The sequence below is a fragment of the Gracilimonas amylolytica genome (genome assembly GCF_002911695.1).
Lineage (GTDB): Bacteria > Bacteroidota > Rhodothermia > Balneolales > Balneolaceae > Gracilimonas > Gracilimonas amylolytica.
The window spans coordinates 1-43,800 of sequence record NZ_PQBS01000006.1 but is presented as its reverse complement, the minus strand read 5'-3'; the positions used below and the strand labels follow the sequence as shown (position 1 = coordinate 43,800).

39 protein-coding genes are annotated in these 43,800 nt (G+C 42.8%); 15 read left to right on the top strand and 24 right to left on the bottom strand.

The features are described from left to right. The coding region (locus C3B73_RS00995; RefSeq protein ID WP_103663771.1) for an REP-associated tyrosine transposase at window positions 1-515 on the bottom strand (515 nt) is incomplete at its 3' end. 350 nt (window positions 516-865) lie between these two features. After that, window positions 866-3,436: a hypothetical protein gene (locus C3B73_RS00990; RefSeq protein ID WP_103663770.1), complete on the bottom strand. Its 2,571-nt coding sequence runs from the start codon at window positions 3,434-3,436 to the stop codon at window positions 866-868. Window positions 3,437-4,130: 694 nt separating this feature from the next. On the opposite strand from C3B73_RS00990, the gene C3B73_RS00985 reads away from it, so the two are divergent. Beyond that, a complete protein-coding gene (locus C3B73_RS00985; protein WP_103663769.1) occupies window positions 4,131-5,006 on the top strand; it encodes a DUF58 domain-containing protein in 876 nt (291 codons plus the stop codon). Window positions 5,007-5,034: 28 nt separating this feature from the next. On the opposite strand, the gene C3B73_RS00980 is transcribed toward C3B73_RS00985, so the two are convergent. Then, the gene (locus C3B73_RS00980) at window positions 5,035-6,327 is read right to left on the bottom strand and encodes a peptidoglycan DD-metalloendopeptidase family protein (protein ID WP_232802898.1); all 1,293 of its coding nucleotides are present in this window, start codon (window positions 6,325-6,327) and stop codon (window positions 5,035-5,037) included. Between the two features lie 157 nt (window positions 6,328-6,484). Between C3B73_RS00980 and C3B73_RS00975 the strand changes: the two genes are divergently transcribed. The 9 genes from C3B73_RS00975 (at window position 6,485) to C3B73_RS00940 (ending at window position 19,054) form a co-directional block, all read left to right on the top strand. Next, window positions 6,485-7,489: a hypothetical protein gene (locus C3B73_RS00975; protein ID WP_103663768.1), complete on the top strand. Its 1,005-nt coding sequence runs from the start codon at window positions 6,485-6,487 to the stop codon at window positions 7,487-7,489. Beyond that, entirely contained in the window at window positions 7,489-8,487 is a 999-nt protein-coding gene (locus tag C3B73_RS00970) for a vWA domain-containing protein (protein ID WP_103663767.1), read from the top strand. Before C3B73_RS00975 ends, C3B73_RS00970 begins: the two co-directional genes overlap by 1 nt. A 113-nt stretch (window positions 8,488-8,600) precedes the next feature. Then, a complete protein-coding gene (mfd, locus tag C3B73_RS00965; protein WP_103663766.1) occupies window positions 8,601-11,945 on the top strand; it encodes a transcription-repair coupling factor in 3,345 nt (1,114 codons plus the stop codon). Then, window positions 11,929-12,867: an L-threonylcarbamoyladenylate synthase gene (locus C3B73_RS00960; RefSeq protein ID WP_103663765.1), complete on the top strand. Its 939-nt coding sequence runs from the start codon at window positions 11,929-11,931 to the stop codon at window positions 12,865-12,867. The genes mfd and C3B73_RS00960 overlap by 17 nt, the downstream gene beginning before the upstream one ends. Window positions 12,868-12,944: 77 nt before the next feature. Then, window positions 12,945-13,094 (top strand): hypothetical protein, encoded by a 150-nt coding sequence (locus tag C3B73_RS13885; RefSeq protein ID WP_157939382.1) that lies wholly within the window; start codon window positions 12,945-12,947, stop codon window positions 13,092-13,094. 3 nt (window positions 13,095-13,097) lie between these two features. Continuing rightward, window positions 13,098-13,529 (top strand): sigma-70 family RNA polymerase sigma factor, encoded by a 432-nt coding sequence (locus tag C3B73_RS00955; RefSeq protein ID WP_103663764.1) that lies wholly within the window; start codon window positions 13,098-13,100, stop codon window positions 13,527-13,529. Beyond that, window positions 13,526-14,452 carry a FecR family protein gene (locus tag C3B73_RS00950; protein ID WP_103663763.1) on the top strand — a complete coding sequence of 309 codons (927 nt, stop codon included), beginning with the start codon at window positions 13,526-13,528 and terminating at the stop codon, window positions 14,450-14,452. Before C3B73_RS00955 ends, C3B73_RS00950 begins: the two co-directional genes overlap by 4 nt. Before the next feature lies 1 nt (window position 14,453). After that, complete coding sequence (locus C3B73_RS00945) at window positions 14,454-17,216, top strand: carboxypeptidase-like regulatory domain-containing protein (RefSeq protein WP_103663762.1); 2,763 nt, start codon at window positions 14,454-14,456, stop codon at window positions 17,214-17,216. Window positions 17,217-17,296: 80 nt separating this feature from the next. Continuing rightward, window positions 17,297-19,054 (top strand): fasciclin domain-containing protein, encoded by a 1,758-nt coding sequence (locus C3B73_RS00940; RefSeq protein ID WP_103663761.1) that lies wholly within the window; start codon window positions 17,297-17,299, stop codon window positions 19,052-19,054. A 105-nt stretch (window positions 19,055-19,159) separates the two neighbouring features. Here C3B73_RS00940 and C3B73_RS00935 read toward each other — a convergent pair whose 3' ends face one another. After that, window positions 19,160-20,248 (bottom strand): M42 family metallopeptidase, encoded by a 1,089-nt coding sequence (locus C3B73_RS00935; RefSeq protein ID WP_103663760.1) that lies wholly within the window; start codon window positions 20,246-20,248, stop codon window positions 19,160-19,162. Between the two features lie 117 nt (window positions 20,249-20,365). Between C3B73_RS00935 and C3B73_RS00930 the strand changes: the two genes are divergently transcribed. After that, a complete protein-coding gene (locus C3B73_RS00930; RefSeq protein ID WP_103663759.1) occupies window positions 20,366-20,806 on the top strand; it encodes an acyl-CoA thioesterase in 441 nt (146 codons plus the stop codon). A gap of 86 nt (window positions 20,807-20,892) precedes the next feature. After that, the gene (locus C3B73_RS00925) at window positions 20,893-22,149 is read left to right on the top strand and encodes an HD domain-containing protein (protein ID WP_103663758.1); all 1,257 of its coding nucleotides are present in this window, start codon (window positions 20,893-20,895) and stop codon (window positions 22,147-22,149) included. Here C3B73_RS00925 and C3B73_RS00920 read toward each other — a convergent pair. The 16 genes from C3B73_RS00920 to pfkA form a co-directional block, all read right to left on the bottom strand. Further along, window positions 22,146-23,303: an ATP-binding response regulator gene (locus tag C3B73_RS00920; protein WP_103663757.1), complete on the bottom strand. Its 1,158-nt coding sequence runs from the start codon at window positions 23,301-23,303 to the stop codon at window positions 22,146-22,148. The two genes, C3B73_RS00925 and C3B73_RS00920, sit on opposite strands and share 4 nt — an antisense overlap. A 208-nt stretch (window positions 23,304-23,511) precedes the next feature. Then, on the bottom strand, window positions 23,512-23,982 hold the full coding sequence (locus C3B73_RS00915; RefSeq protein WP_103663756.1) for a dihydrofolate reductase: 471 nt from the start codon (window positions 23,980-23,982) through the stop codon (window positions 23,512-23,514). Next, window positions 23,979-24,827: a thymidylate synthase gene (locus tag C3B73_RS00910; RefSeq protein ID WP_103663755.1), complete on the bottom strand. Its 849-nt coding sequence runs from the start codon at window positions 24,825-24,827 to the stop codon at window positions 23,979-23,981. Before C3B73_RS00910 ends, C3B73_RS00915 begins: the two co-directional genes overlap by 4 nt. 15 nt (window positions 24,828-24,842) lie before the next feature. Further along, a complete protein-coding gene (gene mgtE, locus C3B73_RS00905; RefSeq protein ID WP_103663754.1) occupies window positions 24,843-26,225 on the bottom strand; it encodes a magnesium transporter in 1,383 nt (460 codons plus the stop codon). A 133-nt stretch (window positions 26,226-26,358) separates the two neighbouring features. Further along, a complete protein-coding gene (gene rnc, locus C3B73_RS00900) occupies window positions 26,359-27,102 on the bottom strand; it encodes a ribonuclease III (RefSeq protein ID WP_103663753.1) in 744 nt (247 codons plus the stop codon). A 6-nt stretch (window positions 27,103-27,108) separates the two neighbouring features. Beyond that, window positions 27,109-28,353, bottom strand: a complete 1,245-nt coding sequence (gene fabF, locus C3B73_RS00895; protein WP_103663752.1) for a beta-ketoacyl-ACP synthase II — start codon at window positions 28,351-28,353, stop codon at window positions 27,109-27,111. Between the two features lie 24 nt (window positions 28,354-28,377). Then, window positions 28,378-28,617, bottom strand: a complete 240-nt coding sequence (locus tag C3B73_RS00890) for an acyl carrier protein (RefSeq protein WP_103663751.1) — start codon at window positions 28,615-28,617, stop codon at window positions 28,378-28,380. A gap of 95 nt (window positions 28,618-28,712) precedes the next feature. Beyond that, on the bottom strand, window positions 28,713-29,462 hold the full coding sequence (fabG, locus tag C3B73_RS00885; protein ID WP_103663750.1) for a 3-oxoacyl-[acyl-carrier-protein] reductase: 750 nt from the start codon (window positions 29,460-29,462) through the stop codon (window positions 28,713-28,715). A 7-nt stretch (window positions 29,463-29,469) separates the two neighbouring features. Continuing rightward, window positions 29,470-30,357, bottom strand: a complete 888-nt coding sequence (fabD, locus tag C3B73_RS00880; protein WP_103663749.1) for an ACP S-malonyltransferase — start codon at window positions 30,355-30,357, stop codon at window positions 29,470-29,472. Continuing rightward, a complete protein-coding gene (locus C3B73_RS00875) occupies window positions 30,357-31,349 on the bottom strand; it encodes a beta-ketoacyl-ACP synthase III (protein ID WP_103663748.1) in 993 nt (330 codons plus the stop codon). The genes fabD and C3B73_RS00875 overlap by 1 nt, the downstream gene beginning before the upstream one ends. 14 nt (window positions 31,350-31,363) lie before the next feature. After that, a complete protein-coding gene (gene plsX / locus C3B73_RS00870; RefSeq protein ID WP_103663747.1) occupies window positions 31,364-32,347 on the bottom strand; it encodes a phosphate acyltransferase PlsX in 984 nt (327 codons plus the stop codon). A gap of 11 nt (window positions 32,348-32,358) precedes the next feature. Further along, a complete protein-coding gene (gene rpmF, locus C3B73_RS14175) occupies window positions 32,359-32,538 on the bottom strand; it encodes a 50S ribosomal protein L32 (RefSeq protein WP_103663746.1) in 180 nt (59 codons plus the stop codon). Between the two features lie 17 nt (window positions 32,539-32,555). Next, the gene (locus C3B73_RS00860; RefSeq protein WP_103663745.1) at window positions 32,556-33,059 is read right to left on the bottom strand and encodes a YceD family protein; all 504 of its coding nucleotides are present in this window, start codon (window positions 33,057-33,059) and stop codon (window positions 32,556-32,558) included. A 53-nt stretch (window positions 33,060-33,112) separates the two neighbouring features. Further along, window positions 33,113-33,748, bottom strand: a complete 636-nt coding sequence (locus C3B73_RS00855) for a deoxynucleoside kinase (RefSeq protein WP_103663744.1) — start codon at window positions 33,746-33,748, stop codon at window positions 33,113-33,115. 6 nt (window positions 33,749-33,754) lie between these two features. Next, the gene (locus tag C3B73_RS00850) at window positions 33,755-35,044 is read right to left on the bottom strand and encodes a glucose-6-phosphate isomerase (RefSeq protein WP_103663743.1); all 1,290 of its coding nucleotides are present in this window, start codon (window positions 35,042-35,044) and stop codon (window positions 33,755-33,757) included. A gap of 3 nt (window positions 35,045-35,047) precedes the next feature. Next, window positions 35,048-36,037 (bottom strand): 6-phosphofructokinase, encoded by a 990-nt coding sequence (gene pfkA / locus C3B73_RS00845; RefSeq protein WP_103663742.1) that lies wholly within the window; start codon window positions 36,035-36,037, stop codon window positions 35,048-35,050. Window positions 36,038-36,134: 97 nt separating this feature from the next. Here pfkA and C3B73_RS00840 point away from each other — a divergent pair, with 97 nt between their 5' ends. Genes C3B73_RS00840 through C3B73_RS00830 form a run of 3 tightly spaced genes read left to right on the top strand, consistent with a single transcriptional unit; the run spans window position 36,135 to window position 40,263 of the window. Next, a complete protein-coding gene (locus C3B73_RS00840) occupies window positions 36,135-37,154 on the top strand; it encodes a polyprenyl synthetase family protein (protein ID WP_103663741.1) in 1,020 nt (339 codons plus the stop codon). Between the two features lie 5 nt (window positions 37,155-37,159). Beyond that, complete coding sequence (locus tag C3B73_RS00835) at window positions 37,160-37,924, top strand: UDP-2,3-diacylglucosamine diphosphatase (RefSeq protein WP_157939381.1); 765 nt, start codon at window positions 37,160-37,162, stop codon at window positions 37,922-37,924. Between the two features lie 8 nt (window positions 37,925-37,932). Next, window positions 37,933-40,263 (top strand): penicillin-binding protein 1A, encoded by a 2,331-nt coding sequence (locus tag C3B73_RS00830; protein WP_103663739.1) that lies wholly within the window; start codon window positions 37,933-37,935, stop codon window positions 40,261-40,263. 36 nt (window positions 40,264-40,299) lie between these two features. On the opposite strand, the gene C3B73_RS00825 is transcribed toward C3B73_RS00830, so the two are convergent. The 4 genes from C3B73_RS00825 to C3B73_RS00810 form a co-directional block, all read right to left on the bottom strand. After that, window positions 40,300-41,211 (bottom strand): hypothetical protein, encoded by a 912-nt coding sequence (locus C3B73_RS00825; RefSeq protein WP_103663738.1) that lies wholly within the window; start codon window positions 41,209-41,211, stop codon window positions 40,300-40,302. 106 nt (window positions 41,212-41,317) lie between these two features. Further along, on the bottom strand, window positions 41,318-41,575 hold the full coding sequence (gene atpC, locus C3B73_RS00820) for an ATP synthase F1 subunit epsilon (RefSeq protein ID WP_103663737.1): 258 nt from the start codon (window positions 41,573-41,575) through the stop codon (window positions 41,318-41,320). Window positions 41,576-41,595: 20 nt separating this feature from the next. Beyond that, window positions 41,596-43,095: a F0F1 ATP synthase subunit beta gene (atpD, locus tag C3B73_RS00815; RefSeq protein ID WP_103663736.1), complete on the bottom strand. Its 1,500-nt coding sequence runs from the start codon at window positions 43,093-43,095 to the stop codon at window positions 41,596-41,598. Between the two features lie 291 nt (window positions 43,096-43,386). Continuing rightward, window positions 43,387-43,800 (bottom strand): REP-associated tyrosine transposase (locus C3B73_RS00810; RefSeq protein WP_103663735.1); only part of this gene is annotated, 414 nt, incomplete at its 5' end.

The following is a 43,800-nucleotide window of genomic DNA, read 5'->3' as shown; positions in this document are numbered from 1 at the left end:
GAGATCAAACCTTCTTCACCCTCGTAATTTAATGCCGATGAATATCGCCAATATAACGGGGAAGAAACGAAACCGGATTTCACCGGATTATAGTGAATGTAATTGATCTTCTGTCTCATTATTTTTTGAGTTGAAACCTGTTTGGGATGAAAACCCTCCTGCCACACCTGGAATTCACTGTCTTTATGATTATCCAGCTTACCTGCCTTAAGTTGGTCTAACGTCCTTGTCTTCTTGTTCGCTTTTAGATAGTTAATAATACTTCGAGCGGTATATGATTTGAACGCTCTGAGTCGGGCAGATAATGCTTTACCCTCTACAACCATATGAATGTGATTGGGCATGATAACATACCCATACAATGTTATATCATGTTCTTCTTGTACATATTTTAGTGCATCGAGTATGATTTCACAAATCTTTGTATCCATGAATAGAGGATATCCCTCAACGGTAGAACTTGTGATAAAATATGGATAGTGGTCTTCGTGAAATTTATATCGGCTTCTTCCCATGTTGACTCTATTTATTTAGTAAGAGCTGTTTTATTTGGATTCCTTACAAAATTTCTAAAAAAAGATACGTACTGGTTCCGCCGCTCCGCTGCGGAACCTCCATGTGAGGCTCTGCCTCAACGTACTTTTGACTGTGGAATAGATTTGGGATTGGAGCTTCTTTGTTTGGGCTTAGCAGTGGAGGAGTTTGGGGTAGGTTAGATCAGTAGCCTTAGCATACATCGTGAGGCAGAGCCTCGGAGGCGCATTACGGAGCGGAGCACCGTAACGAGGTTAAACCCACGCTCATATGTCTTTTTTCACGACTCTGTTATATAAATACTTCTACCAGTACCGTATCTACTGTTGAGTTATTCGTTTTTTGGCAAAATTACTGCGTTACTGAATTTCTTCTCGTTTGGCAGTGTTTGGTATCCTGTGTGGTTTGTTATCCAACTTGCAAATCGATTGAGTGGGAACCATTGTGCATCTCCTACATTTACTTGGTTATTTACCATACTCTCAAGCGGTCCGAGATCTTGTGCAGGAAGCTTTCCATGTTCCCCTCCTATAGCAACAGATTCTTGCGTATATGAATAGTATTGTCCTTGTTCAGAAGGATCTCGATTAGAGCCTGATTGTAAAAATATGTATGCATCAAAAATGTTTCCATTTCCTTCTGAATTTATTGCCACAGCCGCTCTATCATCATCCTCGCTTCGTGGAAGAATATACTGGTTTTTTTCTTGTCGGTCAAATATTTTAAGAGTGTAATCTTGTTCTATTGTGAGTGCTGGTGGTCGCGTGATTTTTGGATTTCCTACTGCGTTTACTTGTCGCGTTTCGTTTTCGTACCAGTCTTGAATTAATCCAATATCTCGCGTACTCATACTATCATGTTCTACAACGAGGTTTCCGTTTGAGTCATAATACTGCGTTTCTAAATTAACTGCAAGAATAACTTTTTGCGGTTGACCAGTAGGTGTATCAAAGACAGGAATTGCATCATTAAATGAAGTTCCATTTTGAATTCCATTTACAGTTCCATACCCGCTGTTTCCCCATGTTCGTTGCATGTCGGCAAATCGTCTTTCCATTTCGTCTCGAGTCCATTGGCCAGTTGCGTTACCAAATTCATCTCGTTTTGTAAATGGTGCAATAACTATCTCATAGCTTCCGTTTTCTGCTGGTATGATTCTGTGTTCAAATGCGTTGTTTCGTCCTCCTTCTCGGTATCCGAATCGTGCGTATTCTGCTTCCATCTCTACGCCATTAAAGGTTCCGTTTGTGCTAAACAGCGAGTCTACTGGTGTAAAGACTCCGTTTATTTTGTCTTCGAGTACGAGGTATGCGTTTGAGAGTATTTGATCTGTTACGTTGTCATGTACTGTCGCACTGAATTCTGGCAAGTTATCCATATTGATGCTTGCGCTTTGGCTTTCTTGGTTTCCTTCCTCATTTTGTGCTTCTATGGAGAACGTGTATGTTTGTGGACTGCTGATATTGTCTGTTGAACGCACTGACCATTCCCAGTCGTTGATTTGGTTTACGCTAAGTCCTGCTGACGGATTCACAATACTTGCTTGTGTTATTGTTGCGTCTGAATCAATAATTTGTTGTAAGTCTAGGATTTTTTCTTGTCGTTCTACTCCGTTAAATCCTGTTTGTGAAAATACGATGTCTGCTCGTTGCGCAATTGGTTGGTTTACACTGAATTGTTGTTGTGTGTATGGGTGGCTTGCGTCTAGTTGTAGCTGTGCTGTTATTCCTGCTGGGTCTTGGTTGCTTGTCGCAATTGTGTATACGGTGTTTGAGACTGGCGTTACGTCAAGGTTTGCGTCTTGTGGAGTTAAGCTAAAGGTTAATGGTACGTCTCCTTCTGTGTCTGAGGCTACAGCAATTCCTGATATATCTGTGTCTTGTGATGATCGCGGCCGTATTTCTGATAGTGAGTTCTGTACAAGTGTTATTGGTACTGCTTGTGGACTGAGTGTTTCTTGTGCATCTGCGCTGCTTTGTCCTTGCGCATCTGCTCGTTGCAGTCCAAGTGCGTCTGCTGCCACACTATAACTTACTGTACTGTCTTGTGGTGCGCTAAATGTTGCTGTTGCTCTTCCTTGCTGATTTGTCTGCACAGTTGCGTTTTGTCCGTTAAAATCCAGATTAAAATCCACATCTATTTCTGGATATCCTGCATCTACCGTAAGTACTCTGTCTACGAGTGGTGCGTAAATAATAACTGCTGTGCTATCAGCGGCGATCTCCCCATAAATATCCTCCACTTGCAAGATGTTGATGTAGGTGCCCTGGCTGGTAAAGGTACGTTCGATCACTTGCTCAAAATCGGTGCCTTCCGGGGTGAATTCCGTTGTAGTGGTATCGGCAGCTCCAGGCAGGACTTCTTTGAGGGTTAGTGTGGCAAGACCGTCGGAGTCATTCGCCCTAAGGGTATAGCTAACGATTTGGCCTGCCCTGGTCAGCCCAAAGGTGCTGGTAAACTGTGCCTCGGTGGTCTCGCGCTGGGTAAAGGTCGTGCTGCCCGAGGTGGTATTTTGTTCACTGCCGTCCGGGGTGTTGGATTCGGCCATTAGCTCAAAGGCACCCTCTCCTGCCTGCCCCACCATGCGTGCGATGGTGGTATCCCAGGAGGTTACCGAACCGGTAAAGGAGCGGGTTAGGTTAAAGTCTCCTTCCCCGCCGGGCAGGGCCCCGGATACCTCAACGCTAACCAAGCCATCGTTATCTGAGGCGGAATAGGTTACCGAAACTTCTCCCAGCGGAACCTCCACTTCCGCAGGGGCTGTCAGGTTCAACTGCAACGGGGCGTTTTCAGGGCCGGAACCCGAACCGGTACTGCCGCCATCTTTTTTACAGCCGTTCAACAGAAGGCACCCCAAAAGCACCATAGAAAAACCTACGAAATATGTCTTGATAATCTTCATGGCTAAGAATCTAATAAAGCAGGTCTTCCGATGCTAATTTAAAATGTACGGGCCTGTAAAGACAATCGGTCAGATGGACTTGGAGCCATCAGACCGAGAGGTAGGTTGAACAACCCCGAATTCGATCTGACGGATTACCCGTCTGATCGATGGATTAGGCTTGGGAGCCTTTATTGTTGGTTCCGCCGCTCCGCTGCGGAACCTCAATGCGAGGCTCTGCACCAAAACAGCTTGGGATAGATTAGATCAGTGCCTTGGCACACATCTTGAGGCAGAGCCTCGGTGGGGCATTACGGAGCGGAGCACCGTAACGAGGTTAAGTTGGAATGTTTTACTGGTTCCGCCGCTCCGCTGCGGAACCTCACTGCGAGGCTCTGCCTCAAAACAGCTTTGGATAGATTAGATCAGTGCCTTGGCATACATCGTGAGGCAGAGCCTCGGTGGGGCATTACGGAGCGGAGCACCGTAACGAGGTTAAGTCTAACAACCACGAACTCGATCTGACCGATAACCGGTCTGATCGATGGATTAGGCTTGGGAAGTTGGAATGTATTGTGAATAAGCTGAAGTACTGGAATTCAGCAATCGGTCAGACGGACTTTAGCCGTCAGACGGGAGGTAGATTTTTTTACTTTTCTGATTCTTGATTATACCTGCCATTTCTTATCTTCGTCCCATCACATAAGCAGGCGCCATGATCCCAAAGGAAATCCTCAAAAAAATCCGAAAGCTCGAAATTCAAACCAAGGGAATTGTTAATTCTCTATTTGGAGGTGAGTACCAGTCAGCTTTTAAAGGGCGTGGCATGGAATTTTTTGAAGTGCGGGCTTATACCTACGGGGATGACATCAGGCAGATCGACTGGAATGTGACTGCCCGTACAGGTGATCCGTTCATCAAGATATTTGAAGAAGAACGGGAACAGACCTTAATGCTCTGCATCGATATATCACAAAGTGGAACATTTGGAACCCACGAACAAAGTAAAATGGATCTGGCTATTGAGATCTGTGCAGTACTGGCTTTCAGTGCTATCAAAAACAGCGATAAAGTAGGGTTAGTTCTTTTCAGTGATCATATTGAAAAAGTAGTTCCTCCCAAAAAAGGCCGAACCCATGTACTCCGGCTCATCCGCGAAATGTACACGACCAAACCAACCGGTAAAGGCACAGATATTGCTGATGGACTATCATATATCAACCGGTTATTGGACAGACGAGCCATTGTGGTTCTAGCATCCGACTTTCAGGACAAGGATTTTGACAAACAACTCCGTATCACCAACCAAAAACACGACCTGGTGAGTATTATCATTAATGATCAGTACGAGGATGAACTGCCTGAGCTTGGTTTGGTGAAAATGAGAGATGCCGAGACCGGGGCTGAGAAGATCATAGATACCTCAAGTACCAAGGTTAGAAAGGCCTATAAGATCAACCGTATGAAGCAAAAAGCTTATTTACAGGAAATGATGCTTAAAATGAAGATCGATGCCGTTGAGGTAAAAACTAATGAGTCGTACGTCAAACCCCTGATGAATTTCTTCCAACGACGTGGTAGCCGCTACTAAGGGTGTTTAGTCTGTATTATATTACCCGTTATTCTTCCTTAATTACGGACGCTACACTTTCTGCCCTATCATTTTCCATCTTTCTTTTCAGATTCTCAACCATCTTTTCAAACTGACTTCTTTCAGATGCGTCGATCGATTTTGATGGCGGAAGATCAATATTCAACGGATTTACGGGCTGACCATTTTTATAGATCATGTAATGCAAGTGAACACCCGTTACCCGTCCGGTTTTGCCTACGTAACCGATAACTTCCCCTTGCCGGACTCTGGTGCCGGGAGTGATCCCCCTGGCAAATCCATTCAGGTGAAGATAAGCGGTCGTATATGTTCCGTTATGACGGATCTTAACAATATTTCCGTTTGCACCACGGTACTGGGCTTCTGTGACTTCCCCGTCCCCAACCGATAATACCGGAGTTCCAATTGGAGCTGCGTAATCAACTCCGTTGTGAGGCATTCGTCGCTTTAATACCGGGTGAAACCGGTTTCGGTTAAACGATGAACTGATCCTTTGTGAAAATTTAAATGGAGCCTTGAGTAAGGCTTTCTGAACCCCATTACCTTCACTATCAAAGAATCCCATGCTTTTATCACCCTCAAAATAATAAGCGTCGTACGTTCTTCCATCATGCTCAAATTCAGCTGCAAGAATATCTCCAATTCCATAAGGCTTGCCATCTACATATTGCTTCTCGTAGATCAGCTTATAGTTATCACCGGGATATAAACGAAAGAAATCGATCTGCCAGGCAAAGATCTCACTAAGCCTGTTAGCGATAAGAATATTGTTCCCTTTTTCCACAAGTGATTCATATAAAGATGAGGTAATTACTCCGGATGCAATATTGATCTCTTTTGTTACCTCTTTCTGTCCGGTTGTAACCTTAATTTCATCTCCCCATTCAAAGGTCACATAATCCAGTGCATTGTCGTGCAGAATTAACCGGTAGGGTTTTGAAGTATTTGACTCTTTGTAAACAATGTACCGCTGACCGGGTTTAACCCTGTTACTTTGAAAAACCCCTTTCGATTTATTATTGATCTCATAGATCGTTTGAGGGGACACATCAAGGTCACGCAAGATAAGATATAAACTTTGGTTACGCTTTACTCTACCCTCTTCGATCTGAGAATCGATCACATTGAAACCGTAAGAATCGAGCTGCACTTCTTCTTTGATCTCAATAACATTCTGTTCGGTAATAGTAAATTCCGGAGGAGTATCGTTACCTGTAAAATTAAGGAGCCACACAGAGCTAACCACTAAAATTAGTGTTAACGCACTGATTCCCCACTTAGACTTGATCTTTTCCTTCAACTTGTGCTGTAGATTTCTTTTGTGTATTGCAGAAAATAATAAGAATTATCAGGCTACTTTCATAAACAGATATAACCTTTTAGTTTTGTGAAATATTTACATCTCAAAGTGATATTTTCAATCCGCGTTAATCTTAAATCAGTCGTTAACACCTTAAATGAAAAAACTCCTGTTAAACCGATGTGCACCCATTCTGTTCCTTGCACTATCCATAATATTTTCAGGACACATTCAGGCTCAGTCTGTTAATACGCAAGTTGATACAGATTCTATCCAAATTGGGGACACCTTCAGTTATTCGCTGCTGCTGCAGTTAGATCAGGAATACTCAAATGTTCAGTTTCCGGATACTAACTCATTTCCCCCTACAGTTGAAGTTTTAAACAGAAAGCAGTTTAAACTTTCAGAATTCTCTGACAGCCTGATCTACGAACTTCAGTATTTTGGGAATGAAGATCTGCAGATCCCATCTCTACCGGTTTCAGTATTCAGTGAATCTGATACCACTACACTACTCACCGATCCGGTCACTATCTTTTTTAAAACCGTTGTTGCTGAGGGCGATACAACCCTCAAACCCATGAAACCAAATTATCAGTTTCCCCTTCCCTGGTGGCCATGGCTCCTTGCTTTTATCGTCTTAGCCGGATTTCTGCTATGGTGGTTTAAATTCAGAGAGGATACTAAGGAGGAAATGGAACTTGATAAACCTTCGATACCTGAGTTTTATGACCCGATCAAAGAACTCGAAAAAGATCTGCTTCGTATTAAAGAGGATACAAAAGTGGAGCAGACTAAAGATTACAAGTTATTCTACAGTCAGATCGGTGATGCACTCAGAACTTATTTTGAAGTCCTGTATAAGATTCCCGCCCTTGAATCCACTTCCGGTGAACTGATCCGGTATCTGGATGCTTACGGAGTTGATGATACCCTTGCTGAAAAGACGCGAAGTGTACTACGCAGAGCTGACCTCGTTAAATTTGCTAAATTCACCCCAACCCTTGAAGATGCCTGGAAAACCTACGATGAAGCCATTGAATTTCTGGAACGGGCTAAATTGACCGATGCTTCACGCATTGGCAGACTCAAGGCAGAGTATGATGCTAAATATCTATCTGTTAAGGAAGAAGTTGTAACAGAAAACGGAGGCACGAAATAATGGAATTTGCTGATCCATATTGGTTCTGGGCACTCATTATTGTCCCTGTTTTAGCCGGTTTATACATATATCGCTTTTTTTCGGGCAGGCAGGCTTCCCTATCCTTTTCTTCTCTTGACCAGATGAATGATCTTCCCGGAAACTGGAAGTCTCACATTCACTGGGTGCAAGCTATGTTGATCTGGACTGGACTGGTATTTCTGATCATTGCACTGGCCCGTCCTCAAGAGCGCCTGACCACGGTTGAGCGAAATGCAGAAGGGATCGATATTGTAATGGTTCTGGATATGTCGACCTCCATGCTGGCAGAAGACCTCAAACCCAACCGTTTTGAAGCTGCCCGACAGGTAGCCAAAGATTTTGTGGATAAACGGGAAACCGATCGAATTGGCCTGGTTACTTTTGCCATGAAAAGCTTTACCGTAGTACCTCCTACCCTCGATTACCGCCTCCTTAAGCAACTTATCGACGATCTGGAAATGGGAGTAATTCAGGATGGAACCGCCATTGGTATGGGTATTGCCACCGCTGTTAACCGGATGAAAGAAAGCCCGGCTGAAAGTAAAGTTATCATTCTTCTTACAGATGGTCAGAATAATGCCGGTGAGATCGACCCGGTAACCGCTGCTGATCTGGCACTAACCTACAACATTAAGATCTACACCATTGGTGCAGGAACCAGGGGTACCGCTCCATATCCTATTCAGGATCCTATCTTTGGTCAGCGTTATCAAAATGTACAGGTTAACATTGATGAGGAAATGCTGACACAGGTTGCTGAATTGACGGGTGGACGCTATTTCCGTGCCACAGACAGCGAACAACTTGAAAGTGTGTACGCTGAAATTGATGAGCTTGAGAAAACCGAAGTTGAAGAGTTGATCTACACCGATTATGAAGATAAATATCCCTTGTACCTGAGTATCTCTCTGATCCTTTTCGGGCTCTCATTCCTGATCAAAATTACAATTACACAGACTATCACTCCACTCGATTAAGTAACACTTTACTTTATTCGATCGTCGTCTTAAATAATTAAGATTACATCCTAATTGCATTCGCTTTATCTTTGTAGTCTCAAAGAAATCTATAAAGTTACCTGCACGCCTAAATGAGCATTACCTTCATTAGAGAGCAATTAAAAAAGTCGGATGTTTTCCGAAACGTCCATGAGAGAATAGAGTCAGATTCTTCTCTCACTTTAAAGAAAAGCATCGGTGCCTTAAACAGTTTTTTGATCGATGCTTTGCATTCTCATTACAAGAATATTGTTGTTTTATCCGAATCTGATGAAGGTGCCCGGTTCCTGTTTGCAGATCTGAATGCCATTTCTCCGGATAAAAAGATCATTTTATTCCCCTCCACCAATAACAAACCCTTCGACAATCAGCAGTTAAGGGATACCGCACTACTGGTACAGCGATCCGAGGCTTTACAGGAAGTCACGGATCACCCCAAAAAGATCGTGATCACTTCTTCAGAAGCAATATTTGAAAAAGTAGCACCTCCCTCCGCTTTAGATGAAGTCAGTATCCGTCTCAAAAAAGGAGATGAGATCGATCCGGAAAATTTAAGAGAGCAATTAGTTGAACAGGGTTACAATCCCGTTAAATTTGTGGATGAACCGGGTGAATTTGCCGTACGCGGAGGGATCATTGATGTATTTCCGTTTTCCGGTGAGTATCCTCTTCGCCTGGAATTTTTCGGAGATGAACTTGATACGATCCGGGAATTCGATGCAGACTCCCAGCGATCCATCGCTTTCTTGAATGAAGCGCGCATTATACCCGATCTCAGTAACCTTCCTGAAAAGACGAAAGCTGACTTTCTTTCCTATTTTGAAGATGACACACTTTTGATCACATCAGAGAGGCAGTTCATCTTATCAAAAATTGATGATCTTTACAGCAAGGCTGAAGAAGCCTATGAAGAGCATCATAACAGTGAAAACTTAGACCTACCCGAAGAACTGTTCATGTCACCCGATCTGTTCAAGCAGGAACTCGATCGGTTCAATCACACACTTTATGTAGCAGACGTTAATGCCTCAGGCAGAGATCAAAAAACGCTGACACTTGAAGCTAAACCCCAACCCGATTTTCATGGCAATTTCAAGCTGTTACGGGAGGAGATCACTAAAAATTCAGAGAGAGGGTTAACCACGATTATTCTTTGCGATAACGATGGTCAACGAGATCGGTTTGAAGAACTTTTAGGAGAAGCTTCTGACACTTTTAATTACCTCTTATCTGTAGAGACTTTGCACGAGGGCTTTATTTATCCACCGGCCGGGATCGCTGCTTTTACCGATCACCAGATCTTTAACCGGTACCACCGTCCAAAAACAAAGCGAAGAAAATTTCATGGCGGCATCTCTTTTAAAGAACTAAAGGATCTCAGTGTGGGGGATTTTGTCGTTCATGTAGACTACGGGATCGGCAAATTTCTTGGATTTAAAAAGATCCACGTAAAAAATACAGAACAGGAAGTTGTTGTTCTTCAGTATAAAGATGACTCAACGCTCTATGTAAACGTAACCAGCCTTCACAAACTGCAGAAGTATTCCGGTAAGGAAGGAACTGCACCAAGGATCACAAAACTGGGTTCCGGAGCCTGGGCCCGTAAAAAGGCTCAAACCAAAAAGAAAGTTAAGGACATCGCCCGGGAATTGATCCAGCTCTATGCGAAACGAAAGGCGCAGAAAGCCTACGATTTTTCGCCGGATAATGAATGGCAGGTGGAACTGGAGGCTAATTTTGAATATGAGGAAACCCCGGATCAATATGATGCTATTCAGTCTGTAAAAACGGATATGGAAAGTGAACACCCCATGGACCGGCTGGTTTGCGGTGATGTCGGGTTTGGAAAGACCGAAGTGGCAGTTCGTGCAGCCTTTAAGGCTGTGTTAGACCATAAGCAGGTAGCGGTTCTCGTTCCCACTACCATTTTGGCTGAACAGCATACCAAGACCTTTAAGAAACGAATGGATAAATTCCCGGTTCGTGTCGAATCGATTTCAAGATTCAGAACATCCAGGGAACAGAAAAAGGTGATCAACGATCTTGAGGATGGTGAGGTTGATATTCTGATCGGAACCCACCGCTTGCTTTCTAAAGATGTTAAATTCAAGGATCTTGGACTGATCATCATTGATGAAGAGCAACGTTTCGGTGTATCAGCTAAAGAAAAGCTGAAAAAATTTCGGGCCACCGTAGATGTTCTCACCTTAACTGCTACCCCTATCCCAAGAACCCTTCAGTTCTCGTTGATGGGTGCGCGTGACCTCAGCGTTATCAATACCCCTCCCCCCAACCGGCAACCGGTTTACACGGAAATTCACAGTTTTGATGAGGAACTGATACGTGATGCCATTCTTCAGGAAGTGTCGAGGGGCGGACAAGTATTTTTCATACATAATCGGGTAAAGAACATTGAAGAGATCGCGGAAATGGTTCGCCGTTTGGTACCTGATATCCGTGTCCGGTTTGGGCATGGTCAGATGAGCGGTTCACAGCTGGAAAAGATCATTAACGACTTCTATCAGCATAAATTTGATGTATTAGTCTCTACCAACATTGTTGAGAACGGCATCGATATTGCTAATGCAAACACCATCATCATTAATCACGCAAACCACTTTGGACTAGCTGAATTGCATCAGCTGCGTGGGCGTGTGGGGCGTTCGAACCGAAAGGCTTTTTGTTACCTGTTTACCAACCCCATTAAAACACTCACACCTGAAGCCCGAAAACGACTCCTGGCCTTGGAGGAATTCTCAGATCTTGGATCCGGATTCAACATTGCCATGCGTGATCTTGATATTCGTGGTGCCGGTGATATCTTAGGTGCGGAACAGAGTGGTTTTATCAACGATATTGGTTTCGATCTGTATACCAAGATCCTTAATGACGCGGTAAATGAACTCAAGCGTACCGAATTCAGCGATATGTTTGAAAATGTTGATATTGAGATCGAGCGACCTGAAACCACAGTAGAATTTGATGAAACGGCATTGCTTCCTCAGGACTATGTATCTGACAATGTGGAACGCTTAAATCTGTACAGGAAACTGTCTGAAGCCGATAAACCTGAGCAGATCGACGAATGGTATGAAGAGGTTAAAGACCGATTTGGCCCGGTACCTAAAGAAACAGAATATCTGGTACTTGCCAGCAAGATCAAGTTATTTGCCTCACTGAATTTCTTCACCAAAGTTACCATCCGTGCCGACAGAATGTGGTTAGTTTGCCCTAAACAAGACTCCGAAACCGGAAAGACTTTCTTTGATTCCGGTAAGTTTCAGGAGGTCCTGGAGAGCATTGAGTACATTAAGCAGGATAAATTTCAGGTCGTACAGAAAAAAGATACCGTACGTTTTGTGATACAGGATATTCCTGATATTGAAGCTGCACTTTCATTCCTAAAACAACTGAATAAAGATGAAGTCCTTGCCTGACCTGACCCCATTTGTCAACATCATTAAAGAAGGCGGAGTGGTAGCCTTCCCTACTGAAACCGTGTATGGACTTGGTGCTGATGCCCGGAATCCGGTTGCCATACAAAAAGTATTTGAGACCAAAGGTCGTCCGGTTGATAATCCACTTATTGTCCACCTGTCAGACACTAAAATGGTGCACGATTTTGCGACAGATATTCCTGAAGCAGCCAAGCTCCTAATGAAACACTTCTGGCCGGGTCCGATTACTCTCGTATTGAATAAGAAAGAGGAAATTCTTGATTCAGTCACAGCCGGTTTGCCAACCGTAGCATTAAGAATACCTTCAAATCCCCTGGCTCTTGAATTTATAAAACAAACCGGTCCACTGGTGGCCCCAAGTGCCAATCATTCTGGAAAACCAAGTCCAACACAGGCTAAGCACGTCAAAGAAGATTTTGGAGATGAGTTCCCGGTGATTGACGGAGGCATAACAAATATTGGACTGGAATCAACGGTCATAGGTTTTGAGGATGATCACATCACACTTATGCGACCGGGTAAGATCGGTGCGGATGAAATTGAAAGTGTCACAGGTTTAAAAGTCAGGTCTGATCATATGAATGAACAAGAAACTCCCAAAAGTCCCGGACAAAAGTATTCGCATTACAAACCCAAAGCTGATGTTGTTTACAAAGGTGTAAGTGCTTTTAATGATCATACTTTATATGTGATGCAAACAGCTCCTGAGGTGAAACAAAATAATGTGATCTGTTATGAAGGTGACCTGAAACAATTATCCAAAGAACTTTATGACCGGTTCAGGCAAGCAGATCAACAGGGTTATCATAGGGTTCATATAGAACCGTTTGAAGAGCATAAGGCAGAATACCCGGCTTATTACGAAGCACTGATAAACCGAATTCGGAAAACTTTGGGATAGGCAGAACGGATTTTTTTCCATTTCAGTTAAATCAGCATAGTCACAAGACTATTTTCACGTGTATTAACTGTACAAATATGGTAAACATTACCGATAATCAGTTTACCGAGTGGAACCGGGCCATTAAAAATGGTAGCAAAGAATGCTACTCAGAGTTTTTTCGTGCCTGTTACGAACACTATGTACGCTTTGCTTATCGGTATGTAAGATCCAAAGATCAGGCCTGAGACCTGGTACAAGAGGCTTTTATAAAGCTATGGAAAACCCGTGACCAATTGGATACTTCAAAATCTTTGAAGTCGTACATGTTCACCATTATCCGAAATCTTTGCCTGAATCACATTAGAGATCATAAGAATCGATTTGAATCCCTTGAGGGAAAAGAACAATCGGTTCACTCCCTGATGATTCATCAAGAACAAGATGGTTCCTCCTATATGGAGCAAACTATTGAGATCATTGAAAAACTCATTAAGAAACTTCCTGAACGGCAAAGGGAAGCCTTTGAATTGAGCCGTTTTGATGGTTTACTGCATGAAGAGATCGCTGAGGTAATGAATATCTCAGCAAGAACAGTTAATAATCATATTGTTTCCGCCAGTAATTTCCTGAGGGAAGAATATGAGGTTTACAACAGACGTGATATAGATATTGCTTTATGAATATACATGACAACAACGGCCCGGATGATAAGGACAGACATTCCTTACCTGAAGACCTCAACAATGATCTGGAAGCATATAAACGATCAGAGGATGATAAAATATCCCTGACTGATTCAGAGGTCGAAAATGCCTTAGGGAATGTACTTGGGCAGATCGAAGATGTGGAACAAGACAAGGCTGAACCAACCTCAGGCTTTAGCTTTAACTGGAAGCTAATGGCAATAGCCGCAACCATTTCATTCGTTGGAATGCTTTTCATTCTTTCCATTCCGATCAGTGTTCAAGTACCAAACGGAGAGACAGCAACAGTCAGCCTTCCGGATGGAACCGAGATCACTCTGAATAGCGGTTCTGAATTGACCTACTCAAGATTTTATAATTATCTGGGGCGGAATGTAACCCTCACAGGAGAAGGATACTTTGATGTTTACAGTGATCCTGAAGACCCGTTTACAGTAACCACGGCAAATAGTGTAGTCAAAGTATTGGGAACCGAATTTAATTTGACGGACTGGGGAGTATCATCCGGTCCAAAAGCCAAGCTTGCAGTAGCAGAAGGCTCTGTTGAGTTCACTGAATTAAAAGAGAATCGATCGCTGGTGTTAAACCAAAATGAGACTGCCGTTATAACTGAGTCATCTGAGATCACCTCTGCGTCTGCAGAGCTTGATAATATCCTGGCCTGGTTATCAAATAACATCGCATTTCAAAATGATAACTTAAACGATGCCTTTAATTTACTGGAGCGAAGATTTGATATACAGATACAACGGGATCAAGATCTCGCTCTTCAGAGTGAAAATATTACAGCCTTTTATCACCAGCCAAATGACCCGGAGTCGATCATTCAGGACATTTGTACCATTAAAGGGTTGAATTACCAAAAAATCCACAACGGTTACAGAATTTCGGCCAACTGATATGAGAGCTTTCCTTCTCATAACTGCGTTGATCTTTCTAAGTCAGCCTGTTTTTGCTCAAACATCTGAGGGAGATGACAGGTTATATTCATTAACACTCAGAAATGTTACCATAGAGGAAGCACTCAAAGAGCTATCTAATATATCGCACATCGATATCGCATATGATTCCAAGATAGACCTTCAGAACCCTGTTTACCTGAATGAGCGTGATAAACCGGTAGATGAGATCTTAAAAAAGATCCTCTCTTTCTCTGATCTGGATTATGTGATATTATCTACCGGAACGTATGTTATTACGGCTTCTCCGGTCAAAAGATCACAATATGGCAGCCTGGCCGGTTATGTTCGTGATGCCGAAACCGGCGAACCACTTGTCAATGCCAGTGTATTTATAGCGGATGCGAACGGAGCTGCAGCAACCAACAGAAATGGCTATTTCAATATTTCTTCGCTTCTATCCGGTGAGTACAAAGTACGTGCTTCCTACATAGGCTATGAAGCTGATCAGCGAACCGTTATGATCGGTCCTGATGCCGAAGGTCTCACCGTCATAGAACTGCGGCCTAAGAGTTACATGATGGAACCGCTGGTAGTAAGCAGTAATACTCCGATATTTGATTACAGAGGTAATCAAAATGGCACTTCTTACTCAAGTATTGAGAATAACTATATTGGGACAGACCGTAATGCTGTAAAATCTCTGAAGGCCTTTCCCGGGCTTACATTTTCAGCTGCACAACAAACCTTTAACATTCAGGGAAGCGACTCCAGGGATCATACTATTAAACTGGATGGAGTTCCTATTTACAACTCAACGGTTGCCGGAAATACCTTTGGTATGTTCAGCCCCTATGCGATTGACCGGGTTAATGTGTCAAAATCAGGTTTTGGAGCTGAAGTTGGCAGTGCTCTTTCCGGATTCGTGGATTTCAGTCACGATATCATTACCCCGGGAATGACACATTCAACCCTGCAAGCTGATCCCTATGCTATGAATGCAAGGGGTGAAATTCCATTTATACAGAACAATAAATGGAGATCTATGGCTGCAGCCCGGTATAATATTTGGGATATCTATGAAGCCCCGGACCTAAACTCCACCTTCGACCAATGGAATCAACTTGACCCCCTTATCCAAAATTTCATTATGGGAAGTGATAGTGATATTGCCCACTACCATTCAAGAGTACAGGATTCCGACGTGGAATTTTATGACATACATTTTGCTGTAGATCGATCGGATGATTATTCATCTACTCAACTATCTGCCTATCTGGGAAGAAGTTTTATTGATACCCGCCTGCTTTCTGAACGCCAAAATGTAGTTTCACAGCAGCCTAATTACGTGTTTTCAGAAGACCGAACCACCCAGAATACCCTGATGGTCAATTTGGACCACAATGGAATTCTGAACGCCAGATCTGACTGGTGGTTCAAAACCTACTTCACATCCTCGAAATTTCAGAATAATTATCAAATGATCGGTAATGATGAACTGGCTGCAAATGGGGTTGAGCCGAAAGAAGCATTCACCTATTTCACTGATATTCAAACCCTTAATGATGTGAGTGCAAATCAGAACTATATATCTGAATTCAGCATAGAATCCGGAATTACCTACAATCATAGCTCAAGTACTGTGTTTAAGGCCGGTATCGACCCAAAATTAGTGACGTATGATTTTACATTAAGCGATCTGTTCTACTTTCCAACCACGACTTCAAGAAACTCTTTTATTCTGAGTTCATTTGGCCAGGTTACACATAATTTGAGTAATCAGACTAAGGTGAAATTTGGTACACGAGGTACTTATTTACCCGAAAGTGAAACCTTTCATTTTGAGCCCCGGCTAACTCTTGAACATTTAAGTAATGAAACCAGGACCGGGTATCATAGCCTGAAATTTTCTACAGGAGTTTATCATCAATTTATCAATCGGTTTGACCTTGCTAGTTTTGGTCCAAGTGCACTCCTGCCTTCCTATACTTTCTGGCAGGCTAACGACCGAACCACTGAGGTTCCAAGAGCCTACCACACGGCATTTACCTGGTCAGTTTCCACATCAGATGCTTTTGTGTTTACATTAGAATCATTTTACAAATGGAAACCGGTAAACTGGCGCCTGAACTATCATGAACTCCTTAAGCCTCAGGTACTTCCCGGAAGTGAGCTGCAAGATCAAAATTCCTATTTTTCAAGATCTAAGGGTTTCGCGTATGGTGGATCTATTTCCACGAAATTCATACTTGAGGATCCCAATTTAACCCTTAGTGTGACTCACCAAGTCAATATTTCAAAGGAAAGAACGGATGATCGGTTCAATAATAGAATGGTTCACACAGAATGGAGCGAACCTTACTCTTTATCCTCATTTATAAACTGGAATGCATTCAGAAATTTCAATGCACTGGTAAATCTGGAATGGACTCCAGTCAGATATTGGGCTTATAATAAGGCATACTACGATTACCTGGGTATACATGGCGAAACAACCTTTGGCAGTTATGACCTATCCTCGCCAGAAAATGAAACCTTACCATACCACTTACAGCTGGATCTTGGCTTTAACTACTCTCTGGATCTGGGTAATGGTATGCAGCTCGAAACCAAAATAGATCTTGTGAACGTAATGGACCGAACCAATCCTGTCTTTTATACCCTTGACCCACAATTACGGTCAATAAATGATGTTACCTACAACAGAAATACCCGAACGCTTCCCGGTTTTACGCCTTCACTGGCCATAGAACTGTCTTTTTAAAATAATTTCAGAAAAGACTAGTCACCCCTCCTTTTTCATGTGTAATTGATGTGAACATTAACTTTCAAACATCGATACAAATGAAATCACATTACTATTCATCGAGATTTACATTATTTGTTGCATCGTTATTCGTACTGTCCATGACCTTCATGGCTTGCGGTGATGATAATGACGGCGGAGGCTTAGGTCCCGCACCCGAAGCTAATATTGTAGAAGTAGCCGCAGAAAATGGCAACTTCGACATATTGGTACAAGCACTTCAGGATGCCGGCTTAGCCGAGACCCTTGAACAAGAAGGGCCAATATTCACCGTATTTGCCCCAACTGACGAAGCTTTTGAAGCACTTCCAGAAGGAACGCTAGAAAATTTAACTCCAGAGCAATTAGCTGAAATACTTCAGTTCCATGTAATTAATGGAGAAATTGAATCAGGTGACCTTGCTGCATCTCAGGATGTAGAGACTCTATTAGGTGAAGAGATCCTGGTAGAGGCTGATGGTGGAGTCCTTGTAAACGGATACTCAAATGTTGTAACCGCAGACGTTGAAGCCGCCAATGGTATCATTCACGCTGTTGATGCCGTACTTCTTCCTGAAGGCTACAGAGATGCCAATGTCATTGATCAGGCTGTTGAACTCGGTAATTTCACAACTCTTGCTTCTGCCATAGAGCAGGTAGGCTTGACTTCTACCCTGAAGTATAAAGGAGACTTTACCGTATTTGCTCCAACTGATGATGCCTTTGCAGCACTTCCTGAAGGATTACTGGGAATTCTTTCTGATGCTCAGTTAACTGAGATCCTGACTTACCATGTGTTATCAGGTGAAGTATTTGCAGGTGACTTAACTGCAGAGCAAGCCGCTGCCAGCCTTGAAGGTGGAGAGATCTTCATCACAAGTGATGGTACCAATGTAACCGTAAACGGTGCAGCCTCAGTTGTTGCTGCAGATGTTGACGTATCAAACGGTGTGATCCATGCCATTGATCAGGTTATTCTGCCGGATGCATACGGAACCGTTGTTGATGCCGCTTCAAAACGCTACAATTTTGAGACGCTCGTTAGTGCAGTTGTGGATGCCGGTTTAGCTGGAGCTTTGAGTGATACCGATGCAAACTACACAGTATTTGCACCAACTGATGAAGCATTTGCTGCAGTTGAAAGTATTGTAAATTCATTGTCACCTCAGCAATTAGCGACAGTACTAAGCTACCATGTACTGCCTGTAGAAGTGGCTTCCGGTGATCTTGCAGCAGAACAAGCTCCTGCCTCACTGACTGACGAAGCTGTTTATGTAACTGCATCCGAAAATGGAGTGATGGTAAATGGATCAGCCAGCGTTGTTGAAGCTGATATTGCAACCAACAACGGTACTATTCATGCCATCGATGAAGTCATTCTTCCAAATGAATTCCTGAACATCGTTCAGATCGCATCTAAGAATTATGACTTAAGTACATTAGTTACTTTAGTGGCTGACAATGGTTTAGTACCAACTCTGGAAGGTAATGGTCCCTTTACAGTATTCGCACCAACAAATGCGGCTTTTGAGGCTGTAAGTGAGACCCTCGGAACACTTTCAGCTGCTCAGGTTGAAGAAGTACTTACATACCACGTTGCTGCTCAAGAGATCATGTCAGGTGATCTGCCTGCACCGGGTAACTCTACAACTGTACCTACTGTACAAGGTGAAGATATAACAGTGGAAGTTGAAGCAGAAGGTGCTGTAACCCTGAATGGTTCTGTAAACGTGACTACTGTGGATCTACAGGGAACAAATGGTGTTATTCACATCATTGATGGAGTTCTACTGCCACCAAGTTACACTGCAAACTAAGATCTTGTTTACGACTTTAGAATCTAAAGTCAAATTTGATCCAAAAAGAAAAGCCTGCTCATGTATTGAGCAGGCTTTTTCTATTTGTAGTAATATTAATGGGAGTTATTTCTCATCTCCAAACACTGAGAATGTCTGATCAGGCCTCATGGCTAATACCGTTTCAACCATGATTTCAATAAGCTTCTCAACATCATTCATCGAAACCAGCTCAACCGGTGAGTGCATATACCGAAGTGGAGTTGAAAGCAAAGCACTTGGAATACCCGTCTGTTGATAGAATATACTATCGGTATCCGTTCCGGTTCTCACACTGGTGGCTTCGTGCTGAACATCGATCTTATGTTTGGCACATACGTCTTCAATGAATTCCACCACTTTAGGATGATTGGCTCCCCCGTGCTGAACGGTCGGCCCTTTGCCTAACTCAACCGTTCCATGTTCTTTTTGGTCGATGCCGGGAGTATCTGTAGCATGAGTCACATCCGTAACCAGGGCAACATCCGGCATGAAGCGATAGCTCATCATGCGGGCACCGAATCCCCCTACCTCTTCCTGTACAGAGTTCAATGCGATCACATTCACTTTAAGATCTTTCTTTCGTTTGCTGATTCTCTTAAGTGCTTCGGCGATCACATATCCTCCAATTCGGTTATCCAAAGCCCGGGCAGATAGCAGATCATCATTCAAAAATTCAGTATCCGTAGCATATGTGATCGGGTCTCCAACCTGAACCAGCTCAAGGGCCTCTTCTTTGGAAGTTACACCGATGTCAACGTAGATATCCTTCCATGCAGGTTGTTTGCCCCCACCGTTTTTATTGTCCTGTAGGTGAATGGCCGTATTTCCGGTGATTCCTACTACGCGTCCCCTTTTGTTATGAATATATACTTTTTTGGCGCGCGCAATGGTAGAATCACTCCCCCCCAGTTTATTGATGTAAATAAACCCCTGTTCATTGATATGTTGTACCACCATTCCGATCTCATCACAATGGGCTTCAAGCATTACAGTGGCTACATCACCACTCATATTGATCTTTGCAGCACACGAACCGTAGGCATCCGTTACTACTTCATCAGCAAACTGATCTACATACTCTTTCCACACCCTCACACCTTCTTTTTCGTATCCCGTCGGACTGGGAGTGATCAGTAGTTCTTCTAAAAAATCTCGTTCGTTTTTCTTACTCATCTACTTATTTATTTGGTTAAATTTCTTTCAGATAAATATAACAATTATAAAGGGCAGTTTACGACAATTGTAATACCATTGAAGATATAAGCCTTTTGAGTAAATCATTTTAAATTCATGTTCAGACCCAAATACGAAAAGAACCAATTCTATCACTGGAAGGAGATCCCCGTTCGCTTCAGAGATCTTGATCCACTCAATCATGTCAACAATGCTTTGTTTAACACCTACCTGGAAGAAGCCCGTATCAGCTTTTTGGGTGAGGTTGGAAAAATGCAGAGTGAATTCACTGACGGCAAAACATTCGTGCTTGTAAAATCCACGATCGAATATCTGAATCAGATCAAATACCCTTCAAGTGTTTTGGTTGGAACCGGTGTGGGTACGATAGGAAATTCAAGTATCACAGCTCTACAGGCCATTTATAACAGTAAAACAAAAGAATTGCTTTGTGTAGCCGAAACTAAGGGAGTATGGTTCGATATCACCAATCAAAGACCCACCCGTTTGCCTGAGATCGAAAATATCGAACAGATGATGGTAGATGATGAATTTTAGTTTACAGTCCACACATTACTCATCACGTTTATGTGACTAATTTTAAATATCTTGAGGCCGCATTTAACCCAATTTCTTAATGATCAATGGATAAAAGCACCCGTTATAAAATATTCAACGACCCCGTACACGGATTCATTACGGTTCCAAAAGGTCCGATCCTAAAGCTTATTGATCATCCCTATGTTCAGCGACTCAGGCGCATTCGCCAGCTTGGCCTGGGGTATCTTGTATTCCCTGCGGCTGAACACTCCCGGTTTTCACATGCTTTGGGTGCACTCGAACTTGGGCAAAGAGTACTCAACAATCTTAAAGAAAAAGACACTACCATTAGTCAGCCGGAATATGAAGGCACCCTGATGGCTATTTTACTTCATGATGTTGGGCACGGGCCCCTTTCACACACGCTTGAGCATTCACTCATCAAAGATTTCAATCACGAAATGATGAGTCTCGCTATCATGAAAAAACTGAATCAGGAATTTGACGGGGCTTTGGATACGGCTGTTTCCATTTTCATTGATCAGTACAAAAAGAAATTTTTACATCAGCTAATCTCTTCCCAACTGGATCTCGATAGATTGGATTACCTTAGAAGAGACAGCTTTTTTACAGGGGTTTCTGAAGGTTCTGTGGGAATCAACCGCATCCTGAAGACCATGCGTGTGTTTAAGGGTAATATTGTGATAGAGAGAAAAGGCATCTATGCTATTGAAAATTACATCATTTCAAGGCGATTGATGTATATGCAGGTTTATCAGCATAAAACAGTTCTGGGAGCCGATTTTTTACTTAAGAAGATCTTTGATCGGGTTAGGCATTTGATAGACTCCGGCTCCGAGTTGAATTTTGCTTCCCCTGCCCTGCAATATTTCATGGAGGAACAGCCTTCCGCAAAAAAAACGATTTCAGCCAAAATGATCGAACAGTACACCCAACTGGATGATCATGATATTTACCTTTCTATCAAGCTTTGGCTCAATCATCCGGATAAAGTGTTATCTGATCTGTGTTTCAGGTTTTTGAACCGGGGATTGTTTCGAACCACTTTCTCAGAACGAAAATTTAGTCAGGCTTCTGTTAAGAAGATCAAAGACCGTACCCTGAAACAGCTGAAAAAGAATAAGATCCCCGAGCCTGAGAAAAATCTTGAATACTACCTGGGGTTTGAAAATAGCTATTCAGAAGCCTATAAATACAAAAACGAAAGCATCTGGATCCTGGAAGATGAGAAAGCCATTGAGTTCTCAAAGGCAGCAGAAACCAAAAATATTATTGCGCTGACTGAACCTGTGATCAAGCATTACTGTGTGCACCTTAAAGAGGTTGATGCCGTTGTCTAAGCTTTAGAAGCAGCTTTCAGATTTTGTTCCGGTACCGGGAGAAACATAGCGATCTTTCTGATCAATTCTTCTTCCCGGAAGGGTTTCTGAATATACTCTGAAAAGCCTTTGTCTATCAGATCATTTCGGCTACCTGCGTGCCCTCCGGCGGTGATAGCTATAATAGGTAACTGAGCTTCTTCGTCATCAGTTAGTTCCCGAATTTGATTCATGGCATCCACTCCATTCATGACCGGCATAGAAATATCCATCAACACCACATCAGGTTTGTGCTCACAGTATTGCTCTACGGCTTCTTTGCCATTTTCAGCTTCTGATGTAGTAAAATTGCGCGTTTCAAGAATGATCCTGGCGAGTGTCCGATTCATAGCCAGATCATCCACGATCAAAGCTTTCGGGGGTGATTGCATAGAAGCTGCTGCCTTGATCGGGGCATGGTCTTTTTTTACCAAACTCATGGTACTCTGTTTGACCGGAATAGTTACCTCAACAGTTGTACCCTTTCCTACTTCACTATCTATTTGAATGGTTCCACCCATCAGGGTGATCAATCTTTTACAGGTAGCCATACCAAATCCCTTATAAACCTCAGAAGTCGAACGGTCGTGTCTGAGTGGCTGATAAATATGTTCCAGATCTGAACTTTCCATACCAATTCCGGTATCTGTTATTGTAATATTCAATGACTCTGATTCATCCTCAATATGTGACAGATCCAGTATGACCGCTCCCTTTTCTGTAAATTTAAAGGCATTATTGAGCAGAATAAACAGCACTGAGTTGATCTTTTCCCGATCACCAATAAATGACTTACCTGATAACGAATTACTGTTGATATCAAAACCAAGACCTTTCATCTCGGCCGTATCACTAAATTCTTTCTTGATGTCCCGGATCAGAGCTTCAGACTCAAAGATCTCATTTTGCAGTTTTACCTTTCCGCTATCAATATTAGACAATTCAATGATATCATTTATAATATGAAGCAGCTGTTGCCCGCCTTTCGTTATATTTTTGATATGCGACTTTTGTTCTTCAGTCAGGTTATCTGCCTTATCCAAAATTTCTGAATATCCAATAATGGCATTGAGTGGTGTACGCAGCTCGTGGGAAAGTGCTTCAACCATGCCTGAAAGCTGAGTGTCTTTATTCATAATAATTGATCTCTCCTGATGACACTGTTGGCTGTCCGGATCTCTTTAAATTTGATATAACATGATAGTCCGGTCTCATTTTGGTGAATGATATCTTATTTGATAAAGCCAACTTAGCGTATTTTTATGTCCTGTAAATGGTAAGCCAAATTTACCGAACGTCCTCCCCTAAAGCAGGTTAGGCTTTCTTAATTAGGGTTTACTAATTTTAAACCCGGTGGTAGGTCACAAAAGATAGATCCTCGTGGTCTTCTCTCTCTGTCTCTTTCCATGTGGAACCGATCTCATCTCTGTATTCGGGAAAATAGGTATCCCCCTCATATTCCTTGTGTATTTCAGTGATGATCATTTTATCGGCCATATCGATCGTATCCCGATACAACACGCCGCCACCAATAATAAATACTTCCTCCTCTTCATTCTTTGCTTCTAAGGCCTTAGCTAAGGAGGTATAGGTACTCACATTATCATACGTCTTAGTGGTGCTTAGAACAATGTTTGTACGTCCGGGCAGCGGAATTTCATTAAGTTCCTCGAACACTCCCCTTCCCATGATGATCGTATGGTCCAGAGTCGTTCTTTTGAAGTGCTTTAAGTCCTCAGAATATCGCCAGGGTAATCCGCCTTCTTTACCGATCACCAGGTTTGGATCGTGGGCTGCAACAATCGTTACGATCATACAGCAACCTCAAACTTGATCACCGGATCAGGATCATAGTTTTCTAAGGTGAAATCTTCGAAAGTGAGTTCGTCAACCGGCTTTTTGGCAATTTTAAGAGTTGGCAGGGCTTTGGTTTTACGCTTTAACTGCTCTTTTAACCCATCAACGTGATTCACGTAAATATGTGCATCTACAATAGTATGGGCAAAAGTACCCGGTTCCAGTCCAACTTCCTGCGCTATGGCCATAGTCAGAGCTGAATAACACGCCATATTGAAAGGGATCCCCAATGCGATGTCTCCGGAACGCTGTGTCAGGTGACAGTTGAGCTTTCCATCCTGAACATTAAAAATATACATGATATGGCATGGAGGCAGCGCCATTTCTTTAAGTAATCCCGGATGCCAGGCACTGACCACGATCCTGCGGCTGTTGGGATTTTCTTTCAGCATATCGATGGCACGCTGTACCTGATCGAATTCCTGACGAACCCAGCAATCCTTATCAATGGCGGACCCATTCCCTTCAAAACGCACCGATTCTTTTTCAAAATAAGGGAAACGGCGCCAGAGTACCGGGTAAATGGGGCCAACATGACCGTCTTCATCCGCCCAGGCATCCCAGATATGTACATCATTTTCATCCCGCAGCCATCGGATATGATCCTCTCCCCTTAAATACCATAACAGTTCCATGATCACTGACTTGAAATACACTTTTTTGGTAGTCAGCAATGGAAACCCCTCTGACAGATCCACTTTATAGAATTCAGAGAAATTTGAGATGGTATCTGTTCCGGTTCTGTTTTCCTTTCTTACTCCATTCTCAAGAACATTTCGGACAAGATCATGGTATTGTTTCATAAGACTGTAATAGTTTTAAAGGACTGTTCCGCTTAATAAAAGTATGGCAATGGAGAAGTATATGATAATACCGCTCACATCTACAATTGTTGCCACAAAAGGGGCAGAAGAAACTGCCGGATCAAGATTTAACTTGGAAAGTATAAAGGGCAACATGGCTCCTGTGAAATTACCAAATAATACGATGGAAAATAAACTTAAACCGACCACTCCGGCTGTTAAAAATGAAGTGGAGGTCAATGCTACTCCCATTATGACATCCCACCCTACCAAAGTAACAAAACCAAGCGACCCGATCAGAGATCCCAGCATCAACCCGGAAGTGAATTCTCGCTTAAAAACCCTCATCCAGTCTTCAGGTTTGATATCATCCGTAGCCAAAGCCCGGATCACAAGAGTGGCTGCCTGAGAACCTGAGTTACCACCGCTTGAAATGATCAGGGGTACAAAAAATGAAAGAGCTACCACTTTCTGTAGAATTTCTTCATATCCCCCCATGGCAATAGCTGTCAGGATCTGACCTACGAATAGAACGATCAGCCACCATAACCGCTTTTTAACAAGGTCAAATATCGTTGATTGAGAATAGTAATCGTCAAGAGCATCCATACCGGCCATCTTCTGCATATCCTCGGTGGTCTCTTCCTCGGCAACATCGATCACATCATCCGCAGTTACAATACCGACCAATACACCATCCGAATCAACTACAGGAAGTGCGACACGGTCATATTTGGCCAGCATCTTCACCGCTTCTTCCTGATCATCATAAACCGACAATGCTTCAAAACTATGGTCCATGAGGGTCTCAATATGGTTCTCCTGATCAGCCAGGATCAAATGATTCAACCTAAGGTCATCGATCAGGTGTTCTTTATCATCCACCACATAGATCACGTTTATGGTCTCAGCAGTTTTACCATAACTCCGTATATGTTCCATACTTCGCCGGATGGTCCAATCTGACTTAACCCGAACATATCTGGGGGTCATCAAACGACCAACGCTTTCCTCAGGATAACCGAGTAATTTCTTGAGCTGTTTTTGATCTTCCAGATCGATCGAGTTCATCACCTTTTGAGTAAGGTGTCCCGGAAGTTCTTCAAGAATGGAAACCTGTTCATCAGGTTCCAGGTTACTCATTACATCACTCAGCTGCTGTTTATTAAATAATTCCAGCAGTTCAACCCCTTTGGTGGATGGTAGTTCAGCAAAAACATCAGCCGCTATTGGTTTTTTAAGCAACCTGAAAACCACAATGGCAATTTCGCCTGGCAATTCAAGCAAAAGATCGGCTATATCTGCAGAGGGGACGTCATTCAAAACCTCTTTGAGCGCAACCCAATCCTTGGCCGCGATCAATTCCTCAAATTCAGGTTTTATAAGCTGTACAAACATGGTTTCGTCCCGATGAAATTGCCTTATTTAGATGGGCTAAGAATCGGAGTTAATCCGACAAAAAACAAATAATGAAGACGATAAATGTAAAGTAACCGAATGAGGCTGAACCTAAACAAGCAGATCAAAGAGATCAGGAATTGAGTTTAGTTAAAGCTTCCCTGGCTGCTTTTTGTTCAGCTTTTTTCTTACTCTTTCCCTTTCCTTTACCGAGCTCTCTTTCACCAACCATAACTTTTACTTCAAAGGTCTTATTATGCCCCGGACCGGTCTCATTGATCAATTCGTAATGTGGTATCGGCTTTTTCATGGATTGTGCCAGTTCCAGAAGCGCACTTTTGTAGTTATCCGTCTTATTAATGATTTCGGACATATCAAGATTACTGCTGATCACTTTATGCACAAAATCATAGGCATTACCATACCCTTTTGTGATGTAAATGGCTGCAATAATTGACTCAAAGGCATCAGCAAGGATACTTTTGGATATAGCACTTTGGCCATTTCTCTCCCCAAGTTCCATGAGCTCATCCAGACCCAGTTTAACAGACAATTGAGAAAGGGTATCTCCCCTTACAAGTTTAGCCCGTACTTTGGTCAGGAACCCCTCATCCTTTTCCGGATAATCATTAAAAAGGATCTCTGCAGCTATAAGATCCAGGACGGCATCTCCTAAAAATTCGAGACGTTCATATGAATCGTAGGTTTCATATTTCTCCTGAGACAGGGTTGAACGATGACGAAGAGCTTTTAAAAAAAGAGAAGGATCGTCGATATCAAAACCAACGATCCTTTCCAGTTTCTCTAATCGGCCTTTTAATTCAGGGCTAAGATCTGACTCTTTTTTAGTAAAAAGTGACCTGAACCACTTAGGCATAGGGTATTAATCCTGGTATTTTTTAAACACTAAGGTTGAATTGTGTCCGCCAAAGCCAAAAGCATTATTCAGTGCATATTTGACATCACGAACCACAGATTCATTCGCAGTGTAGTTCAGATCACACTCAGGATCCTGATTCTCAATGTTAATGGTTGGTGGAACCGTACCATGATAAATAGCCAGCAAGGTAGCGATCGATTCAATGGCCCCGGCTGCCCCCAATGTATGCCCGTGCATACTTTTGGTTGAGTTCAGGTTGATATTTTTAGCATGATCACCGAATACCTTTTTAATGGTATTGGTTTCAGCAACATCACCTAACGGTGTTGAGGTTCCATGCATGTTGATATGGTCAACATCCTCCGGTTTGATACCGGCAGATTCCATGGCTCTTGACATTGCAAGAGTCACACCGTTTCCATCCGGATCGGGAGCTGTAATGTGGTAAGCATCAGCTGAGAATCCATAACCCTTGATCTCACCGTAAATTCTTGCTCCTCTTTCGAGAGCTGAATCGAGGCTTTCAAGCATAAAGATGCCGGCACCTTCACCTAATACAAACCCATCACGATCTTTATCAAATGGTCGCGAGGCAGTTTCAGGTGAATCGTTGCGAGTTGACATTGCCTTCATACTGTTGAACCCTGAAATTCCAATTCTGGTAACAGGTGCTTCCGTACCTCCGGCTAACGCATAATCAGACTGACCGTAACGAATAGAATCGTATGCCAGGCCAATGTTATGTGAACCGGTTGCACAAGCTGAAACAGCACAGAAATTCGGGCCTCTGAATCCATATCTGATGGAGATCTGACCTGAAACGATATCAGGGATCAACATCGGAATGAAGAACGGAGACACGCCTCTTGGGCCATGCTCATGAAAGGATACCGACTGCTCGTAGAATGTCTCCATCCCACCGATACCGGTACCTACTAATACTGCAACTTCATCTTTGTTAATTTTTTCCAGATCAAGCTTACTATCTTTGATCGCTTCCTCAGAGGCAATAAGGGCATATTGTGCAACCTTATCGAGTCTTCGGGCTTCCTTACGATCGAAGTAATCAGTAGGTTCGTAATCCTCAATCTGAGCAGCAAATTTTGTGGCAAAATTGGATGTATCGAAATGTTCGACATTGCGAACGCCATTCTTACCGGAAACTAAACCGTTCCAGAAATCAGGCGCACTTTTACCGATAGGGGTAAAAGCGCCGATACCCGTTACTACAACTCTACGAGTGCTCATAGGTGATGATTTAATTAGTATAATTTAGGATAATTTACCTGTCAGATAAGTAACTGCGTCTCCAACAGTTGCAATGTTTTCAGCGTCTTCGTCAGGAATGCTCAGATCGAATTCTTTTTCGAATTCCATGATCAGTTCAACTGTATCTAAAGAGTCAGCTCCCAGATCGTTGGTGAAGTTAGCTTCAGCAACAACTTCTGATTCGTCAACGCCAAGTTTATCTACAATGATAGCTTTTACTTTTGATTCTACGTCTTGTGACATTTTGTGTCCTTTTCAGTGATTAATTAGTAGTTATAATTTTGATAAAATAAGTTTTTCAACTTAAAGTTTCAGTATAGTATCTGCAATATCTGTAATTACATAGCCATTCCACCATCAACGCGGATTACTTCCCCGGTGATGTATGAACTCATATCGGATGACAAGAACGTAACGGCATCGGCCACTTCTTCCGGATTACCGGCTCTTCCAAGTGGTGTTTCATCTTTGATGCCCTGTAAAACCTTTTCATCAAGTTCGCCTGTCATATCCGTCAAAATATATCCCGGAGCAACTACATTTGCCCGAATATTTCTTGAGGCCAGTTCTTTTGCATAAGATTTGGTGAAACCGATGATCCCTGCTTTAGATGCAGAGTAGTTACTTTGTCCGGCATTACCTGAAATTCCAACCACAGAGCTGATATTAATGATCGAACCTCCACGGTTTCTCATCATTGGTTTTGCCGCAGCTTTTGAGTAATTGAAGACACTTTTGAGATTGGTTGTAATAACGTCGTCCCATTGTTCTTCACTCATCCGGAGGATCAGGTTGTCTTTAGTGATACCGGCATTATTTACGATCACGTCGATCTTACCCCAGTCATCCACAATCTCTGCGATCACTTCCTCTGCCCTGCTAAGATCAACGGCATCAGCCTGAATGGATTTACACTTTCTACCCATTCCTTCAATTTCTTTTTTTACTTCTTCAGCCGCATCCGCTGAACGGGCGTAGGTAATAGCAACATCCGCACCGAACTCAGCAAGCCTGACTGCTATCGCTTTTCCAATTCCTCGGCTTCCGCCGGTAACAAGACATGTTTTTCCTTCTAAAGTAAGACTCATCATTTTCTTATTGATATCCTGAAATTTTTACGTCTTTCAAAGTTCGTTTTACCAATCCTTGCAATACTTTACCCGGACCAACTTCAACAAACGATTCAGCCCCTTCCTCTTTCATATTGATCATGGTTTGAGTCCATCTAACCGGATTAAGTAACTGATTCAATACGTTAGACCGAATTTCTTCTATATCAGTAGTGGCCTCAGCCGTATAGTTACTGTAGATCGGACATTTTGGCTCTTTTATATCCAATTCTTCTAACTGTTGCTTTAAGCCATCATAAGCCGGTTGCATCAAGGATGAATGAAAAGCTCCGCTCACAGGAAGCATTTTGGCTAGCCTGACTCCTTCTTCCTTTGCAATTTCAATGGCTTTTTCAACAGCTTCAACATACCCGGATATCACAACCTGACCGGGCGAATTGAAGTTTGCTGCGATAACTTCCTTATCGGTCTCTTCAGTCGCTCTTTTACAAACACTTTCAACATCTTCATCTTCCATTCCAATGACAGCAGCCATTGTGCCGGGATTTGAAGTTCCGGCTTCCTGCATAAGCTCTCCTCTTCTGCGAACGATCTTCAACGCATCTTCAAATGATACGGCTTCACAGGCTACCAACGCTGAGAATTCTCCCAGACTATGTCCTGCTACCATATCAGGCGTAACATTCAGTGTTTTAAAAAGAGCCACTGAATGTAAAAATATGGCAGGCTGGGTGAATTCAGTTTGTTTAAGTTTTTCTTCCGGTCCCTCAAACATGATCTTTTTCAGATCAATGCCAAGTATCTCATTGGCTTCATCAAAGTACTTCATTGCTTCGGGATTGGTTTCGTAAATGGCTTTACCCATTTCAACGAATTGAGATCCCTGACCCGGAAATAAATAGGCTGTCTTCATTATTTCATTCCCCATTTAAGGTAAATGGCTCCCCAGGTAAATCCTCCACCAAAGGCAGCCAGTACCAAGTTATCTCCATAATTCAATCTATCCTGCCAGTCATATAAACAAAGTGGAATAGTAGCGGCTGTAGTATTTCCGTACTTATTAATGTTGATCATGACCTTCTCAGTAGAAAGCCCCATTCTTCTGGCAGTGGCATCAATGATGCGTAAGTTGGCCTGATGCGGCACTAACCATGCAACATCTTCCGGCTCCAGATTGTTTCGTTTCATGATCTCAAGTGATACATCTGCCATACCGATTGTAGCCTTTTTAAACACGGCTCTACCATCTTGCTGAAGGTAATGTAGCTTGTTTTTAACCGTTTCTTCTGTGGCGGGATTTTGACTCCCTCCTGCCGGTTGATATAAACTGCATTCTGTATCACCTTCTACGTAATGCTTTTGATCAATGATACCGGTTTCATCTTCCGATTCTTCAAGCAAAACAGCGCCTGCTCCATCTCCAAAGAGAATACAGGTTGAACGATCGGAATAGTCCAGTATGGAACTCATTTTATCAGTACCGATCACCATTACTTTCTTGGCACGACCTGATTCAATGTACATGGAACCGGTACTCAGCGCGTATAAAAAGCCTGAACATGCGGCAGATAGGTCGAAGGCAAAAGCATTTTTGGCTCCAATATTCTTTTGAACCAGGCAAGCAGTGGCCGGGAAAAGATAATCCGGCGTAACCGTTGCCAAAATGATCAGGTCGATCTCTTCAGCAGTAATACCTCGCTTTTCAAGTACTTCTTTTGCCGCTTCGGTACCCATAAAAGCTGTGGCTTTATCAGGGTCTTTGAGAATACGACGCTCTTCAATTCCGGTTCTGGTTCTGATCCACTCGTCATTTGTATCTACCAGTTTTTCAAGATCGTGGTTGGTCATACGATCTTCAGGCAGGTAATGACCTACTGCGGTAATTTTGGCTCTTTTAACTTCCATTAAGTTGGGTTTGCTCAGTTTAGAGATGCTACAATTTTACCGTTTACATCATTTTCAACGGTTTGAACAGCGCTTTTTATCATGTTCTTGATAGCCAGCGGAGAACTGCCGCCGTGGCCTACAATACTGACACCATCAACACCTAAAAACGGAATTCCACCGACATTTTCATAATTAAAAGGCGCAAGGGCTGTTCTAAGTACAGTCGTAATAGTTTTGAGGTCTTCTTTGGAAAGGTCCATATCCATTACAGCCTTTCCGATCATTTTCTCAAGAATTTCAGGAATAGATTCACCGAATTTAAGCACAATGTTTCCAACAAAACCATCTGAAATATAGACATCAGCTTTGCCGGGCAGTATATCTTTGCCTTCAACATTGCCGATAAAATTAGGGAAGTTTTTCAGGTGATCGTGGATCTCTTTGATCTCTTCGGTACCTTTGCCTTCCTCTTCGCCGACATTTAGCAGGGCTACTTTCGGGTTTTCAATTTTCAAGATCTGTTGGCAGTAGATCTGGGCCATTTGAGCAAATTGAGCCGCTGTTTCCGGCTTAATTTCCAGATTGGCTCCGGCATCTACCAGGAGTCGGAATCCTTTCAGGGTAGGATAATACGCTGCTATGGTTGGCCTTAGAACACCCTCTAATCTACCTAAAATAAACATGGATGCTGCAAGTAGAGCTCCGGTATTCCCGGCACTTACAAAGGCATCACATTTTCCGGCTTTATGTAACCCAAGTCCAACTACTATAGATGATTGCTGTTTGGTTTTAACAGCCTGTGATGGAGATTCTTCCATCCCAATAACCTGAGGAGCATCATGGATCAAGACACGATCTTTATCAAAATCATGACTTTCAAGCTCTTTTGAGATCACAGCTTCAGGACCAACCAATAGTACGGTCAGGTCCTTATTCTCCTCAACGGCTTGCAGTGCTCCTTCTACAGGATTTTTTGGATAATGGTCTCCACCGGCTGCATCTACTGCAACAATCATATACAATATATTTAGTTAGCAGCTTTCATTACTTGGCGGCCACGGTAGTAACCACACTCTGAGCAAGCATGGTGGTAACGATGCAATGCGCCGCAGTTTGAGCATTTTGCCAATGTTACATCAGAAATAGCGTGGTGTGCACGACGCTTGTTCTTACGGGCATTCGATGTTCTTCGTTTTGGATGTGCCATTAAATTTTACCTTATCGTTATTCTTTTAAATCTTTCAATTTTTCCCACCTTGGGTCGATAGTTTCCTCATCCTCATCAGGAATATCACCAAACTGCTCGTTCAGTACTTCCTTAGGATTTCCATCTTCGTCAAGGTAACGGGGGTGTAATTTTTTAGTTGGGAGATTCAGCAAGATCGTATCTCGTACATCCTGCTCCAGGTCTATTTGCTTAGAGGCATGGTCATAATTTCTTACAGCACCATTCTCGTCGGCAGATTCCTCAACCTCATCGGCCTTAAAAAGGACTTCATATTGTTGATCTACTCTGTGTTCGTATGGATCCAGAGATCGATCGCAGATCAGTTCAACATTGGCATCAACATTGAATTGAGCTCTTACAAATTGAAGTGTGCGGTAAAAATCGATATAAAGTTTACCACCCTTAAACGTGAGTTCACCAAGATCCAGATCCTCATCATTCAGATCTACAGTTCTCTCACTTTGGCCTTCAGGTATTTCAAAGATCTTAAATTTTAACATAGAACTTCTCCTCAATAGCTACCTAAAATAAGGATTATTGATCTGCGGTTCAATCAATTAAATAAACCAAACATCCTTTGGTCGATCAGGTCTATAACCTTACCCAGATCCTCATCATTATTCACAAAATCAAGGTCATCGGTATCGATAATAAGCTTTTCGTGGGGATATCTGCCTATCCAGTCCTCATATAGATTGTTTAGGCGCTCCAGATATTCGATCCGAATGGTGTTCTCGTAATCTCTCCCCCTCTGCTGGATCTGCTTTACGAGAGTGGGAACCTGTGCACGCAAATAGATCAAAAGATCGGGCGGACGCAGGTAGTAACTCATTTCATTGAACAAGGCTTCGTAGTTCACAAAATCCCGGTCACTCATCAAATTCATCTGATGAAGGTTCTTTGCGAATATCTCCACATCCTCATAAATGGTTCGGTCCTGAATCAAATTCACGTCATCATTCAGCATTTCTTTTTGGTGGCGGAACCTGCTGGAAAGAAAATAGATCTGAAGATTGAAACTCCATCGTCTCATGTCTTCATAAAAATCCTGCAGATAGGGATTGTCATCCACGGATTCATAAAAAGCTTCCCAGTTGTAGTGCTTGGCCAGTAAACCGGTCAGTGATGACTTTCCTGCCCCAATATTTCCGGCTACTGCGATGTACTTAGATTTGTTAGTTTGATCCATAAATATTTAGTGTTTACCAAGTAGGCGATACATGGCTTTTTTATAATCCTCTACACCTGGCTGGTTAAAAGGATTTACGTTCAGGCTATATACAAATATGCCGGTCAATAACTCAAAGAAATAGATAAGTTGCCCAATATTTTCTGCGTTCAGCGATTCCATATGAACCCTCACAATCGGTACATCCCCTTCACTGTGGGCTTCTATGGTTCCCTCACGGGCTTTTGTGTTGATCTCGTGAAATGATTTTCCGGACAGATAATTCAGTTTGTCATCATCTCCTTCGATCTCATTCACGGATAATTTTGAGAAGGGCTTATCTACAATAATGAATGTCTCCATCAGGCTGCGTTGGCCCTGTTGTATAAACTGACCTAAACTATGCAAATCGGTTGAGAAAGTAGCGACCGTTGGAAAGATCCCTTTTCCTTCTTTTCCTTCACTCTCCCCAAGAAGCTGCTGAATCCAACCGCCAATAGATGCTAATTCAGGTTCAAAGGTGGCAAACACATCAATGGTTTTTCCTGATTCATGAATAGCGTTTCGAAGGGCAGCATATTCAAGAACTTCTACTGCATTTTCCTCATACTTATTAAAGGCTGAAACAGCACCATAAAATAAGGTTCTGATATCAATACCGGCAACGGCTATAGGAATAAGCCCAACAGGTGTCAGGACCGAAAAGCGTCCCCCAACATCGTCAGGTACAATGAACTTTCTATATCCTTTGGCTTCGATCATTTTATTCAGCAGCCCTCCTTCAGCACCTGTTGTACAGATGATGTGATCTGATGAATCCTCACCATACAGATCATCCAACAACGCACGCAGCATTCTGAAAGAAAGAGCGGTTTCGAGAGTGGACCCTGATTTTGAGATCACATTTACATAAATACTTTTTGGGGTTCCATCCTCTTTGGGTTGTCTGAGGTGGGCCAATAGCTGCTCAAGATATTTACCTCCCATATGGTGACCTGCATACAAGATCTCAGGTCCATTTTGATCAAAATGGGCACTCAACGCATCGATCACGGCCTTGGCTCCTAAATAAGAACCGCCAATTCCGCATACTATAAATACATCCGCTTTCTGCCGGATCTCTTCCCCAAGCTCCGAGATCTGTTCGATCTCAGCATCGTTAGGTTTTGCCAGCATATCACGCCAGCCCAACCACTCCGACCCGGGTCCGGTTTTATGCTTGAGTTGATCAAAAGCCTTGTCCGCTTTTTTTCTGGATTGCAGGTAGGTACTCTCGTCTATAAACTTTCGCGCTAAACTAATGTCGCATTTAATCATAGTTTATCTCAGTGTTTTAGCTAAATCAATTAGAGTGTGGTCGATGTCTTTTTTCTTGGAAATGGCAACACGCATCGGTGTTAACTTCAAAGCGTTGTTAACCACTCCTACCATAACATCACTGTGTCCTTCCTGCAACACTTTCACAGCAGCAGCCCCTAAGCGACTTGCAAGCACACGATCTCTGGCTGATGGAGCCCCGCCTCTTTGGGTATGTCCTAAAATACAGACTCTCATATCATATTGAGCAAAATCATCTTTGATCTTTTCCGCCAGTTTTAGGGCTCCTCCGGTCTCATCCCCTTCAGCAACTACAACCAAACTGCTTCTTCGTTGAGCCTGAAGCATATTATGAAGCTGTTTCTTGACTTCTTCTACGTTCGTCAATTCTTCGGGAAGCAGAGCAATTTCAGCTCCACTTGCAATACTTGTTTCCAGGGCGATGAATCCGGTATCTCTTCCCATCACTTCTACAAGAAACATACGTTCGTGAGCATCAGCTGTATCCCGGATCTTATCGATGGCATCCAAAGCGGTATTCAAGGCGGTATCATAACCGATCGTTTCATCGGTTCCGATAATATCATTATCAATTGTTGCCGGCACACCAACCACGTTAACATTATGCTCTTTACTCAGTTTGTTAGCTCCGGTAAAGGTTCCGTCACCGCCAATAACGATGAGGGCATCAATGCCATACTTTTTTAAATTTTTGGCTGCAATTGTTCGGCCTTTCTCTGTTCTGAATTCCTCTGAGCGGGCTGATTTGAGAAATGTACCTCCCCTTTGAATGATATTGGAGACATCGTGGGTATCTAATTCTACGATCTCGTCGTTTATCAGGCCAAAATAGCCGTGTTTAATACCATAAACTTTTATATCAAATTTCTCTGCGGTTCTGACTACTGCTCGTATTGAGGCGTTCATTCCTGGAGAATCTCCTCCACTTGTCAAAACGCCGATAGTTTTAACTTTCAATAATTCGTCTGTCATAAATTTCAATGAGTGTGAGTGATTGTGAGTAAATAATTGTTCTGTTTTATCAGTAAATTATTACACGGCCAAGTTTAAGAAAATTTCAACACAATTGATGACAGATAACGAAGACTTAGAACAGATAAATTCTGAAACCGTTTCCAGAAAATCATTAAAAGAGATCACGGCTCCGGTTTCAGAAAATCTTTCAGAATTCAGAAGTTTTTTCAAGCAAACCATTAAGTCTGATGTTTTTCTGTTAGATCAGATCATTAAGTACTTATTGCGTCAGAAAGGCAAAGAACTACGGCCAACCCTCGTTTTTATGACGGCCAACCTTTTTGGGGGAGCTACACAAAAAAGTTATATCGCAGCCACAATGATCGAACTGCTGCATACAGCTACTCTGATTCACGATGATGTGGTGGATGAAGCGGACAGCCGTAGGGGTTTTGTAAGTATCAACAAGATATGGAAGAACAAAGCCGGTGTACTTCTGGGTGACTATCTGTTATCAAAGGGATTACTGATTGCCCTCGAAAATAAGGAGTATCAACTTCTTGAAGTACAATCCAGAGCGGTTCAGGCCATGAGCGAAGGTGAACTCAGACAACTTAAAACAGCCGGTTTGTTCAATATGACGGAGGATCGGTATTTCCAGATCATCTCAGAAAAAACAGCCAGCCTGATCTCAACCTGTTGTGAATGCGGTGCGGTCTCGGTCAGTGATGATGAAGATATCCACACATTGATGCGCGAGATAGGCCTGAATATCGGCATTGCTTTTCAGATCCGTGATGACCTCTTTGATTATGGTGTGTACGATATTGGTAAACCCACGAGAAATGATATTCAGGAACGCAAGGTCACTCTCCCGCTCATCAAGGCACTTGAACATGCCCCTAAAGGTAAATCAGCTCATATCAGAGCTTTGATGAAAAAGCGCAAGAAATCCTCCAAAAATGTGGACGAGATCGTGAATTTTGTTCATGAAAACGGAGGCATGGACTATGCCAAACAGGCTATGTACGACCACGCCAATAAGGCCATTGAGAATCTCAAAAAGGTACCGGCCTCTGATGCCCGAAATGATTTTGTGGATCTGATCGAATTTGTGATCACCCGTAAAAAGTAGTCATCGTGTTCACAAAACAGATCTTTATATCCGATGTACATCTGGGTGCATTCCCAAAAGTCAAGAATGATGAAATAGAACAAGATCTCATCAAGCTGATCGAATATTGTCAAAACCTTGAAATAAAGATCAATATACTTGGCGATCTCTTTGATTACTGGATGGAGTTTCCTGAAAAAAATTTTGTTCCTGCCCTGGGCTCAAAATTGCTCGAGGCCTTTGAAAGGTATAATACTAAGATCACTCCGGCTCTGTACATTACCGGCAACCATGATAACTGGACCTTCGGGCATTTTGAAGAACGCGGTTTTGATGTGGAGGAAAACTTCCGGCTTTTAGACCTGGATTCGGCCAGATTGTTACTCATGCACGGTGACGGTATATCATCTAATGAGATCGATTTTCCGAGAGCCACATTTCACAGGTTACTTCGTAACTCAACCTTTGTGGATGTCTATCAAAAAGTCTTTACACCTAAAAGCGGTCTGGCTGCCATGAAGACATTCTCAAACCTGACCCGAAAGAGAGATCATCAGGATCCTGAACCGTTGAATGAACAGGCTAAAAAGATCTTTAATAAGCATAATTTAGATTATATTATAAGCGGTCACGACCATATTCCTCGGGTAGAAACATTTTCCCGCGGAAGTTATATAAACCTTGGAGCCTTCTTTAGCACAAGAACCATAGCCATGTATAACAATAGCGAGCTTGAACTCGTTAAGTGGGAAGCTAAATCGAACTCTATTATCCCCTTTACAGGAAATTAGAATAAACTATGAGCGACGAACAAAAAGGACCTATCGATCAACAAAGGTATTTCAGCGATCCTGAGTACCGAAAACAAGTGTTGGCTGAACGCAAGGCAAAGAAACAAAAGTCTTCAAACGGAATGCCTCCACTCTTTAAAAAAGCATTGACGTGGGCCGGTGGTATTGCAGGCGTTATATTGCTTGTGATCGGTGGATATGTAGTCTATCTGATCTCAGGTCTCCCCTCTGCTGATGAATTTGAAAATCCGGAAACAGCCATTGCATCAGAAGTTAAAAGCAGGGATGGAGTCACTCTGGACAAGTATTTTGTTGAAAACAGAAATTGGGTTCGCTACGAGGATATTTCACCTCACGTAATTGATGCACTTATTGCAACCGAGGATCACCGTTTTTATAATCACTGGGGCATCGATACTTATGCAACGCTTGCTATCCCCTGGCACCTTATTAATGGCAGATGGCAGGGTGCTTCTACAATAAGTCAGCAGCTGGCAAGAAACCTATATAAGAAGATCGGTCAGGAATTTTCTGTGACGCGTAAGTTCAGGGAAATGATCACGGCCATTCAGCTTGAACGGCGATATACCAAGCGTGAGATCACAGAAATGTATCTTAACACGGTTGAATTCCCGAACTCAACGTTTGGCATCGAAGCAGCCGCTCAAACACATTTTGGAAAGCCGGCCAAAGAACTAAATATCACTGAGGCTGCCACTATGATCGGGGCTCTGCAGGCTATTTATGCTTTCAACCCACGAATCTTTCCCGAACGCTCAAAATCTCGCCGTGATATTGTATTAAGTCAGATGAATAAACGGAATTTTCTTACTGACAGTGAATATCAGGTGCTGGCATCTGAACCGATCGAGCTCGACTATCATCCTCCATCAAAAGCCGGGCGACAGAGCCGATATTTTGGTGAATACGTTCGCCAGCAAGTTACCCCATGGCTGGAGGAAAATGGATATGATCTATATAAAGATGGATTGGTTGTTTACACCACCATCGATTCCAGATTGCAGCAGCATGCGGAACGTGCCGTCAAAACGAAACTCGACTCCCTGCAAACCATATTTGAAAAGGAATGGACTACTCCCGGAAGTGACGAATATATGGACAAACTCTGGGAAGAATTCCCCCTCTTTCTCAGAAGTTTTATCCGTGAAACGGACCGCTACAAAAATGGCTTTGCCAAATATGACACCAAAGTAGAAAAAGTAGTGTTTGACTCCCTGTTTGCTGACACCGCTTATATTGATTCGGTTAAGCGCACACGTACCCGATTGCAGGCAAGTTTTGTAGCCATAGAACCCACAAACGGAAATATTCTGGCATGGGTTGGAGGAACTGATTACGGTAATGTTCAATTCGATCATGTCTATCAATCCAAACGTCAGGCCGGTTCAACTTTCAAACCATTTGTATATGCCGTAGCCATCGATAACGGATACAAACCCTATCATAAGTTTTCGAAATTCCCGGTGACATTCAGGGCCAGAGACGGTTCAACCTGGACACCCAAAGATGAAACCGTGGCGGAAGGTCCGGTTGAAGTCCCACTAAGAGAAGCACTGGCTCGCAGTATGAACAATGTGACTGTGCGATTACTTCCTGAGATTGCCGGAGCGCCCGGTACCAATAAGTTATGGGAACTTGACCCCGCTGCCCGTAAGATCAAGGATATGGCCTCTAAATTAGGCATTGACATGAGCAATACCCCTGCCTACCCTTCAATTGCGTTGGGAACCGCAAACGTTTCATTGCTTGAACTAACCAGTGCATATACAACCTTTGCCAATGCCGGAGTTCATATCGAACCGATCGCCATTACACGAATTGAGGATAAGGAAGGCAATATCCTTAAAGAATTTCATCCGGAATTAACGGCTGAGGTGATCAGCCCTGAGACAGCCTATATCATCACCGATATGCTACGGGGAGTTATCAGAGGTGGTGAGGATTTTTATGGAACCGGAGTTAGACTAAGAAATGTATATGGGGTCCGCCAGGATGTAGCCGGTAAAACCGGAACAACCAATGAAGCTGCCGATAACTGGTTCGTGGCTATGATGCCGCATGTTGTTATGGGAGCCTGGGTTGGCGGTGAAGACAGACGTATCAGGTTTAACCAGGATCTGTCTTACAGTATTGGACAGGGTGCGAGGACTGCCCTTCCCATTGTCGGCGAATTCATAAACTATGCCTCAGCAGATGAACAAGCCTACTGGAAATATGATGCCTTTGAACCTCCTCCCGGTTTCGTGATGCCGGAAGATCCGGAAAAGACACGAAATGAATTGATCAAAGATGAGAATAAGGGTCGGATTGGCTGGTAAGCCTATCACTCACTCTTTCTTTATTTACAAACTACTCTACTCTGATAACCATTTCATCAGGCTCCTTAGAAATTCAAGATTCTGAGGAGCCATTTCTTTGTTGTTTAGTCCCACCTTGAACTCACCCTGTGGGGTATCTATGACCTGAGCCGTGAACATGGCTGCCTCCCCAAATACAGCTAATTTCCCTCCCCCATAATCCATGATCGCACCCTGACTATATCCTTCTAAACTTGTGGACTTAGTGCTGTCATTAAATTGCCAGGCGATCTCCGGTTCAAGGCTAAAATCTCCTTCCTTGAATAACAGGATCGGATTTGCTTCAGAGGGATATTCAAAAGCAGATCCCGTAAAAGTAGTGATACTTGATATACTCTTATCGGGTAGTGACTCCGCGACTAACCTCCCATTGCTTTGATTGAATTGATCCGGTTCATTCTGCTCTTTTTCGAGTGATGCAAAACTGTTATTGAATTCGAAACCAAACGAACGACCAAGTTTTTCAGCAGCTCCGGCAAAGGGCATGTGATCTGCTATCAAAAAGAGACTGCCGCCTGAGTTCACCCAATCATTTATTCGATCGATCTCATTTTGTGTAAACGCTGAGGGATTTGGCAGCCTCCAGTTATTGATATTACTTTCGTGAAGAGGGTTCGCTACGACAAAAACCTGACAATCCTTCAGTGGCTCTAAATTCATCTGCAGGGTTTCAGTGACTGATCTTATCACAAAACCATCCAGCCTCAATACTTTAGAAAAAGGAGCAAACCCGGTTTCAGACGTATGAAAATTATTGTGAGCAGCATCTATACATATGGCAGGACCTTGCCCCTTGGCAAATATTGGTTTTTCAAATTCTGTCACGAAAGTGGTATCCGGTCTTTGCTGAGCCATGATTCCTGAAGAACTCAACACAAAGATGATCAAAATGTATATGTATTTATTCATGCTATCCTTTAGGCGTTAAACTTGTCTGTATTACTTAAAATATAATACATAAAAAAAGCCGATACCTGCTTAGGTAACGGCTTTGAAAGTGTTAAATGGAAACAGCTTATGATTCGCTGACCGATTCTGCAAGAAGTGTCAACTTATTGTTATTTACTTCCACAAATCCACCTGAGATCATATAGGTTACGTCTCCGTCTGATTTACGGACAAGAACGCTTCCTTCATCCAAAGTAGATACGATCGGGGCGTGATTAGCTTTAACTTCAAAACTTCCTTCTGAACCGGGAAGTTTTACTCCACTTACTTCTCCCTCAAAAAGAGATCCGTTTGGTGTTAGTATTTGTGCGTTGAAAGTACTCATGGTCAGCTTTTATTATTTAATTATGCTGCTTCTTCCTGTTCAGCTTCAGCCAGCAGTTTCTCACCTTTCTCAATAGCTTCCTGAATATCTCCTACCATGTAGAACGCATTTTCAGGAAGGTGATCAAGTTCACCGTCAAGAATCATCTTGAAGCCTTTGATGGTGTCTTCTACTTTCACATAAACACCGGGCTGACCGGTAAACTGCTCGGCCACGTGGAAGTTTTGTGAAAGGAAACGCTGAACACGACGTGCACGGCTTACTACCAGTTTATCTTCATCAGATAATTCATCCATACCAAGAATGGCAATGATATCCTGCAGATCTTTGTAGTTCTGAAGCAGACGGGTCACTCGGTTAGCCACATCATAATGCTCTTGTCCTACTACTTTAGGATCCAGGATAGTAGATGATGAATCCAATGGATCTACCGCCGGATAAATACCGATCTGTGTCAATGCACGAGAAAGTACAGTAGTAGCATCAAGGTGAGTAAAGGTTGTTGCCGGAGCCGGGTCAGTCAAGTCATCAGCAGGTACGTATACCGCCTGAACTGATGTAATGGATCCGTCTTTAGTAGAAGTAATACGCTCCTGAAGGTCACCCATTTCTGAAGCCAGGGTTGGCTGGTAACCTACCGCTGAAGGCATACGTCCCAGAAGGGCTGATACCTCAGAACCGGCCTGAGTAAATCGGAAAATGTTATCAATAAAAAGCAGAATATCGCGGGATACTTCGTCACGGAAATACTCAGCAACCGTCAAACCTGACAGAGCTACACGAGCACGTGCTCCCGGAGGCTCATTCATCTGTCCAAATACCAGGGTTGCCTGAGATTCTTTTAATTTGGTCTTATCTACTTTTGAAAGGTCCCACTCCCCCTCTTCCATAGATTTTTTGAATTCATCACCGTAGTTGATAATGCCGGATTCAATAAATTCGCGCAGAAGGTCATTTCCTTCACGGGTACGCTCACCAACTCCGGCAAATACGGATAAACCACCGTGCTGCTTAGCGATGTTGTTAATAAGCTCCTGGATCAGTACGGTTTTACCTACACCGGCACCACCAAACAATCCGATCTTACCACCTTTAGCATAAGGGCAAAGCAGGTCAACTACTTTGATACCTGTTTCAAGCATTTCCGTTGATGTTGCAAGCTGATCAAAGGCAGGAGCATCACGGTGAATAGGATATGAATCCTTTCCTTCCGGAGCTTCTATACCGTCAATAGCTTCACCCACTACGTTGAAAAGCCGACCACGAATATCCTGGCCGATAGGCATTGAGATCGCCTTACCTGTATCCAGTACTTCCATTCCTCTGACAAGACCATCAGTCGAGTCCATCGCGATAGTACGCACACGATCTTCACCAAGGTGTTGCGCTACTTCAAGGGTTAATGTGGATCCGTCTGTCATCTCAACTTCAAGAGCATTGAGAACGGGCGGTGTTTTACTTTCTAAAAAATCAACATCAACTACAGGTCCAATTACCTGCGCTATCGTTCCTTTATTCATGTGGTAAATCGCGATTTTGTTTATTTAGCTTTATTGATTTGGCAGTAAATTTATGCACTACTGCAAAGACTGATAAAGATAGGGAGATACTTAAAGAGAGGCAACGAAAAAAATATGTTTAAATATTCGTATCCCCTACACCCGATCCAATGATTATGCAATTATAACACTCCCGAACTTAAACTGACTTAATATCCCAATAATTGAGTCTTTAAAAAGGTATAATCCATTGCACTGGTTCGGCCGCTCTGCTGCGGAACTCTGGCCGGAGGCTCTACCTCAAAAAAAACATTACCCTGAAAATATATTCACTGAGATCAAACCTTCTTCACCCTCGTAATTTAATGCCGATGAATATCGCCAATATAACGGGGAAGAAACGAAACCGGATTTCACCGGATTATAGTGAATGTAATTGATCTTCTGTCTCATTATTTTTTGAGTTGAAACCTGTTTGGGATGAAAACCCTCCTGCCACACCTGGAATTCACTGTCTTTATGATTATCCAGCTTACCTGCCTTAAGTTGGTCTAACGTCCTTGTCTTCTTGTTCGCTTTTAGATAGTTAATAATACTTCGAGCGGTATATGATTTGAACGCTCTGAGTCGGGCAGATAATGCTTTACCCTCTACAACCATATGAATGTGATTGGGCATGATAACATACCCATACAATGTTATATCATGTTCTTCTTGTACATATTT

Excerpts from the sequence above, each read along its gene's own strand:
- C3B73_RS00990 (WP_103663770.1), bottom strand. The coding sequence starts at position 3,436 with ATGAAGATTATCAAGACATATTTCGTAGGTTTTTCTATGGTGCTTTTG.
- C3B73_RS00985 (WP_103663769.1), top strand. The coding sequence starts at position 4,131 with ATGATCCCAAAGGAAATCCTCAAAAAAATCCGAAAGCTCGAAATTCAA.
- C3B73_RS00975 (WP_103663768.1), top strand. The coding sequence starts at position 6,485 with ATGAAAAAACTCCTGTTAAACCGATGTGCACCCATTCTGTTCCTTGCA.
- C3B73_RS00970 (WP_103663767.1), top strand. The coding sequence starts at position 7,489 with ATGGAATTTGCTGATCCATATTGGTTCTGGGCACTCATTATTGTCCCT.
- mfd (WP_103663766.1), top strand. The coding sequence starts at position 8,601 with ATGAGCATTACCTTCATTAGAGAGCAATTAAAAAAGTCGGATGTTTTC.
- C3B73_RS00960 (WP_103663765.1), top strand. The coding sequence starts at position 11,929 with ATGAAGTCCTTGCCTGACCTGACCCCATTTGTCAACATCATTAAAGAA.
- C3B73_RS13885 (WP_157939382.1), top strand. The coding sequence starts at position 12,945 with ATGGTAAACATTACCGATAATCAGTTTACCGAGTGGAACCGGGCCATT.
- C3B73_RS00950 (WP_103663763.1), top strand. The coding sequence starts at position 13,526 with ATGAATATACATGACAACAACGGCCCGGATGATAAGGACAGACATTCC.
- C3B73_RS00945 (WP_103663762.1), top strand. The coding sequence starts at position 14,454 with ATGAGAGCTTTCCTTCTCATAACTGCGTTGATCTTTCTAAGTCAGCCT.
- C3B73_RS00940 (WP_103663761.1), top strand. The coding sequence starts at position 17,297 with ATGAAATCACATTACTATTCATCGAGATTTACATTATTTGTTGCATCG.
- C3B73_RS00935 (WP_103663760.1), bottom strand. The coding sequence starts at position 20,248 with ATGAGTAAGAAAAACGAACGAGATTTTTTAGAAGAACTACTGATCACT.
- C3B73_RS00930 (WP_103663759.1), top strand. The coding sequence starts at position 20,366 with ATGTTCAGACCCAAATACGAAAAGAACCAATTCTATCACTGGAAGGAG.
- C3B73_RS00925 (WP_103663758.1), top strand. The coding sequence starts at position 20,893 with ATGGATAAAAGCACCCGTTATAAAATATTCAACGACCCCGTACACGGA.
- C3B73_RS00920 (WP_103663757.1), bottom strand. The coding sequence starts at position 23,303 with ATGAATAAAGACACTCAGCTTTCAGGCATGGTTGAAGCACTTTCCCAC.
- C3B73_RS00915 (WP_103663756.1), bottom strand. The coding sequence starts at position 23,982 with ATGATCGTAACGATTGTTGCAGCCCACGATCCAAACCTGGTGATCGGT.
- C3B73_RS00910 (WP_103663755.1), bottom strand. The coding sequence starts at position 24,827 with ATGAAACAATACCATGATCTTGTCCGAAATGTTCTTGAGAATGGAGTA.
- mgtE (WP_103663754.1), bottom strand. The coding sequence starts at position 26,225 with ATGTTTGTACAGCTTATAAAACCTGAATTTGAGGAATTGATCGCGGCC.
- rnc (WP_103663753.1), bottom strand. The coding sequence starts at position 27,102 with ATGCCTAAGTGGTTCAGGTCACTTTTTACTAAAAAAGAGTCAGATCTT.
- fabF (WP_103663752.1), bottom strand. The coding sequence starts at position 28,353 with ATGAGCACTCGTAGAGTTGTAGTAACGGGTATCGGCGCTTTTACCCCT.
- C3B73_RS00890 (WP_103663751.1), bottom strand. The coding sequence starts at position 28,617 with ATGTCACAAGACGTAGAATCAAAAGTAAAAGCTATCATTGTAGATAAA.
- fabG (WP_103663750.1), bottom strand. The coding sequence starts at position 29,462 with ATGAGTCTTACTTTAGAAGGAAAAACATGTCTTGTTACCGGCGGAAGC.
- fabD (WP_103663749.1), bottom strand. The coding sequence starts at position 30,357 with ATGAAGACAGCCTATTTATTTCCGGGTCAGGGATCTCAATTCGTTGAA.
- C3B73_RS00875 (WP_103663748.1), bottom strand. The coding sequence starts at position 31,349 with ATGGAAGTTAAAAGAGCCAAAATTACCGCAGTAGGTCATTACCTGCCT.
- plsX (WP_103663747.1), bottom strand. The coding sequence starts at position 32,347 with ATGATTGTTGCAGTAGATGCAGCCGGTGGAGACCATTATCCAAAAAAT.
- rpmF (WP_103663746.1), bottom strand. The coding sequence starts at position 32,538 with ATGGCACATCCAAAACGAAGAACATCGAATGCCCGTAAGAACAAGCGT.
- C3B73_RS00860 (WP_103663745.1), bottom strand. The coding sequence starts at position 33,059 with ATGTTAAAATTTAAGATCTTTGAAATACCTGAAGGCCAAAGTGAGAGA.
- C3B73_RS00855 (WP_103663744.1), bottom strand. The coding sequence starts at position 33,748 with ATGGATCAAACTAACAAATCTAAGTACATCGCAGTAGCCGGAAATATT.
- C3B73_RS00850 (WP_103663743.1), bottom strand. The coding sequence starts at position 35,044 with ATGATTAAATGCGACATTAGTTTAGCGCGAAAGTTTATAGACGAGAGT.
- pfkA (WP_103663742.1), bottom strand. The coding sequence starts at position 36,037 with ATGACAGACGAATTATTGAAAGTTAAAACTATCGGCGTTTTGACAAGT.
- C3B73_RS00840 (WP_103663741.1), top strand. The coding sequence starts at position 36,135 with ATGACAGATAACGAAGACTTAGAACAGATAAATTCTGAAACCGTTTCC.
- C3B73_RS00830 (WP_103663739.1), top strand. The coding sequence starts at position 37,933 with ATGAGCGACGAACAAAAAGGACCTATCGATCAACAAAGGTATTTCAGC.
- C3B73_RS00825 (WP_103663738.1), bottom strand. The coding sequence starts at position 41,211 with ATGAATAAATACATATACATTTTGATCATCTTTGTGTTGAGTTCTTCA.
- atpC (WP_103663737.1), bottom strand. The coding sequence starts at position 41,575 with ATGAGTACTTTCAACGCACAAATACTAACACCAAACGGATCTCTTTTT.
- atpD (WP_103663736.1), bottom strand. The coding sequence starts at position 43,095 with ATGAATAAAGGAACGATAGCGCAGGTAATTGGACCTGTAGTTGATGTT.